Source organism: Labrenzia sp. C1B70 (assembly GCF_000475395.1).
GTDB lineage: Bacteria > Pseudomonadota > Alphaproteobacteria > Rhizobiales > Stappiaceae > Roseibium > Roseibium algicola.
This window is the reverse complement of sequence record NZ_AXCE01000023.1, coordinates 1-57,671: the sequence shown is the minus strand read 5'-3', so window position 1 is coordinate 57,671 and position 57,671 is coordinate 1. Positions and strand designations below refer to the sequence as shown.

Genomic DNA, 57,671 nt, shown 5'->3' with positions numbered 1-57,671 from the left:
TTTGACGCCATTGGCTTTCAGACGGGAGCGAGGCGTTTCGTAAAAAATCCTCACGTCGGATCCGGTCACGGTCAGACGCATGCCTGAGCCGTTGTGGTCATAGAAATACTCGGCGGCATCTGCCGGTACCAATGCCAAGAGCAGTGGCAGGCCGGCAACGAGGCCTGCCAGGGGCCGCCAGATTACCCGCGGGAGAATGCATGAAGTGACCATCGTCCACATCCTCAATTCTGTTCCGGGACCAGATAACGCGCTGGCAGCCACCCGCTCCGGCCATCGGTGGTGACGATCTTGCACCAGTGCCGGGCAAGCGTCTCCAACTGCTCCGAGCGAGCGGCTTCTTCGAAGCGGATGTTGTCGATGTCGCGATCGCACGTCATAATCTGCATGTTGACGGCATCTGCGCGCAACATGGCCGTCTCGTGGTTCTTTCGCGATGGGCCGTCGCGTAGCTTGACGGTGCGGCCGCTTGGCACATCGCGAAATTTGTAGGTGTACTTGTATATGCCGAAGCCCGGCTGGTCATAGAGATCGTCCTCAGGCCCGGCATCTTCGCGAGGCGCCCCCAGGTCTCCACCCGTCTCAGATGCATCGCCCGGGCCCGTGGGTTTCAAATTGATCAATGTGACCTCGTCATCCACCACCATCGTCCCGCGCGGATGCGTCACCGTGCTAGAGGGCAATTCCACAATTATCCTGCCGCTGCGTCGTTCGCCCGATTGTCCCGAAAATGCGGTAATGGTGTAGGAAACGGCCTCGTCTGTCCTGGAATGAAACCGGTACTCAGTCTTACTGGACTCATTGTTTCCGAACAGGCCAATCAATTCACCGGTTGCCGACAACTCGCGCCCTGTCTTTTGAAAGCGTATTGCACCAAGAGGCTTGCCCCGTTCGTCGAAGATGCCGAAAACCTCCGTTAGCTTCCTGTGGTCATTGCTTGCGGGGCGCTCGTTCGGTGAGTTGCGCCCACTCTCCGGGCCGGCGGCGCCGGAAGAGCGGCTATCTGCAATCAACCTTTCCGCCCATCGGATATCAGACAGCGCCCCCAGATAGCGATGAGGGTCTGCAGCCAGGTCGGTTGGAATCTGGTTCGAGCAGCCCACGGAATCGCATAGATGCTTGCCTGGATCGGCGACGTCGGTCAGGTCAAGTCCTCTGTGACGGCTCCAGACCCTCAATGTGCTGTATTTGAGGTCCTCCTGAATGGCCATCAATCGGTCATTGCCGTCCCCTGGCAGACGGAAGGCAATCAGGAACTGCTCGAAGCTTCCGTGCGCCACGATCCTTTGGCCTGTCACACGTGCGGGCACGTGCCCGTCTGCCCCGCGCATTCGCAGCAATTCCTCGCAAAAACCCGGTTCGACCTCAGGTTGGCAGATGCTGTCTGATGGTACGTAGATACTGATATCTACCGCACCGGTGTTCGAGTGTCTGTTGTGGGTTATGTCGATACCGATGCTGGCGACCCCTTCCGTCAGTGCATTCCGGTACCCCCGGTGCCATCTGCCCCTCTCGATCGCCGTGTTCGGGGGTGGAGTGCAACAGCTCGGCTGAACAGTGAACCGCAGCCAAGCGGCAAAGTCATTTTCGACAAATTGCGGATCGCCGTCTGGGATGGCGAAATGCCCGAGTTTTGCGTAACGTAATCCCGAGGTTTCCAGCGACGTGCGTTTTCCGGTCCAGCTCTTGCCGGCACCGGCGGGCGGGATGCCATCCGCAGACCAATTCCAGAAACCGGAAATGCGATCGCCGGATTTCGTCCATCGTACCAACCCCCACCTGCCGTCAGAATACATGTAGACGGCACGCAGTTCGTTTCCGGATCCGCTGGCCCAACCCTCAATGGTCCCGCGCTCAGCGTAATCGCCGTAGACCCGGTTTCCGTCCTGTTTCAGACGAAGCTGGCCGTATGTCGTATCCCAGTTGCCGGACCATCCCGCGTTCGCGGCCACAGTCGGCGCCTGAAATGCAATCAGAAAAAACAGGGAGGCAACCACCAGAAGGCGCATCATCTGCGTCGTTCCTCGATCTCGAAGCTGAAATTGTCGACATACCTGTAACCGGCCGATCCGCCCTTGTAGGTTTTCAGGATTTCGTCGACCCTTCGTTCACCCGAGGGAAGCGACTGTTCTACCGTCAGCGGGCCTCCGGGATGGACGCATGAATAGAAGATCTGACAGCTTTCCCCTGCATCGCTGTCGACGCAACCGCGAAAGTGACCATCTCCAAGCGCCGAGTATGCAGGCAGCGGCATCGACTTGAACGGTTCGGGGAATTCGGGCGTCCCGCGCGACACCGTACAGGTTACCTTTTCATCGCTTTCCCAACTTGAGCATTCCGAATACATGATCTGCTCATAGGTGCCGGATGTGGAATCAAATGCCTTCATGCGCATGGAACCGCCGGCTTCGATTACGGTCGGCGTATTCACGCATATGTCGTGTGCCTGGGGACGCACGCCGTCAATCGTGTCGTGTCCGGGTACTGCTGCATAAATGCCGAATGGAACATTCAGCTTGTTGATTTCAATGATGGTTCCGGGTGCGTAGGCGCCGGAACCGGTGTCCTGGGCCTTTTGTCCCTCCAGGCTGGCCTGATCTTCCACCCTGACCATCACCCCTTTGACGGGATTTGGCGCTGTGGGATCGAAAACGACAGTAAGCATATCGGAGAAGCCCGCTGGAGCGGTGTGAATTTCCAGGATTTCATTGATGGCAAAGGTCTTGCGTTCGCCGACCTCAACGGCTCTCATCAAGGAAGGATCGACGGCGAAGCTGCTCCCGGAGCAGTTGCTGCTTCCACAACATCCATCCAGCAACGTCACGGTAACGTCGCCGCTGTCAGCGCGTTCGATCAGAGCCGATGCCTGGTTTGTGGAACGGTGGTTAAAGGTGAGACGTGCGGCCCCGGCAGAGGCATAAGCCGGCGCCAGCCCGTTTCCCGCATCCGGATCCGATGCCTTTTGAGCCCCCTGCGCCTGATTGTCTTGGCCTTCGGGCGGCGATTTTGCCGAGCTTTCCGTAGTTCCATTGAGCGATGCCCGTTCCACCAGACAACCTTTGTAGGTAACCTTCAGAATTTCAACGCAGCCGTTTTCCCGGGTTTTCAGTAACGCCTCCTCATTGTCAGTAAGACGTTCGCCCTCACCTACCTTGACCGTCAGGTCCTTGTAGTCACCTGGCACGTGCACCAGGATCTCGCTGCGGCGGGCTCCGTACCCTTCGCCTCCAACGTTCAAACCCCATTCTCCGGTCGGCAAGTAGAAAGGCGCCAGTCCGGAATCGCCCGCTCCGCCGCCGCTGACCCAGTAGCCGCTGCCTTTTGGCATCTTGTCATACCAAAAGGTTGTCTGACGCTTTACAGGGGCACCATCTGCCTCGCGGGCATCGACAAACACCCGGGTCGCATCAAACGAAAAATCCAGTTGCGTTGCGTCGCCGGACTTCACTTCGACGAGACGTTCGGCGGAAGTACCGCTGTCGAGATTGCCCTGTACCAGGTAGTGGCCGGGCGAAAGCGGCAACGTGAGACTGTCCAGGGTTGCGGTTGCAGCCGGTTGCTCTGTCTTTTTGCCGTCTCGGATCGGAAAGATTGCGAAATGGACGCGCGGACGTGATCCCCCGACCGCGGTCGGAAAGGGTTCACCCTTGACGATCGGCAGACCGGGATTGACATAAGGGTTTATTGTCAGCGCACCTGATAGGCTCGCTTCAATGACATGGTCGCCGTCTCCTTCCGGAACTTCGAATTCGTAGCGCACGTCATAACCGCCTCGACTTCCTCCATCGCGGCGGAAAACACCAACATAGTGACCCGGCGAGAGGACGGCATTGGCTGAAGCACCGTTGGCTTCAGGGTAGGCGAACTCGAAGGCCGTGTCCGCGACAGGATCACCGTTTTCGGTTTCTACCGATCCGGACAACTGGCGAATTCCGATCTGGGGGCCGTCCGGAGTATCGCGAAAGATGAAAGTGACGTTTCGGTCGGTGGACGTAGCGGGCCCGAAATCGTCTTCGCTTGCGTCAATTTCAGCGGTGACCGTTTGCTCAAGTGCATCACGCAGGGCGTTTGCATTCCCGGCTGAGAGATATAGCCCTCCGGTATTTTCAGCCAGACACTGGACCTGTTGACCTTCTTCCTCGGTGAGGCCGAAGCCGACCACATGTGCGGTGAAGTTGATACCGAATTTCTCGAGTTCGGCGCCCAGAGCGCAAGGGTCGGCTTCACAAGTCTCGATGCCGTCGGTCACCAGAACCACTGTTGCGGCGTTTTCGGTGTATCGCAGCTCCTCGGCCGCCTTTCGTACCGCGTCCGTCAGCGGCGTTTTACCGCGTGGAGTAATTCTGCTTGCCGCGTCGATGATGGCGGGAACTGTCTGGTTGGCGGGACCGACCGGCACCAGGGACTCAATATCGGTGCAGACCCCCCTTTCGCGGTGTCCGTAAGCGATCAGGCCGATTTGCATCTCGCTGCCGGATTCAGAGAGAACGGACGAGAGGGTCTCCCGCGCAATCTCGATCTTCGCACGGCCATCTATCTGACCCCACATCGAATTTGAACCATCAAAGACCACAATCGTGTCCACTGACTGTGCATTGACCTGACCTGTGCAAATGCTGCCGGCCAATATGAGGAAGACCAGCGCAAGGGCGTCGGAGAACCTGGAGGATAGTCGCAGACTGCTCATCGGCTGATCTCCGCGGTCAACACGCGCTCACGTGAGGCAGTGAACGGTCCGGCAAGCCAAACCACTTTCGCGTTCTCGTACGCGCAACCCGCCATCGCTGAGCGTGTTGAACTAATCGAAGAGGCCGCCAAGGAATCCTGAAATTGCAATGTCTTGTTCATCGTACGCATCCCGTACCGCGTAATCCGGTTCGGGATCCTATGAACCTCTCCACCGACCCGCCTCACCCATTTGAGTGATATGCAGCCCGATCGTTGCTGTTATCGGACGAACCAGCGGAACCGTTCAGAATGGAAGTTGAAGATGACGGATCAAGACTGGGATCCTTTTGAAGGCACGGTTCCCCATGAACGGGATGTTTTCCGAGCTTTTGCGGTCGGAAAATGGGAGCGAAAACACAAGGTCGTGGGGATGCTCGGCCTGAGCGGACTGATTTTATGGATAGCCCTGCCTCTCATTGGATTGACGAATGTCAACTGGCTGGGCTTTGCCGCGGCCATGGGGGCAGGTTTCTGGATGGCACTTACCATCGACACCGATTTTTCCGGTGACGCCGGCGCCAAGGATGTAATAAATCCCTTGCATCGAACCGCTGCAATGGTTGCGGAACGCGCTGACTGGGGACTTTCTCTCATTCAACCGGCAACGACACTGAACATTCCGAAGGGCAAGGCCCTTGGAAATATTCCCGTAGACCTGCTCAGGAAACTCGCCCGTGAGGTCATGCGCAAGAATGGCCGGGAAGGACTGCTGAGCGAGCGGCAATTGTCCGATCTGGCGCAGATCGATCTGCGCAAGACTCTTGAAAAGAGCCCATCTTTTCTTCTGATCGACAGGCGGGTCTACTCACTGACCCAGGACGTCAAGCCGGTGGTCATGCCCAGTCCTGTCGTCGCCATGCCCGTTCATGTCCGGGCGGTATTCCGATGGCAGCGAAACGGCCTCCCCTTGTGGACTGGGATCGGCGCGTTCAAGGGTGATGTCAGGCATCCGAACACGCAGGGCGGCAGGGACTTCCGAAATGACGTGTACACGCTGGCTGCGATTTTTGCGTTCCCACTGTCACGCGACACCGGGCTCGACGTAAGCATGCTCGCTGCGTTTCCTTACATCCAGGGTCGGGACCCGCAGCTCGATGGACAAACCTTCAACCGAATCTACCACATCAGGTTGCTCAAGGGAGACGAATTCGCGCTGTATCGTGCCTTAACGCCGGCAGCCCAAACGAAGTTGGTTGATCTATTTGTGTCGAACGGATCGGAAATGCTGATCCGTGATCAGATGGTATTTGTCCGTGCGCTTTTCACAGTACCGATGAGCAATAATGCTGAAAAAGTCGTTCAGGTTGCAGAGGAATGGCATGACAAACTTGGCGCATTCGCTGACGAGCTGGTCGAGCTAAGAACATACTTGGATTAGCCAGTCAATTCAGCCGTTCGACAGGCACCAGATCCAGCAGACATCAGGGTTCGAAAAATTCGCAAGCCAGTTTTCCAACGGTCTTGCAGTTGCTGCAGTCTATGTATTCTGGCTGTCCGTTTTGCCCAATCCGCCGACCGACTTCTGCATCTTCAAGATAAGGAGCTGTTATGCCGAAATGGATGGATGAGGTGTCGAAGCGGTTCCCCCCATACGGTACCAACGCAACAGCGTCCGCCTGCGCTCCCGGTCGGGCACAAGCTTTGCCCCAGATTGCATCCGCGCCGTCAAAATGAGCCCACCGAGAGAAAACCCTCTGCTCCTCGCGCAGAGCGCCTGTAGATAAGACAAGTCCTGCCCGTCCGCGCACGATCCATTCGCGGCGCACCAGGAAACCGGTAAATTTCGGTGATTGGTGAGCTTCTCGAAAATCCTAGTCTCACCGCGAAACTGTCCGATACAGGTGAGTTCAGACAGTTCGGTTGCCTTGCTGGACTCGCGAGGTCCGAGATGGGTTCTGAAGCGCGCTGAGCCCTCCGAATTCGCCAAGTAGAACTGAGCCCTGATGAGGCCACTATCGGACTTCGACAGGACGACCATGTAACGCACGCCGCCGTAAGTCATCTCCGCGGAACCGATGACACCATTAAAGAGATAGTTCTCGAGCGGCCAGGACCGATTCACGGATCGCCGAGTTTCTTCACAAAACCTACGATTTACGTCTGGTGGGCACTGACCGAAGTGAGCGATGTGTAGCCGTTTGTCGCTTCCAAGAACCAAGTCACCGCTTTGCATGTGACGGTCCTTGCGCGTCGCCGGCATCTCCATCCGGTTCTCGATGAAAGCGAGGATGTGACCAAACCCTTCGAGCGGATAAAGGTCTTGTGTCGCGACCGGATAGCGACGACCGTCGTTGTCTCGAACCGCCGGAACATCAGATAGCTTCGGATTTATTCCGAGTTCGCTATCGAGGTGCAATCGCGTCCGGATAAATTCAGCTTCAAGACGCTGATCCGGCAAACCGCGAAGTCGGACGAACCAAGTGTCATCGCTGAATTCGAAGCGCCCGAGGCCGTATTGACCGTTGAAGCCATAATCCGCGATCTGGACACTATTGCCTTCCAGAGCGCTGGCCATTGCGCAGAAATCGCGGGATACTTCACTTGGGATCGAATGACAGGCCGCGTAGCTGTCGAAAACAATCTGCTCATTACCCGGATCGGAGCGGACCAGTTGAATGACGGCCAGTGGAGGTTCATTCCGGGGTAAAAGGTCCAAGAGGTAGCCAAAGCCGTTCTTTGGAAAAAGATCATCATCGGTCCCTTTGATGGGGCCGAGACTGTTTGCCCGGCTGTGCCCCTTGCCCGGAGATAGCGGTACCGCCACCGGTGACAAACCATTGCGCTCGACGCCAGTCGATGTTTTGCCGCTCTCCTGATCGTACGACGTGTTCAGGCGGTTGGAAACCGATCTATTGTCCAGAGCATTGGCCAGGTTTCCGTCCGTCGGCCAGAACGGAGCTGTGCGCGAGTCTTTGCCGGCCCCGCCGGCTTCGCTGCAATCGACCGCAAAGAACGCATAGGTCCCGGCAGTACCCCGCACCCCAATTTCCCTCACGCAATCGTTGACGACCCGAAAAGTCGCATCGATGTTGAAGCCGCGATCGCCGGCCGCAAGTGTGCCGGAGAATTCGCGGCCACCGAGACCCGCCGAGAGATTGCCTGCGAGCCGCAATATACCGTAGCGGGCAGCATCCTCACACATGCGCGACCAGCCCCAGGCATCGTCTCCTTGCGGCTCCGAAAAAGCAGCGGCACATTGTCGGGGATGCTTCGCCCAGAACTTCATGTCCACGCGGAGTTCGTTTGCCTGTGCAAGCGTTACGAACCCTGCGAACCTGCCGTCGCCCCGATCAAGCATCACGCGCAACGGTACGCCGTTCTGGTCCAGATCTTGATTTTTCGGCGGCAGCCTTGCATCCGCAAGAGCCGCAGAGGTAGCGAAGATACTTGCTGTGAAGGCATGGAGCGCTCGCTCAAATGTCCCCTGAACAGTCATGGCCGCTACGAAATGCATCAATGAGGTTTTCATCTCATAGTGTTCGAATAGCCATCAAAAAACTGCATCACTCAAATGAGTGATGCGAGCCGCGGTGAAAGCATGCATCTCCTTCCGCCGAATGGAGTGGTTCGTATGACCAAATTTCGCTGGATCTTGAATACCGGTCTGATTCTCGGCTTGATGGTGCTACCCGGCATACCGCACAGCATTGCATCCGACTGCGACCGCGACTTTTACAGTCACAACGGTTCGATGATGGAAATTGATGCCTGTCCGGATGGAGGTTTCACCATCAGTTACGAAAATCCGAAAGCCAGCTTGCGCAAACACGGCGTGGATCCAGGAACGCTGCTCTTCGAAGGCCGCTTCTGGGACACCGGAGGCATGGGACTGCGCAAGGTGACCGGCACCGCCCGCCTCTTCAAGAACGGTTGTCCACCGGCTCTGTATCAGGTCGACGGCTACTGGCTAGAAGACAATGTACTTGAGATGAGCGGTGCTGCACCTGTCCGCAGGAAAGGCTGCCAGGCATCAAGCAGGCGTCGGGACGATTTGCGCTTCGTGCCGATGTAGGGCCGGAAGTTTGAACAACTTGCACTAGTCACGCAGCCGATGGACAAGCCCTTGTTCATCCAATCATATTTGAGGAGGTTCTGATGACGAACCACATCACTATCATCATGTGCGCTGCTGTCCTTTTCGCCGGTGCTGCCCAAGCGCAGTCGCTGTATACTCCATTGTCGGGTGGCGGCAATTATTCACCCATGGACTGGATGCCGGAAGAACTGAGATCCAGTCATAGTGCACACCAGGACGGCCATTTGGAGGTGGACGGCGAGATCGAGATTTCTCTGACGCCGAAAGAAGGAGAGGCAGTCTACACGATGCGCTTCCTTTCAGGTCCTGCAGCAGCTGCAGCGTCCGAAATGCTCGAATTTGCGGAAGGCGTTGCCAGCGAAAAGGGTGAAGCAGCGGCTGCCGAGGTTCTTGATCTGGATTTTCCGAACGGTGTTCCATGCTTTGGATCCCGCGAGGACATCCAGATCATCTGTGCACTGGACAATCTTGCATTGGAATTCGGTGGTGAAAACGTCGAATATGACACACTGCGCGGTCTCGCCGACCAGATGGCGCCTCTGCAGGCCATTGCCGCCGCAAATTGATTGCGTTTGTATTCACCCCGGCCGATTTCGCAGAACGACGGGTGCTGTCCTGGTAAACGCTCGTTCAGCCAGCTGGATCGACCAGATAGGCATGCCACGATTGGTAACCGGATTGGCGGGTGAGACGTGCCCTTTGTGTCGACCAGCTGGAGTGGAACGATACCGCCAGCTGCTGAAGACAGAGAGTGAAAGCTGCCGACATCACCTTCGTGCGTTTCTGGTCGGCGTACAATTCACCTGCCGGCAATCAGGCCGATAGGCCCGTTAAGCAATCGCGCTGCCAGTCCGGTCTGCCCCTGAACGCCGACTTTCTCGTAAACACGCTTAAGATGCGTTCTGGTAGTGTGTATCGAAACTCCGAGACTTGCCGCGATGTCATTAGGGGAAAGACCGTCTATAACCCCGCAGGCGACTTCCGCCTCCTTCGTCGTGAGACCGTAAGCAAACTCGAGGAGTTCGCTCCTCAGGCCGTGCTTATCCGATGAAGCGTTGTCTCGGACGATGATTGCTCCCGAAGCGCCACCACGTTGCAGCGCTGTCTGCCGCAACGCCTGGGGTCTGAAATAGAAGCCGACCGCCTCTCCTTCAACGACCAGAAGGTCTTCCTGTTTTCCGGTCTGTACCGCCTTTGCAAAAGAAGCCGTAACAAGGCTCTTGACCCGCCGGGTGAGCTCGTGCTCATCCCGGAGGTAGGCGTTGTTCCCTGCACGGTCGCTCATCTTGCAAATGATGGTCCGGAAATGGTCATTGGCGTATGAAACCTGCAGATCATCACTGACAATTGCCATGCCTATGTCAAAACGGTCGATCACGTATTGCAATACCGCACCCACGGCTGCAGATTGCATGATTTGTCTGTTCAGCTTGTAGGACCGGTCCCAGTGCGGCATGAGAGCAAGAACGAGCGATTCCAGCTGCTGTTCGTTCAGGTCGGCGTCCCTGGATACTGCATAAGCGACTCGATAGAGGACCTCCGTCCAGCTGTTTTCGTCGTTGATCGCATTGTAGCAGAGTTCGACCAGTGCATCGGCGCTCAGTGTCTCATCCGGGTTCTCCAGTCCGAGTTTAGCAAGTATATCGGAACTGACGTCCCCCAGGTTCGCGGTAAGAGCCTGTTTGTCTTGACGCATCACCGCATTGTCACGCGTCCAATCATCGATAATCCTGGAAATACCGAGACGCCTCTCTTCGATGATTAGACCGGATCGCCCTCCTTCTACACAATATGAAACCGTGTCGATGACACCCATCCGCTCGAAATGGGAGCGCATCGGTTTGACGAACCGACCGCTTGCGGTCATCGGATCATCTCCTCCGTACAGCAGCAGAATCCGCGTTCCGGGTCTTACCGTCGCATCACGGGGCCATCGCCAGGCCTGCTCGATCCCGCGAAACATTTCGTAGAAATAGCCTGTCGTCGGTGTCGGCCACGCGTATTCGTCTGCCAGCAATTCGTCCGTGATAGACTGATCCGACGAAACGACGTCGATAAGCCTTGACCGGTCTTTGAGTTGCGCGCCAAGGAAGCTGTACAACTGGTACAACAGCAGTTCGTCGGGCCGATCTTGAGGATGCGCCAACGACCTGACCTTGGCGATGCTTCTAGCCATGCGCATCAGCGCAGGCTGATTGGGTGGCGGGGCGACAAATACGATTTGCCGCGCTAAGTCCCCCCATTTCTTCAGCACTTCCAAGGCGAGCGGTGCGCTGATATTGGGAGCGACCAACATTCGTTCACACCAGTCGACACCATCGAAGGCTTTTTCCAACGAAAGGTGAAAGTCCGCCACAACGCTTTCCCAGCCGGAATTAATCTCCATGTGCGCCAAGGGTGCGCGTTTTCCGGACGAGTAACCGTGACCACGCAAGTCGGTCGCGTGAACGTTCCATCCCTTCTCCGCCAGTCCAGTCAGCGTATCGAACAAGCTCAAAGAATGCTGAGCCTGACCGTGGCTCACAAACGCAGTACCTCGATATTCGCCAACTGCCTCCAGTTGCCTTGAAGTCAGCGTCACTCCCTCTGGAGTGACCTGATGAGAGCTGATCATCTTGCCGGCAAAATCCAGACCATTGTCGAACATACTCGCTATAGGCCACTAGCTGCTATTTGTTTTCGATGGAGGATACACAACGTAGACCTCGAGTAAACGTTTGATTTTGCGTAACCTAGTGCTGAGAAAGATACGGAAATAGGTGGGTTGTCAACGAACTAACCTGATCCACGCCTTGCGCACTCAACTGAGTTAGGTCGAATTAATCGATAAACTGGTCTTAGCGACATCCGATTACTATTTTCTCTCATTCATGAGAACCTAGACACCAATTGGTTCCCATTCTGAGAGTCGAATCGACAATCATCGCTTACTAGATTTCGAAATGAATTTGAACCCGGTACAACTGTCGGCAGTTCGACAGTTCACTTCTTCGCTTGGACTATGTCGACCCAGCAATAAATCGTTTCTTAGGAAACGGCTATGCCACCTTCCACCAGGATCTATTGTGCCAGTTGCGGGCGTAGTGGTAATAGGAGTAAGAGCAAAACCACTTGGTCAATGATAGCCGGAGGACGGCGGTGACCTTTATAGCGGATGGGAAATCGAGTTAGACCTTCCAAATATTGTATCTTCACTGACCACGAGTTAACTTAACAGTACTAGAAATAGTTCTCGTCGGCAGGGGGCCGGTTGTTCACGCCTATCAATTACCCGAAAAACTCTTGTGAAAAAATGTTGCAACCCTGGCTATCCGCCACAGACAATTTTTTGCGCCTCCCAATCATTCAGAGACATTACTCGATTTCGACCTGCGTCTTTAGCTGCATATAGCGCAGCGTCTGCTTTCGAGATACAAAGCTCAAACTCTATTTGATCTTCAGGTTCGGCGTAAGCAACACCAGCGCTAACAGTTATGGCTTTGAAGCTTTGCGTACTCCATCGATCCTTTAAAGAGCCTTCCACCGCTTTTCGAATTTGTTCTACGATCGCAATTCCGTCTTCCAACCGCACGTCGAGCAAAACCAGCAAAAACTCTTCACCTCCATACCTAAAGGCTTGATGCCTCGTCCCTCTTAGTTCACCTCTTATTATATCCGCAACAGCTCCTAAACACTGGTCTCCAGCCAGGTGACCATGGTTGTCATTGTAGCTCTTGAAATGATCGACATCGATCAAAGCTATGCAAGTCGGCCGAATGGGGGCCCCTGTCTCAGACCAAAACTCGGACATCAACAGTTCAAGACCTCGGCGGTTTTTTAGCCGTGTAAGTGGATCAATTTGTGACAAAAGATTGAGTTCGTCATTTCGTATTTGGTCACGCAAACTAAAGAGATAGGTGCGGCGAAATTGCTTCTCCAATGAATAGTTCGCTATCAATGTAAAAACTGCAGCGCCTGCCATGATCATGACCGCGGTAATTTTAACTTCTACAGGAAACGACTGAAGGTAAAACAGCGCTGTGCAGTACCGAACGAAAGTAATAATTGTAGATATTGCCGCATATGGAAACCGTAATCTCTGAACGACATTGGTAAAAATTACCACAAGAACAATGCAAAAATGATGGAACCCCTTCAGTTGACTATCGCCCAACAAAGTAAGGTAAAGAATGAATAGCCCCTAGATTTGTAGACGCCTTCTTCCCTAAATTTGAGGCAAGGAGGCCTTCATGGGCAAAGGCAATTTCACTGAAGAGTTCAAGCGCGATGCAGTGCGCCAGATTACCGAGCGAGGCTATCCGGTTTCGGAAGTTTCGCAGCGCTTGGGCGTGAGCGCTCATTCTCTTTATGCGTGGCGCAAGAAGTACGCGTCGGCGGCGTCCAAAGGCGGTGAACAGTCCGATGAGATCCGGCAATTGAAGCGAGAACTTGCTCGGGTCACCGAGGAGCGCGACATCTTAAAAAAAGCGGCCGCGTACTTCGCCAAGGATGCAAAGTGAGGTACGCGTTCGTGGCCGAGCATCGCTCCGTATTTTCCGTGCGGGCGATGTGCCGCTGTCTGTGCATCCATCCCAGCGGCTTCTACGCTTGGTCGAAGAGCCCACTGAGCAAGCGGGCTCGCGAGGACATTCGCCAGACAAGGTTGATCGAGAAAGCCTGGAAGCAGAGCGGCAAGGTCTATGGCTATCGCAAGCTTCATGATGATCTGCTGGACCAGGGCGAGACAAGCTGCGCCAACCGGGTTGCCCGTCTGGCCAGACTGGCCGGGATCAAGGCTCAGATCGGCTACCGGCGTCGACCCGGCTCTTATGGCGGAAAACCATCTATCGTGGTCGACAACACCCTGGCACGGCAGTTCGATGTCGATGCACCGGACACCGCCTGGGTGACCGACATCACCGACATCACCTACATCAAGACCATGGAGGGCTTTGCCTATCTGGCCATCGTGATCGACCTGTTCTCGCGTCGTGTTGTTGGGTGGTCACTGCAAAACCGTCAAACAACAGAGCTTGTCCTCCAGGCTTTGCACATGGCCGTTTGGCGCAGAAAGCCGCGGTACACGGTGCTGGTCCATTCCGATCAAGGCTCCCAATTCACGAGCATGGATTGGGCCAGCTTCCTGCGGCACCACAATCTGCTTCACTCCATGAGCCGACGTGGCAACTGTCACGACAATGCCGTGGCGGAGAGTTTCTTCAACCTGCTCAAGCGCGAGAGAATACGGCGCAGAACCTATCGAACCCGCGACGAAGCGCGTCAGGACGTATTCGACTACATCGAGATGTTCTACAATCCAATACGCAAGCACGCTCGGAACGGTATGCTGTCGCCCGTCGACTTCGAGAACAGACACCAATCATGAACTGAAAGGTGTCTACGAAACGCGGGGCTATTCACCGATAGGGAGGCACTGTTGCCATAACGATTGCCAGAAGGATGCCTGACATGCGGCAAAAACCAAGCCTCCGAGCTGTGCTAATTGCTGGAACACTTGGCCAGACAGCTTTCGAAATTTACGCTTGGCTTTTCTCTCCTTTTTTGTTTGGTGTTACTCTTGAACCAAGCAAACTGATAGTGGCGCTGATTGGACTGAGGTTGGGAATCGAGGTCCCTTATGCACTGGGCTTCGCGCTACATGCGGCAATTGGAATTTTCGGCTTCACGGCCGCCGTTCTGACAATCTACTGGTTTTTACAAACTCGTCTGATGATGGCCGGGCTGATAAGCGGCGTAATTCTCTGGTTCATTGCCCAGGGTACATTAGCTCCGCTTGTAGGGCGCAGTTTCATGATGGGACTTGGTCCCTATACCCAGTCATCCTTTGTAGGCCATGTGATGATGACACTGATCATCGCCTACTTTTTAAAGAAGCTTAGTACACTGACCGAGCAGTCGAGCAACAATAAAGGCTTCGGCTGAACCGTGTAGCAAAGCCTCTACAAATATGTCTGATTTGGTTCACCGCCAGTTCGCATTAGAGAAAATCATCGCGTCTGGGCGTGAAGCAGTCGACCAGTCGTCCAGGCTCCAGACAAACACACCCGTGCGTGAGGCCGGAAGGGATGACGAAACTGTCCCCTGCTCCAACCTCACGCGTTTCATCGCCGAGGAAGAACCTGAACCGGCCGCTTTCGACAAATGTCGACTGCACATGCGGATGGCTGTGCAAAGCGCCTTCGGCACCCTCCTTTTCAAAGCAGAATGCCACCAACATAAGATCCGGGTGATCGGCCAGCACCTGCCGGGTAACGCCGTCGCCGGTCTTCACAATCTTGAATTCTGTCACGATCAGGTTCCTTTTCGGTTTCGGTCAGCTGAAGAACAGGCCGCCATTGATATCGACGTTCGCTCCCGTCACAAAAGACGACTCGTCTGTTGCCAGGAAGGCCACGAGATTGGCGACATCCTCAGGTGTCCCTTGACGCTTCAATGGGGTTGCGGCTTCTACGTTCTTGCGCACTTGCGGCTTGGTGAAGATATTATGGAAGTCCGTGTCGATCATGCCAGGACACAGCGCGTTCACCCGCACGTCCGGCCCCAGTTCCTTGGCGAGGCCTCGGGTTAACGTCATGATAGCTCCCTTTGAAGTTGCGTAGGCTACTGCGCCACCGCCGCCACCGTCCCGCCCGGCCTGGCTGGCGATGTTGACGATCGCTCCGGATTTCAGGTGCGGAAGACACGCCTTGATCATCAGGAACGTGCTGGTCAGATTGAGATCCATCACGGCACGCCAATGCTCGAGAGACATCTCCGCTATGGTTTTGCGGGCAATCAGTCCGCCGGCGTTGTTCACAAGAACGTCAATCCCTCCGAATTCCGAGATTGTCTTGCCGACAAGTGCTTCGACTTCGGCAGCAGCGTTGAGGTCGCCCTGCAGTGCAAACGCATTGCCGCCAGCCGCCTTGATCTTCGCAATGGTTTCTTCCGCGCCAACATTGCTTGAATAGTAGTTTATCGCGACATTCGCGCCTTCCTCTGCGAGCCTGAGCGCGCAGGCTTGGCCGATGTCTCTGCCGCCGCCTGTGACGATTGCGGTTTTTCCCTTTAGTTTCATGTTTGGTCCTCAAACAGGTGTCAAATCGCCGGGTATCCGGCATCGAGTGGGGTGAAGTCAGGCTCGCCGGTGGCACACCAGAGCCGAGAGATTTTGGTTTCCAATTAGGCTGTCACTCGAACAGCGACGGCAGGAACAACGAGAATGCGGGCACGTAGGTGATCAGCATGAGGGCAACAAAGAGAGCCAGGTAGAATGGCCATATGGACTTCAGTGCTTCCTCGATCTTGATCTTGCCGACCGCACAGCCGACAAAAAGACAGGTTCCGACGGGTGGCGTACACAGTCCCAAACCAAGATTGACCAGCATCATGATGCCGAACTGAACTGGATCCATGCCAAGTTCTCTGGCGATTGGCAGGAAGATCGGCGTGCAGATGAGGATCAGTGCCGCCATGTCCATGATCATGCCGAGCATCAGCAGCATCAAATTGATCATCAGCAGGATGAAGATCTTTTCTTCGGAGATCCCCAGCAGGAAGTCGCTGAGCTTTGCCGGCACCTGATAAAGCGCAAGCAAATAGGCGAACGAACTGGCAAAGCCGATGAGGATCATGACCATCGCGGTCGTTCTCAGCGCGGAGGTCACCGCCACTACAAAGCTGTCCCAATCTAGTGTCTTGTAGACAAATGCCGTGAGCAGCAACGCATAGATCGCGCCGAAGGCCCCTGATTCCGTTACGGTGAATATACCCGACAGGACACCACCGACGATGATGACAGCAGTAATCAAGCCAGGGATCGCGGCAATCGCCGTCTGTCCAACAACGCGCCAGCCGGGGAACGGCTCGGACCCGTAATTGTGCTTCAAGGCAACGACATAGGCGGCAACGGCCAGACAGAGGCACATGAGAATACCGGGTATGACGCCGGCCAGGAAAAGTTTGGAAATCGAAATCCCGCCACCCGCAGCCACCACGAAGATGATCATGTTATGGCTCGGCGGTATGACGATACCGGCAATAGAAGAGGTAACAGTGACATTGACGGCGTAGTCGGGCCTGTAGCCCTTGCCCTTCATCACTGGAATGAGCAGAGACCCGAGGGCGGAGATATCGGCAATCGCGGATCCGGAAATTCCGCCGAAAAGCATGCTGGAAAAGATGTTGACCGAGGCCAGGCCGCCGCGGACGTGACCAACGAGCGCCGAGGCCAGTTTCACCAGCCGCAAGGCAATCCCGCCATGCAGCATCAGTTCACCGGCAAAGACGAAAAAGGGGATCGCCAGCAGCGAGAAGGACGCGACCCCGGAAATGGAGCGCTGAAACGTCATCAGGAGGGGAAAGCCCTCGTACCAAAACGCTGCCGCTGCGGAGATTCCCATAGCGAAGGCGACTGGAACGCCCAGAACAACACTGATTCCAAATACGCCCAGCAGGATTGCGAGACCCATTTCAGATTACCTTTTCGTTTTTGTAGATCTCGCCGCGCATCAGGGAGCGTCCCCTCAAAAGGACCCGTGCGCTGGCAAACACAATCATCAACCCGCCGCATAAAACGGCTGACAGGGTTCTGAAACTTTCGGGAATGTTCAGCATCGGCAGCCGCGTAGACCAGCCGAACTCGAAAAGCTCAACGCATGCCGACAGCATGACTGCGCCGAAAATGGCAAGACATAGATCCGTCAACAGAAGAAGAGCTTGACGGACGCGTGCTGGCAGTGCGTCCCGAAGGAATGTAACCCCCAGATGTGATTGTTCATGGATCCCGATCGCTGCTCCGAGAAACGTGATGTAGCAAATCAGCAAGAGTGCGAGCTGTTCGACCCAAGTGGGTGTCTGATTGAGAACGTAGCGCCCGAACACCAGCCAGCCAAAGGTCGCAACCAGCACGACCAAAGCGACAGACCCCACCAAAACACAAAGGCGTTTCAGGCGGTCCAGCCAGATTTCAAGCTGATCCCAGATATTCAGTGCGTTCGGCATTGAAGCGGCTCCAGAACCTGCAGGGCCTTGCCGGAGGAGCTGGCAAGGCCCTGCGGCAACAGTGTTACTGCGCGTTTCTGAACAGGTCGACCAGTTCGGTGAGGTCCGGGTTCTGTGCCAGGAAGGCATCATACACCGGAGCCATCGCCGCCTGGAACGCGGCCTTGTCCTCAACGGTATTCACAGCGACACCACCTTCTTCAACCTTGGCCATGCTCGCGGCCTCTCGTTTCTGCCAGAGCTCGCGTTGCAAAGCCGTGCTGTTGCGACCAGCTTCCCTGACGATTTCCTGCTGCTCGGGCGTCAGGGCGTCAAAGGTCTTTTTGCTCATGCACAGGCACTCGGGAATGATGAGATGCTCTGTCAGGGAATAGAACTTGGCAACTTCAAAGTGGTTGGTGGATTCATAGGAAGGCGGATTGTTTTCCGCGCCGTCCACGACGCCCGTCTTGATGGCCTGGTACACTTCGGCAAATGCCATCGGCGTTGCATTGCCACCCATGGAGTCCACCATGCCGACGAAGAGGTCATTGTTCATGACGCGAATTTTCATGCCCGTCAGGTCTTCCGGCTCCTGGATGGACTTGACCGAAGTGTAGAAGGAGCGGGCGCCGGCGTCATAGTAGCCAAGTGCGACAATTCCTTTTTCCTCAAGGCCCTTGCTCAGCGCGGCTCCGGCCTCACCGTCCATGAGTTCGTACATCTGCGGAACGCTCTTGAAGATGAACGGCAATGAGACGACGTTGGCTTCCGGAACAACCTGACCCATCGGCCCGAGGCTGAAGACGCCGAAATCGACTACGCCAAGACGGGTCTGTTCGATGGCATCAGGCTGCGAGCCAAGCACTCCGCCGTGAAAGACCTTGCCAGTGATCTCGCCGTGAGTTTTTTCTGAGACCTCTTCGACAAAGGCTTCCATGCCATGTGAAACCGGGTAGTCCTCTACGTGGATGTTCCATCCGCGCAGTTCCTTGGCCTCGGCGGAGATGATGGCCGTGGTCGTTGCTATTGCCGCAGCGAAGGCGATGCTGAGTTTGAATGATTTCAATGCGGTCATGAGTTCCTCCCTGATTAACCAGGCAAGACGATACGCATTTTACAATTTTTTACAAGTTTAATTTTTTGACGAACAACTTTTCATGCTAATCGGCCTTAATATGTTGAAAAACAACTTTCTTTCCGATTTCCTTCAAGACTCTTCTTTCGATTCTTCCGCTAAAGCTGGGCGATTCAATCGATTTATTTTGCGGTCATTACGATGCTTGCAGTGGCAACCCGCCTGCCATTTTGTGATTTAGTCGTGGTTTGAACTACAAGTTACAACTTATCTCACCGGCCACGCTAAACCGTGTCGTCGGCAGATGTGAAATTGCTTCGGTAGTAAAAAAGGGGAATATAGATGTTTCCTGAGTTCTATCAGAGTGATGGCCATTTTCTCATAGCCTTCCTTGGTAGGGTCGATCTGGCTAACCATGCTTATTCGGACCTATTTTGCAGACATTGGCATCTTACAAATTATTGACAAATTATGCATCCGGGATTAGTCGTTCCAAAGCCACGACAGTTCAGAACTCAGATATGACGGAGCCTATAAATGTCAGATCTCGATGATGCGACCCATGACAGACTAATGAAAGTTAGCTCCGCCACTCTCACAACAGTGATGTTCAAGAGGGGCTTGAAGAACATCTTTCTGCAGGGGGTAATCCGACTTCGCCCCGGCCCCAATATGGTCGGCCCGGCTGTTACTCTCAGATACATTCCAGCGAGAGAAGATCTGGACCACCTGGGCTCTTTCGCAGATCGAAATAACGCACAGCGAAGGGGCGTTGAAGAATGCCCTGCCGGCGCCGTGTTCATGATCGACTCACGAATGGATGCTTCCGCGGCTTCGGCCGGTTGCATCCTGGCCACGCGGCTTCAGTCACGGGGATGCCGGGGGATCGTTACGGATGGCGGTTTCCGGGATACGCCCGACATCGCTAACCTCGAAATGCCAGCCTATCACACCCGCCCGAGTGCGCCGACAAATTTGACCAAGCACCACGCTGTTGCCGTCAACGATCCGATCGCCTGTGGTGGTGTTTCAGTATTTCCCGGAGATATCATTGTCGGCGACAATGAGGGGGTTGTCTGCATTCCTCGCCACATGGCAAAGGATGTTGCTGATGAAGCCCTAGAGATGACTGTATTCGAAGACTTCGTTCTGGATATGGTCAAAGATGGGGCATCTACCTTCGGCCTTTACCCGCCGACGGATCCTTCAACCAAAGACAGGTTCAAATCGTGGCGTCAGGGAAACGGCAAATAATCACGACGACTTTAAATGACGGGAATATGCGGGATCGGACCTTGTCCGACCGGGCTTACGAGAACATTCTCGCAAAAATAATGGATGGAGATATCCCGGTAGGTGGGAAACTGCCAACAGAACATGTCCTATGTAATGAATTCGGAATTTCCCGACCGGTGCTACGACAGGCACTAAAGCAATTACGTGAAGACGATGTCATAGTTTCACGCCAGGGATCAGGCTCGTTTGTTAAACGTCGACCTGAAGGTGCTGTTCGCGATTTTGCGCCAGTTGGTTCAATTGCTGATATTCAGAGGACGTTTGAGTTTAGAGCGGCCATTGAGGGCGAAGCAGCCTTTTTCGCAGCTCAGCGCCGGACTGACGCCAACCTTTCGGAAATGCGCAACGCTTTGGAAGAACTCGATCGCTGCATCAAAGAAGGCGAGCTGGGCGTTGCGGCGGATGAGGCGTTTCACGTCGCCGTCTGTAACGCGGCCGACAATAAATATTTCGCGGCAGCTAGATCCTCCATGCAGTCGAACATACTGACGGGAATGAATCTTACCCGTAACTTGTCGCTAACCAAACCCCAAACGCGCATGAGACTCGTTCAATCAGAACATTATCAAATCTTCGATGCCATCAATAGGTCAGCGCCGGAGGCTGCCCGAAAGGCAATGCGTGACCATGTCGAAAACGCCAGGAAGAGAATCTTTGAAGGGTAAGCTGAAGTAGGAAAACATAGCGCTTCCCACAAATAAGTCAGCGGACAGCTTTTCTCCGCTCTTAGAGCCGCATTCAGGCTTCGTTCACCATTGCAAATCCGAAGAGTTCTGCAAGCCGACCTCTCTTTTCGCGGCCCCCCACTGACCGGTACAACCGAAACCCCAGTTGGCCACATCATTGCTTCAAAACCCGCAATGGATTTTCTGGCAGAGTGTTACCCGTGCCATTACGACTAGACCACCCCCGTCATCACCGATTGATCTTTCCGAGGACATGCTCAAGAGAGACCGAAAAACGTCGGCCTGAAGCGCAGCATTCAAGAATGCCGGGTGATGGATGCAGGTGACTTTCCTGATCCAGACAACCATTTTGATAAAGTTTTCGCCATGCATTTGATTACCGTCGCACCTGCCCCGAACAAGCTGCTCCGGGAACTCGAGCGCGTCACGAAACCAGGTGGGACCGTCATTTTCGTCAACCATTTCTCAGCGAACACAGGTTGTCGATCGATGCTAGAACAGAGACTGAAGTGCTTCGGTCACCGCTCGGCAAAATCCATTTGCCGCTCGAGTGCGAGGAAACCCTTCCGCCCTTCAAGCTTTTCACGCTGATGCGGTTTCGCAAGCCTGCCTGATACACCGAAGCGCGGCCGTCAACACTCTTTGATTTTAGCTGGGCTCAGGCCGATCTCGTTGTCCCAGTAGGGCAATACGGGGTCAAAGACCTCGACCAGATGATCAATCAGATAGCGCGCGGCGCGCGGAATCAGTTGCCTGCTCGGGAACTGGATTTGAAGCGACTTGGACGGCATCTCGAAACCCGGCAGGAGCCGTACCAGTTCGCCGCTGGCGAGAAAACTGCTCGCGACAAATGTCGGAAGCCGCCCGATGCCGCCTCCCGCAACAAGAGCCGAACACAGCGCTTCGCTGTTGTTTAGCTTCAGGTTTCCGGAAACACGGATTTCTTCCGGCCCCAGATCAGACCTGAATTCCCAGACATCCATGTTGTCGGAATAGGAGAAGAACACACAGTTGCGGGTGCTGAGGTCCACTGGACTGGCTGGAACGCCATGCCGCGAGACATAGTCCGGGGAGGCGCAAATGACACTGCGAAGCGGCGCCAACTTGCGCACTATCTGAGCGGAATCGGGCAAATCTCCGGTCCGCAACGCGAGGTCGAAATTGCCATCGATCGAGGTCATCATACGATCGTCGAGCGTAAGGTCCACACGCAGTTTCGGGTGCAAGGCGAGAAATCCGGGCAGCCGGGGCACGAGATGGCGGCTGCCGAAGGACATCGGGGCGAGAATGCGGATCTCGCCGACGGCCTCGTTGCCGTAGAGCGCCGCTTCCCGTTCCGCTGACTGGACATGATGCACGGCCTCGGTAGCGTGAACGAAATAGCGGTTGCCGGCATCGGTGAGCGCGAGCTTGCGTGTGCTTCGCTGCAGGAGCTGAATCCCCAGGCGCTTCTCCAGTTGGGTCACTCTGCGGCTGACAGCGGATTTGGTGACGCCCAGACGGTCTGCCGCTTTGGAGAAGCTGCCTTGCTCGATGACGGCCACAAACACCGCAAAGTCGGGAATTGTTTCCATTTCAAACTCTTTGTTGAATCTTGATCAACCAATAGTCAATCTATCGCTATATAGTAAACATTAGTGTCAATAATAGATTGCAGTGGAACCGATCTTGGAGGGTTTCATGGCAATGATCACAACAACCAGTCAGGCTCAAGCTTCAGCCATTCCGCTGATTGTTCTTGTCGGCACGCTGGTGGGCGGCAATTTCGCACTGGCCAAATACGTCGTGACGAACGGTATCTCGCCCCTCGTTCTGTTCGAGTGGCAGGTCCTCGGCGCAGGACTTGCCCTTTTCTTCATTCTTGCTGTCAGATTTCGTTCAGATCTTGTAATCCTCGGCTCCCGCCCGGTGCTCATTTACAGTCTCGTCAATGGGCTGCTCGGCGTGTCCATTCCGCAAATTCTCAGCTATTTCGCCTTGCAGCAGGTGCCTGCCGGCCTGTTTACGGTGCTCATCACGTTGTCACCACTGCTGACCTTTTGCCTGTCATCGCTGGCAGGAAGGAAATTGCTGCCAATGCGCAGGTTGCTGGGGATCCTGAGCGGCCTTGCCGGTGTCACAGTCGCGACCGCCGACTGGGAAGCGTCCACCAACGCGGGCTTTCTGTGGCTCCTGGCCGCCGCCTTGACCCCTTTTTTCCTGGCACTCACTAATGTCTACCGGGAACGTGCCATGCCAGCAGGCGCCAATCCGCTCGCCCTAGCCGCCGGTACCCTTCTGTCGCAAGCAATCCTGTTCATGCCCGTGACACTGTTTCCAGATGGCGGACAACTGCCCTTGCACGATCCGGGTCGCCTTCACCTGGCAGTGCTGTGCCTTTGCGCCGTAACTGCGCTCAGCTACGTACTGACATTCGAGCTGTATCGGCGCACGGACGGTGTGGGCTTCAGTCAGGTCGGCTATTTTGTGACGCTTTCGGGCATCGCGATGGGGGCATTCTTTTTCGGCGAGCCCATCAGGCCCTGGTTCGCCTTCTCGGTTCTTCTGCTGTTTCTCGGAATGGCCCTATCCAATGGACATCTCTCGACGCCGCACCGCAGGGTCCCCGGCGGCGACTAAGGCAGCAGCTGCTGTAAATCATCACTCGTTTCAGGAGATACACAATGCAGATCACCTCTTTTACCGACACCCCGCACCGCGATCTCGTGGCCGCGCTCTATTCCGCAGTCGACAATCTTGACGCAGTGGCAATTGGTAGGCTCGTCACCCGGGACGTGCGGTTCCGTCTGGGTAACTTTGATGAATTGCGCGGAAAACCGGCTCTGATCGACGCCAACAACGCTTTTTTCGGCACGATTTCAGCCATGCGCCACACAATCGATGACATCGGGTCCGAAGGCCAGACGGTCTATTGCACCGGGTCGGTTCACTATACGCGTCAGGACGACAGCGAACTCACCTTACCTTTTGCAACGAGGCTGAAGCTGGAAGGTGGACAAATTGCCGACTACCGTGTGTATGTGGACGTTTCCCCCTTGTGAGGATTGCGGGCCGTGGGGCCTGTCCCCCGGCCCGTAAGTCATTTTTCTTCGCCTTCAGAGATCGTTTACTCTCATTCGAGTTCCACGCCGAGGTATCGGGCGGTGCTGTCCAACTTTGTGTGGCCGACAAGCAGCTGCACCGCTCGCAGATTGCCGGTCTTTTTAGAGAGTTGGTCGACCTTCCTCCGCCTGATGGAATGCGTGCTATATCCCAATTGAATTCAATACGAGAGGCACATTTAACTCGATCAATCGGCCTTCAGTTCAATTTTATGGCCCATAAATCATATCGACTCATTATGATCCATGAATCATAACCACAATATATGATCCACTAATCATATTGACTTTTTATGATCCATAACTCATAATCTAAAAAGGAGTCAATATATGAAACAGTTAGCACGAACACCCAAAGACATAGGCCACGCCATTCGCGAAGCGCGAAAGGAGTGCAGGCTATCTCAGACAGAACTCGCTTCAAGAAGCGGCCTGTGGCAGGAAACCATTTCCAAGATAGAGAACGGCGTCGCGAGCACCAAGCTGGAAACGCTTTTTGACCTGCTGGCGGCTCTGGATCTTGAGATCCAGGTGCAACCGCGCAGCAAAGGTGTGCGCTCCTCTATGGAGGACTTGTTCTAAATGGGACGCCGGCGAAGCTATCGCCCTTTGAACGTGTTCATGAATACGCGCCATACTGGCACGCTTACGCGTGAGAGCACGGGTGCCATCAGCTTCGCTTACGACAAGACTTGGCTGGATTGGGAAAATGCTATGCCCGTTTCCCTTTCTTTGCCTCTTCGCAAGGATCGGTATATCGGCGCACCTGTGATGGCCGTATTCGACAACCTGCTTCCAGACAACGACGACATTCGAAAGCGCGTTGCCGAGCGCGTCGGTGCGCAGGGCACGGATGCTTACAGCATGCTCTCGGAATTAGGACGTGACTGTATCGGCGCACTGCAATTCTTACCAGATGGGGAAGAACCGCATGCGACTGGCAAACTGAGCGGAGAAATAGTCAGTGAAGATCAGATCGAAGAGGTATTAAACAATCTAGATGTTGCACCACTTGGCATCCGCAAAGAGCGAGACTTCAGGATTTCCGTGGCGGGTGCGCAAGAAAAAACCGCGCTGCTCTATCATGAGGGTCAATGGATTGAACCATCGGGAACGACACCGACAACACACATCATCAAGCCGCAGATCGGCAAGCTGCCGAACGGCATGGATTTATCGGACAGCGTTGAAAACGAATATCTGTGCTTGAAACTCCTTGAGGCGTTTGGCTTTCGCACAGCCAACGTCGAAATGGCGACGTTTGGAAAACGCAAAGCTCTTGTTGTCGAGAGGTTTGATCGCCTTTGGGCGAAGGATGGCCGACTGATCCGCCTGCCACAGGAAGACTTCTGTCAGGTGCTTTCGATTCCGCCGACCCGAAAATATCAAAATGAGGGCGGTCCCGGCATCGTTGACATTATCGACAGAATGCGGGGAAGCGATGAGCCAACGCAGGATCGGCGAGACTTTTTCAAAGCGAACATTCTGTTCTGGCTGATGGGCGCTACGGATGGCCATGCGAAGAATTTCAGTATTGCGCTTATGCCCGGTGGCCGCTTTCGCATGACACCGCTTTACGACGTGCTAACTGTGCAGCCAACCTATGATCAAGGCCAGATCCAGCGGAATGATTTCAAGCTGGCCATGCGCTTTGGCAAATCTAACCATTACAAGATCGAAAACATCCATGGACGCCATATTGTCGAAACGGGTGTCCAAGGCGGTTTATCAAAGGATGCCATAGGAAACTTATTCGAAGAGCTTCATCAGGACGCTCCGAAGGCCATCGAAAAAACGATAAAGGAACTTCCGAACGGATTTCCCGCTGCTTTGATTGAGTCAGTTCAAGGGGCAATTTCAGACCGACTGAAGCGGCTGGACTAAGACACGTCCCAACTCACGCACAATGTTGGCAAGCTAGACTCGATAATTCCAAATGCCAGTCGATCCAATTGATTGGCAGATACAAGTCGATAGTCACGTTCTTCGAAAACTTAGGTATCTTTCTCTGAATTCGATACGAAGTTCAGTTCAGACTTTTAACTCGCCGTTTTTTGCATTGAGCGTTGTAAGATGAATGGTCGTGTTCTCCAACGAAACGCGATTTACGGTGCTGTTCGGCTTACAAAGTCGCGAGCACGAAAGGCTGCACGGAGTATTGTCCTTAGAACGCTTTTCTACATGCATTTTCGGATAATCTTCCTTGCAGGGTGAAGTTTAACTTATCTCTTTTCTGCCGAGCCCCGGCGTCCTGAGAACGACTGATGTACTTGCTTACCTAGTTAATGTGGATTGCATTTGGGACGTCGACAAGGTTGTCTTCTCGAGTGCATATGTGATTTAGTCTGACGATACATTTACACCCGAAGTGACTTGTCTTCGGATTTTTAAGATTGAGTACTTGACCCGATGGCCCGATCGGCGGCTTCTCGATACAGACTGGTACTGTTGGTGGCCGCAGTCATTTCGGTCGTTTTAGGAACGAATGCCATGGCTCTGTTTGGAACAAACGTTATCTTTTCGGAAGTGTCCGGAACAGTAATTAAAAACGGCAAGCCAGTCGAAGGTGCCAAGGTTCTTCAGATCACCTTGTGGTCAAAGCCTGGAGAGGTTCCAGAAAAAGCCGTTTTAACAGACAAGAACGGTCAATTTTCTTTTCCTGAGATCAGTCGCCCCGCGGGTTTCTCCAACTTCCTCCCTGGGGAAATCACCATCGTCCAGAAAATCAATATTGAATTTGATGGCAAGGAATACCGCGGTTGGCTCAACACCAAGACGAATTACGAACGAGAAGGCGAGCGCAATCGCCCACTCCGTTTCATTTGCGACTTAGACCACACGCCTAGCAATACCGGCGATGATTTTGGAGTTTGCCGGCTCGCTTAGCGTCGAAGAGTGGAGAACGCTGTTGTCCCTTGCCCTTTCCCCCGCCCAAACGGTCCAGTTGGCGCAAAGCGCCTATGCGATGCGGCTAGATACGGATCTGTTAACGGCAGCCCAGGCCGCCGGACCTGGTGGCGAGCAGTTTGACATTGCCTCCGGAACACGTTTCACCGGCGTCTCCGGCCTCAACATACCTGGTGGCTCGAGCAGGACGGGCTTCGGCTTCGTTGCTCACGGCAAAGCTGGAACACCTAGACACGGAGAGACACTCATTTGCGTGCGTGGCACGGAAATAACTTCCGGCCACGACCTCATGACGGATGCGCACATGAGTGCCGCACGCAGTCCACTTGGGCTCCCCGTCCATGAAGGCTTCAGAAATGTCGCGACAAGCATTCTCGGGCAGGTACAAACCGCACTGCGCGGAAGAAATCCAAGAACACTCCATATCATTGGTCACAGCTTAGGTGGCGCAGCTGCCACAATCCTGGCGGAAGCGCTGATAGGAACCTCGAGCATCAAGCTATACACCTACGGTGCGCCAAGGGCCGGATTGGATAGCCATGCGCAGGTCGTCACGGCCGGCCTTGGAGCTCGCAATGTTTTTCGTGTCTATCACGATACAGATGTTGTGCCGATGCTGCCGATTTTTCCGTTTTGTCACATACCCGTTGGAGAGGTGGCTTATTTGCTGCGCGGGCCTGGCACGCTGGTAAGCATAGATGCTCATTTCCTGGTTTCGTACCGCAAATCTGTCGGCCTGAGTGATTGGTCGGGTTTGCCGGTGATTGCTCATCGCCGCTTCTCACTGGATACGGTCGACGATTTGCTTTCCCAAGCTCAATCGGCGGCCGTCGGGCCCGCCATGCACTCAATTGTCGTCTTGAGACTAATCGAAAAAATCCTTGGAATGTTGCTTGATGCCGCCGGGGTGGTCGTAGGCCTTGCCTTTTTCGGTGCCGCGACCGTCCTTGATAAGATGGCTGCTGCACTGACAAACATGGCAGCCTCTTCACTCGCCGCGGCCGAGCGGGTTGTAGAGTTCGTGAATGTCGTTATGCGGTTCCTTGGCAAGCAGCTACTCGAGAAAGGTGCAAAACTCACCGTGTCCTTTTTGCGCTGGTTGTTATCGATGCTTGTTTCCGTAATCGGTGGCTTCGCAATGCGGGCAATAGCAAGTCTACGTTAATTCCGAGGAAGCGTGACTACGACGTTGTCGTGCGGTGAAAGATTTGAGAACAACTGAATAAGCTATATCTCTAGCGAGGCGTTGGCAGGGAGAGGAACGAGGACATTCTCGTCACTCGCGGTTCAAAGGCCGCTGTCAGGGCAACGGGCCACGCAACAGAAGGGGTCGGTTCCGGCTGGGGGCGAGATGACACCCTAAGTGTAGCGGCTTTAGATTGCCCCAGCTTGGGATCAGAAGGTACGAACTTTGAAATTCCCTATACTGGAAACACATAATTTGAGCTCATCTGGACTTCCGAGGTCATTATCGGCATAGTTTGTGCTGTCGGCATCGCATTGGCTTTCTTCGCGATGCGCATTCGACGTTGGAACCTGGACCCCTCGCGGTGGCTATGTCGAGCGCCTATCCCTCGACCAACTTCAATTGAGCGCTCCTTCTTTTGCTTTGTGCCACCAGTCCCAGCAGCCAGTTAGGCTGTCCACGTGCCTTTCAGCACTGCCACTGATGCTCGCGGGTGAGGGCACCCGAGTTGGAAGAAGAAATTTCCCGTTCAAGAAAACATTCGGACTACCGAATTGCACAGTCCAGACGATACGCAGAAATGCTGCGTGTTTTTAATGGCATTTTCGCCGAAGGCATAATGAGTAGCGTGCACATCGATTTTACCGCATTTGCCGAGACGCTCAGACGAAGCCACAGCGTGACCAATTTTGTGTATTACAACATTGTTCCGCGGTTCGAAGACGAATTTCCCAAGCGGCGGCTTTTGGATTGGCTATCCTACAATGGCTACCTTGTTCGAGAAAAATACGGCAAAACAGTCACACGAGATTCCAGAACCTTTCTGAGAGGGTCTGTTTCGCTGGATATCACGATTGATGCACTCGAAGTAAGCGACAAGGTCGATGGCTTGATAATTCTGACCAACGACGTGAATATGTGTGCGGCCATCCGATCACTTCATCGGAAGACGACTTGGGTTGCTGTTGTGACCTGGATAAACGATGTCAATTTGCAGATCGACAGCCAGCTTCGTCGCACTGCTGACAAATTATTGCGCCTGGATCTCGGTGAAAATACCTGACTGACGCGAGCGGAGGGCGCAATCCCTTGCGCCACTCCATTTTTGCAGGTTTGTGTCAATGACACTGACCTGGTTGCATATTCAACGCATCAGCAGGATCGGCACCTTGCAGGTCCGGACCATTTCCGTCGTCGTCGAGCCAATGATCAGACTGCGGATACGCGAGTGACCATAGGCTCCCATGACGACCAGGTCGTATTGCTGCTCTTCCACCAGTTTGCCCAGGACCGCTTCCGGTCTGCCGTTCTCGATGATGATGTCCGCACTAAAGCCGCCGGCCGCCAGCGTATCCCGGGCATTTTCAAGAGCCTTGCGGATCTCCGGAGTTTCTGCGCCGGCAAAGGCCAGCGTGACGGGCAGGCCCGCCAGCAGCTTGTGCCTGGCCAGGTAATCCACGGCCTTCAGCGAAGACTGGCCGCCGTCAAAGGCGATCAGCACTTTCGAGACCGGCTTGAACTCGCGGTTGGCGACGAAAACAGGTTTCCGGCAGGAGCGTACGACACGTTCCAGGTTGGAACCCAGATGCAGCTTTGCAAAATCCGCCGCTTCGCCACGTTTGCCGATAACGATAAGATCGCCTGTGTCTTCCTTGGCCAGAACGGTCTCCACCAGGTCACCCTGCCGCAGCCGGGTTTCCACGTTTACGCCATCGGCTTCGACGATCGCCCTGGCGTCTTCGAGGATCGCGCGGCCCTGGGTCTGGGCGAGTTTCGCGCGCTGTGCATCGAGTTCGCTCAGTTCCTCCAGAATGTGAGATCGAGCGCCGAGTTCGATGGCGCCGCTCAGGTTCTGGCTTGCGACACCTTCGCGGCGGCCGAGCACATGGTAGATTTTCACCGTGGCGTCGGTCCGCTTTGCGATCCAGGCCGCGTAATGGCAGACGCTTTCGGAATATTTCGAACCGTCCACCAGGGCAATCAGTGTGCCTGTCGACATGTGTGCCTCCCTAATGTCCCAGAAGTTTTTCCATGGCGCCCGGCCTGTCGTGTATTGCAAGCCTGTCGACGATGGTTTCCGATGCCTCGTTCATGCCGAGGATATCGACCTCGGCCCCTTCGCGCCGGAATTTCAGGACCGCCATGTCCAGCGCGGCGACCGAGGAAATGTCCCAGATATGGGCCCGAGTGACATCGATTGTCACCATTTCCGGCGTCTCCCTGAAGTCGAAGGCCTTCATGAAGTCCTCGACTGACGCGAAGAACAATTGCCCCTCGACAACGTATGTCCGGTGCTGCCCGTCCGGGCTGATCGTGGTTCTGACGCGGAAGATCTGCGAGATTTTCCAGGCAAAGAAGATGCCCGACAGGAGCACGCCGACGAGAACGCCGATGGCCAGGTTATGGGTGTAGATGACAAAAAACACCGTTGCCAGCATGACGATTGAAGACGAGCGCGGATGCTCCCGCAGGTTCTTGATGGAGCTCCAGGAGAAGGTTCCGATCGAGACCATGATCATGATCGAGACCAGGGCGGCCATCGGGATCTGCCCGACGAGATCTCCCAATGCAACGACCATGAACAACAGAAATACACCGGCTGCGAAGGCAGACAGCCGGCCGCGGCCGCCGGACTTCACGTTGATCATTGACTGGCCGATCATGGCGCAGCCGGCCATACCGCCGATGAAGCCTGTTGCGGTGTTGGCGATACCCTGGCCGATGCATTCCTGGTTGCGGTCTGATGGCGTGTCCGTGAGATCGTCGACGATCTGCTGCGTCATCAGGCTTTCCAGCAATCCGACCACCGCGACAGCAACCGAATAAGGAAAGATGATCTGCAACGTCTGGAACGTCAGTGGAATATCCGGGATAAGGAACACGGGCAGCGTATTGGGCAATTCCCCCATATCACTGACCGTGCGCACGTCCCAGCCGAACAGGATCGTCAGTCCGGTGAGCACGATGATCGTGACAAGCGGCGACGGAATAACTTTGGTCACCCGCGGAAACAGATAGATGATTGCCAGTCCACCTGCGACGAGCGCGAAGGTCAGCGGCGGCACGTGCGCAGGATCGAGTTCCGGCAATTGCGCCATGAAGATGAGGATGGCGAGGGCGTTGACGAACCCGGTCATCACAGATCGGGAGACGAAGCGCATCACGTAGCCAAGCTTCAGTAATCCGGCTCCGATCTGGAGCAAACCGGCCAGGACCGTGGCAGCGAGCAGATATTGCAGGCCGTGGTCTTTCACCAGGGTGATCATCAGCACCGCGGTTGCTGCGGTTGCCGCGGAAATCATGCCCGGACGGCCTCCGGTGATCGCAATGATCACGGCGATGGAAAAGGAAGCATAAAGGCCGACCTTCGGGTCGACCCCGGCGATGATGGAAAAGGCGATAGCCTCGGGAATGAGGGCAAGCGCCACAACCAGGCCTGACAGCAGGTCGGCGCGGATATTGCCCGTCCATTGGTTTTTGTAGTTTGTGTATGAAATCATATACAGCCCAAAGTTCTGCTAACCGGAGCAACGATGCTGCTACGGCTTTTCAGATGTGAATTTTCGGGTTGTCCGGCGGATCGGCGGCCGGAGGAGCCACCCGGGAATCTCACCCGGGTCCTGACGATTTGGTTCTCTTAGCTTGTTGCGGCGCAAAAGCCAAGGGGATCACATATAGTGGCTTGAAGGCGAAATCCTACTCGCTCACCTCAAGGCATTGCCGATCATGAACGGCCTTGGTCGGTTTCTTGAATGACATGTCGTCTTCCCGAGCTCATTCGAACTGACAAAGACGGCAATGTCCACATGAAGAGCAGAAATTAGGAATTCGAACGCTGCCGCCGTAGTGTCAGACGCATTTGCTTCTCCGATTCCAGGAGCGCAAAGAAGACACAGCCGATTGCAACGATTAGGACGCCATCCGCCAAGGACACCGCTTGCGTTCCGAGAAGCAACTGCAAGGGTGGAACAAAGGTGATCGCGAACTGTGCCCCGGTCACCGCGAGAACGCACGCCCAGACGACGGGGGTTCCCCTGACGGCGTTCCAGTTGAGCGAGGTGGTGTAAATGTTGCGAATGAAGAACAGGTGGAAGATTTCCAGCACCACAAGCGTGTTCATCGCCATCGTTTGCGCAAGTTCGGTGGTGTAGCCGCGGTCACTCGCGTAGAAGAAGATCCCGAACACCGCCGCAAGAAACAGGGTCGAGACGAGCACAATATGCCAGACAAGCTCCCCTGACAGCAGGGCTTCGTTGCGTGGACGTGGCGGGCGTCGCATCGTTCCCGGTTCGGAAGGCTCGAAGGCGAGCGCAAGGCCAAGCGTTACGGCGGTTATGAGGTTCACCCAGAGGATCTGCACCGCCGTGATCGGCAGTGCCATTCCGGCGAAAAGCGCGACAACGATGGTCATGGCTTCACCGGCATTGGTGGGCAGGGTCCAGCTGAGGACCTTCTTGATGTTGTCGTAAACAGTGCGGCCCTCACGCACCGCAGCCGCAATCGACGCAAAGTTGTCATCGGCAAGCACCAGCTCAGCAGCTTCCTTGGCGGCCTCGCTTCCCTTCTGGCCCATCGCGACCCCGGTATCGGCGCGCTTGAGCGCTGGCGCGTCGTTCACACCGTCGCCAGTCATCGCCACGGTCAGGCCACGGGATTGCAGCGCGGTAACGAGCCGCAGCTTGTCGGCAGGCGAAGTCCGCGCGAAGATATCGGTCTCAATCACCGCTTGGGCCAGAGCGGCGTCTTCCATCACTGCAAGATCGGCCCCGGTCAGAACGCGGCTTGCATTCTTCAATCCGATCATGCCGCCGATGGCACGGGCCGTTGCCGCATGATCTCCGGTTATCATCTTCACCCGGATACCGGCAGTATGGCACTCGGCTACAGCTTCAATGGCTTCCGCGCGCGGCGGATCGATAAGACCGATAAGACCAATGAGCGTGAGCTGACTGCCTACATCGGCAATATTTAGGACAGTATGGTCCTGCGCCACGCTTCGCACAGCGACCGCAATGACGCGCTGACCTTGCGCGGCAAGGTCCTCCACCTGCCTCTGCCAGAGTTCCTCGTCCAGCGGTTCCGTGGTGCCGTCGGCGGAGCGTTGGTTCGCACTTAGCGCAAGCAATGCCTCGGGCGCACCCTTGACGTGAATGCAGGTATGCCCCGCGTGATCGTGGTGAAGAGTAGCCATATAGCGATGGGCGGAATCGAAGGGGATCGCGTCGGTGCGGGTCCACTGGCGGTATGGCTCTGGGCCTTCGCCCGAGATCTTTCCGGCGAGCGCCATGAGGGCACCCTCCATCGGGTCTCCTTCTACGCGCCAGCCGTCCTGCGACGCGTGAAGGACGGCATCGTTGCACAGCGCTGAGGCGAGAGCGAATTCCAGCAGCACCGTGTGCTGATCTGGATCGGCATCGGCGTCGTGCCAGCGGATCGCGCCCTCCGGTGCGTATCCGGTTCCGCCGATCGAATAAATGTGTTCTGCCGTGGCCAGCGAGGCCGCGATCATCTCGTTTCGTGTCAGGGTGCCTGTCTTGTCGGAGCAGATGACGGAGACAGAACCCAGTGTTTCGATTGCCGGCAGACGGCGAACGATGGCGTTGCGGCGCGCCATCGCCTGTACACCGACGGCGAGGGTTATGGTGAGCACCGCCGGCAGCCCTTCCGGGATCGCGGCGACCGATAGGCCGACGACGGCCATGAAGAGTTCCGCAAACGGCAGATGACCGACATAATAACCGTAAGTCAGAAGTATCGCGGCAACGAGCAGGATGAAGGCCGTGAGCCAGCGGGCAAAGCGGTCCATTTGCGTCACAAGCGGCGTGGTAAGCGTCTCCACGCGAGAGAGCATGCTACTGATGCGTCCGATCTGTGTGGAGGCACCGGTGGCAGTGATCACGCCGCGTCCCGCTCCGGCCGCGACCAGAGTGCCGGAATAGAGCATTGACGTCCGATCCCCAAACGCAACGTCCCGATCAACCGGCGCCGTGCCTTTTTCGACCGGCACGGATTCGCCGGTCAGGATTGCTTCCTCGGCTTTTAGCCCCCGCGCCTCTATCAGCCTCAGGTCTGCCGGGACCCGGTCTCCGGCCTCCAGCAAGACGATATCGCCCGGCACCAGGTCTGCCGCATCGACGCTTTGCCGCCTGCCGTCGCGCAACAACGCCGAGCGAGGGGCCAGCATAGCGCGAATGGCATCCATCGCCTGCTCGGCGCGCCCTTCCTGAACGAACCCGATAACCGCGTTGACGATGATCACGGCGAGAATGACGCCGGTGTCGATCCAGTGCTGCAAGGCGGCTGTGACCACCGCTGAGCTGATCAGGACATAGATCAGCAAGTTGTTGAAATGTGTCAGGAACCGCAGAAAAGAGTTCTGCTTTTTAGGCTCCGGGAGCCGGTTCGGACCATGCGCGGCGAGACGACGGGCTGCCTCTTCCGCACGGATGCCCTTCTCGTCGACGCCAAGTGCCTCAAGCGCGGCCTTGCCGCTCACGGCGTGCATGTCGGCGCCAGGTATGCGGTCGTTCATCCAGTCACCTATCCTGCAGTCACCAAAGAAGGCTGCGATCCAAATTGTCGATCCTAAACAAAGGCATGATCACGAATTCGAACGGTCCACTTGGTCATCTTCGTACGGTCCGGTAGGGCGCGCATCCATTTCGATCACTTTTCCCTCCGTTTTGGCTTGACCTGGTGCAGCCCTGACAGATCAGATTGAGTGCAACGAGCCGCTGCGTGCCAAAATGTAAAAAACACGTTATGGCGGCCAGGGGACTGAAGCGATGATCAAGATCATGGTGGCCACGGATTTTTCTGAACGCTCAGATCGGGCGCTGAGGCGCGCGACCCTTCTCGCGCGGCAGTCCGGGGCTAGCCTTGAGCTCATCCATGTGGTCGACGACGATCAGCCGCACCAAATCGTCGAGGCAGAATGCAAAGAGGCAGAGATACTGCTGCATCAACTCGCCGCAACCCTTCTGGAGATCGACGGAATACCATGTACATCCCGGGTCATGTTGGCAGCACCGTTCCTGGGGATTCTCCAGGCCGTCGATGACTCAGTCCCCGACCTTCTGGTTATCGGTCCTCATCGCAAACAGTTGCTGCGGGACGTCTTCATCGGAACCACGGCGGAGCGGACGATACGGTTGGTGGCGTGTCCCACGCTGATGTCGAATGCAGTTCCCGCCGGAACCTACAGACGCGTTCTGCTGACAACCGATCTATCCGCTGGCTCTCGCGACGCGCTGCGTCGCTTTTCCGGATTGGGGATCGGCAAACGGGCACATAAATCGCTGCTCTATGTATTCGACGCCCCAGCGTTGGATCTGGCATTCAGCCACACAATTCCTCAAGGCGATCAACAGCAGTACCTGGCTGAGAAGCAGAAGGAAGCGTCGCAACGCCTTGCGGAATTTCTGGCTAGCCTGAAACAGGGTACGCTTGAGTCAATGGTGCGCTACGAGGCGACAGACACAGCAGGTGAGATCATAAAAACCGCGCGCGAGGAACAGGCTGATCTGCTCGTGCTATCGACGCGTGGAAGTCGTGGAGCGGAGAAGAAGTACATCGGAAGCGTGACCGAATACGTGCTGGGAACGTCATCGATTGATGTGCTTGCCATTCCACCTCTGCACAGCGAACAAAATGACTGAGACGTGACCCCAAGTTGGCACCTGAGGCACTTCTGGTTGAAGTCCCGGGCGTTTCCAGACGGTAGCGGTTATCAAAAAGTAAGCGGCTTGACCTGTAGACCTCAAAGATCAGGGCTACTGATGCTGGATGAGCGCTACTTGTCTAACTTGAGCAAGATCATTGTGGTTGATCAGAACTGCGGTAAGACAAGTCTATGCAAGCGTTGGGTTTCATTTCGCTCTATCTCGTCGTCGTCAGCCTGCCGCTGATACTCGCGACGATTTTTGGCGGCCCGCCACGTCTCCTCCACCAGGAGGTTGCTTCCGGAATCGGGATTCTCGCTTTCTCGATTGTGCTTGCCGAGTTTGTGCTCTCCGGACGCTTCAAGAGCGTGTCAAACGGAGTTGGCATGGATGTTACCATGCACTTCCACCAACTCATGGCCCGCACCGCCCTGCTTTTTGCCTTCCTGCACCCGTTTCTTTATCAGGGTAGCCCCTCGGGTGGTCAGCGGCCCTGGGATCCAACACGTCAACTCACGCTCACAACGGACTTTTCCGCGATTGCGTCCGGCATAGCCGCATTCGTTCTTCTGCCGACCTTGGTGCTCCTGTCGATCTACCGCACCCAACTGGATTTCAAGTATGAAACATGGCGCTTCATGCATGGTTTCGGTGCGCTTCTGATTGCCGTCCTGTTGCTGCATCACGCCGTTTATGCCGGACGCTACAGCTCGGAAGCGCCTTTGATCTGGCTCTGGGGGGCGATGACCGCAATTGCTGTCGGATCGCTGATTTATGTTTATCTGGTCGTGCCAATGATGGATCGAAATCGGCGATGGCAAGTTGCCTCCGTTACACGACGGTCGGCAAGACAATGGGAAGTGACCGTTGCCCCGGTCGCACATTCAGGCCTGGTCTACAGGGCCGGGCAGTTCGTTTGGCTGAATATCGGTCACAGCCCGTTTTCGCTTCATGAGAACCCCTTTTCCATAAGTTCTGCTCCTTCAGACGGCCCGAACGTCTCATTTGTCATCAAGGAACTCGGAGATTTCACCCGTTCGCTCCACAAGCTTCAGCCTGGAACCCGTGCCTATCTCGACGGTCCCTACGGAAGCCTTGTTGTCGACGGACGAAGGGAGCCCGGCATAGTGCTCGTTGCCGGAGGAGTTGGAGTTGCGCCTCTTCTTGGGATATTGCGGGAATTGCGCCTAACCGCCGATCCGCGTGAGGTTCGCCTTATTTATGGCAACAGGACGGAAGAGCAGATTCTGTATTGGGACGAACTCGCTGGTGAAAACGTGACCCATATTCTGTCTGAACCGCCGGAAGGCTGGCGGAGAGACACCGGTATCATAGACGGCGCGCTGCTTGACCGCATCCTGTCAGCAGACCAGCCTAAGGACTGGCTGTTCGTCCTTTGCGGACCATCTGCCATGATGGACCTTGTTGAAGATCATCTGATTGCCCGTGGAACGCCGTCGAGCCGGATATTGTCCGAGAGGTTCGAATATGATTGACCCGCTACGGAAATTATCCCTGCGCCGGAGGGTTTCTTTCACGGTTGTTGCAGTAAACGCAATCCTATGTGTTGCTGTGGTTGCATTCGTGCTGCGCTGAGGAAAAGCCAATTCGTGGCTGCTCAGCAAAAAGGCAATTCCTTACTTCAAAGTCATTCTGTCGAGCTATTGTGAAAAATCAACTGATCGTTCTCTATGAGACAGGCTATTTGAGAGGGCTTGGGTAGAAGGAGTTCGAACCGCTTGGCTATGTTGCAGGTTCCGCCTTTAGAGGTGCTAGAAGTCTGTTGCGTTTATTGATCGCGGCAACCGTGTTTTTGCTGATACCCAGGTCTCGGGCAATCCAGCGATAGCTGCGCCCTTCGTCAATGAGCGCCAGTACTATTGGTGCCAGTCTGTCCGATTTGGGCCTTTGCCCAGGCTGCCTTCCGAGCTTCTTACCGCGTGCCTTCGCAGCAGCCAAACCGGATTTCACCCGCTCGCTGATGAGATCGCTTTCAAATTCGGCAATGCCGGACAAAAACGTCGCCAGCATGCGACCGTGCGGTGTAGACAGATCGAAGGTCATACCGTTCATGGTGATGACTGAGACCTTCCAGCCTTCCAATTCACGCAACGTATTCAGGAGATCGGTCGTCGACCGCCCCCACCTGGAAAGTTCAGTAACCAAAATGGCGTCGATCTTCCTGGCTTGTGCCAGAGCCATCACCTTCTTGCGCTCGGCCCGGTCGAGTTTTGTTCCGGACCCAGTCTCCTTGAATATTGCCGCAACTTCGAAGCCGGCCCGCTCAGCAAAAACTGTCAGATCGTCTTCCTGCCGCTCGCATGACTGGTCCGCGGTGGAAACGCGGCAATAGATGGCGGCGCGCTGTCCCAATTGAACCCTCTTGGAATTTAGTGTCGGAAAGCCCTGATTTATGCGGGATGATTGTTGTCCAAAACAGACTATACCTCAATAGGGACAACTCCAGCATGCCGCGGCGACAGATACTCAGCGAGCGACGCTCGGCACTCTTTGATTTGCCTACCGACGAGCCCACACTGCTCAGACACTACACGCTGGCAGATGATGATCTCGAACACATCCGGGAACGGCGGAGGCCGGAAAACCGGCTCGGTTTCGCTCTCCATCTCTGCGCCCTTCGATATCCCGGCCGCGCGTTAGTGCCTGGCGAAGTCATCCCATACGAAGTTCTGTCCTTTATCGGAGCTCAGCTCGGCATTGCCCCTGACGCGCTGCTTACTTATGCCGCGAGGCGCCAAACCCGCCAACAGCATATGGATGCGTTGCGCAAGATCTATGGATACAAGGTTTTCGCGGGGCGCGGCGCACGTGATTTGCGGGACTGGCTTTTTGATGAAGTCGAAGATGCAAGATCCAACGAGGATCTGGCGCAACGCTTTGTGGCACAGTGCAGGAAAATGCTGACTATCCTTCCAGCGGTAACAACCATCGAGCGTCTGTGCGCCGACGCTCTCGTCGCCGCCGAGAGAGATGTCGAGACCCGAATTGCTGACAGGCTCGACATGCCTATGCGCGAGCGATTAGACGGACTTCTTTCGGAAATGATGAACGGCAACATCAGCCAGTTCATTTGGCTCCGTCAGTTCGAGGTCGGCAGCAACTTTGCGTCTGCGAACCGATTGCTTGACCGGCTGGAGTTCCTGCGCAGCCTAAGAATTGATCCACAGGTCCTTGTCGACATTCCCCCACACCGCATAGCACGTCTGCGTCGACAGGGAGAACGCTACTTCACGGACGGACTGCGTGACATCACTTCGGACCGGCGGTGGGCGATCCTCGCTGTTTGCGCCGTTGAATGGGAGGCGGCGATTGCCGACGCCATCGTCGAGACCCATGATCGCATCGTGGGGAAAACCTGGCGAGAGGCAAAGCGGCTTTATGATGAGAGGATTGCCGGTTCCAAAGCCGCTGTCACTGATACGCTTCACAGCCTTGGGGGCCTCTTTGTTGGAAGCTCGCGAAGATGACGTGCCATTGGATAATGCGATGGCCTCAACGGTCGAATGGCAGCAGCTTGAACAGTTGGTCGCCGCGGGGACGCAACTTACCAGTACCCTGTCCGGTGAGCCGCTGGCCCATGTCGGCCAAGGATATCATCGCTTTCGTCGCTATGCGCCTCGGATGTTGCGATGCCTGAAACTGAAGGCTGCCCCAGTAGCTGAAGCCTTGATTGCAGCAGCAAAAGCTATCGGCGCGATGGGTGAATTGCCGTCCGCCAATACCACTTTCTTGCGGCCGAAATCAAAATGGCACCGCCATCTTCGTGCGCAAGATGAAGGCGACTTTCGCTTGTGGGAGGTCGCTGTTCTGTTCCATCTCAGGGATGCTTTCCGATCAGGAGACGTATGGCTCGACCATTCCCACCGATATGGCGACCTCAAGCAGATCCTCGTACCACTGGCCTCTGCGAAAGATAGCGCCAAGTTATCCGTTCCCCTTGATCCTCATGCCTGGTTGGCGAATCGCAAAGCGCGTCTTTCTGCCGGTTTGAAGCGGCTGGCGCGCGCCGCGCGCGATGGGGCCATTCCTCATGGCACCATAGAAAATGGAACGCTGCGGATCGACCGGCTGACCGCTGATGTTCCCGAAAATGCCCAAGAATTGGTTCTCGATCTTTATCGCCGGATGCCGCCCATCCGAATAACTGACATCCTTCTGGAAGTGGATGCGACGATCGGTTTCTCCGATGCCTTTTCCAATCTAAGAACCGGAACGCCATGCAGCGACAAAGTCGGTTTGCTGAACGTCTTGCTTGCCGAGGGATTGAACCTCGGTCTCCGAAAGATGGCAGAGGCTTCGAACACACATGATTACCGGCAGCCCTCGCGTTTAGCCCGCTGGCATGTCGAGACCGAAGCAATGGACCAGGCGCTAGCGACGGTCGCGGGCGCGCGAGCGAAATTGCCAATGTCCCGGTTCTGGGGCTTGGGAACAACGGCATCAAGCGATGGTCAGTTTTTCCCGTCGGCACGACAGGGTGAGGCCATGAATTTGGTCAATGCAAAGTACGGCAATGAGCCCGGCCTGAAAGCCTACACCCACATCAATGATCAATTCGCACCGTTCGCGTCGCAAGCAATTCCGGCAACCGTCAGCGAAGCGCCGTATATCTTGGATGGCCTACTGATGAATGAAACCGGCAGGCGCATTGGCGAGCAATATGCCGATACAGCGGGGTTCACAGACCACCTCTTTGGAACCAGCGCCATGCTCGGATATCGGCTCGTGCTGCGCATCCGCGACTTACCCTCGAAACGCCTGTACGTGTTCAATCCCGCAGCAACGCCTAAGGATTTGCGCAGCCTGGTCGGTGGAAAAATCCGCGAAGAGCTGATTGTTGCAAACTGGCCCGATCTCTTTCGGTGCGCCGCCACAATGGCTGCCGGCAAGATTAAACCGAGCCATTTGCTCCGAAAACTCGCATCCTATCCCCGGCAAAACGATTTGGCAGCTGCGCTCCGGGAAGTTGGCTGTGTTGAGCTAACACTCTTTATAATAGAATGGATCCTCGACACCGATTTGCAGCGTCGCGCTCAGATCGGCCTGAACAAAGGCGAGGCTCATCATGCGCTCAAAAATGCATTGCGCATAGGCAGGCAGGGCGAAATCCGCGACCGAACCACCGAAGGGCAGCATTACCGCATCGCCGGGTTGAACCTGCTCACAGCGATCATCGTTTACTGGAATACCATCCATCTTGGCCATGCTGTCGCCGAACGCCAGAATGAAGGCCTGGATGTGAACCCGGAGCTTTTGGCTCACATCTCGCCCTTGGGCTGGGCTCATATCCTGCTAACTGGCGAATATCTTTGGCCCATAGAGGCAAAGTCTTAGGGTGTCATTCCGCCCCTAGCCGGAACCGACCCCCAGAAGTGATGGCGAGTTCCACCTGGCGCTTTGTGATATCTCCCACCGTCCAAAGGCTTTTCACCGAGGTGAGCAAGACAGGTGTGTTTCACTCTGCACCACGTATCGTCCTGAAGCGCCTAAGCCAATCTCTTGGCTCCCGGGTTGGTCGATACTCCGCACCCACAAAACCTGAGTAAGATATCCGCTCAAGCAACCAGTGCATGTCGACTTCCCCTTGGTCTGGTTCCGTGCGATCGGGAACCGCGGCGATTTGAACATGTCCTACCCTGTCGCCAAGCCCCTCTAAAGTACGGACATGATCACCCTGCATGATCTGCATGTGATAGACGTCGTATAGAATCCTGAGGTTGGACCGGTCGGCAGCGGCTATGACCCGTCTGGCATGGTCCGTTCCAGTCAGAAAATACCCCGGGACGTCTCGAAGGTTCAGTGGCTCAATCAAGATGCCTATCCCGTGAACAGCAGCGCGGTCGCAGGCGAATTTCAGGTTCTCCACAAACGCCGCTTCCGCAGCAGGCCCATCTGCCAGGCCTGCCATCACGTGAACCGTGGCTAGTCCTGACGCTGCCGCATATTCAACTGCCTCCATGATCGCCGCCCGAGCCTCATTTTCACGGCCAGGAAGTGCGGCAAGACCAAACTCCACGGCTTCAAGGTTGCCTCGGCGCGTGTTGAGCGAAAGGCCAGAAACTCCGGCAGCCGCCATTGCGGCGCGTAATTCCTGAGGTGTGACGTCATAAGGCCAGTGGAACTCCACCGCCTCAAACCCGTCCTCCCCCGCACTTGCGATCCGTTCCAAAATGGAAAGGTTCGTGTAGAGAAACCCCAGATTAGCCGAAACTTTCATAATTGGTCGTCCCACTCAGTGTCGAAATGACCATGAACCAAGCGCCCTAGCCCGCAACTTAGCGATTGGCGTGTACCAGGACATGGTTTCCGGACATGACCAAGACTACATCGTTGAACGGGGGACCCCATGATTTTTGCCAACCTATACCAACCCGTGCAGCGATTTGTGGAGATGAAGCTTCCCCTCCCCTGCCCTATCGATCATGGCACGGAAGTATCCGCCCGGGGATACGATCTGCTCCGGATCCCGCAGAGCCTTTTCGGCAACCACCACGAGGCACACAGCGGCCAAATATTTACCCTGCCGTTCAACAGCCAACTGATATCCAGAAGGACTGAGGCCGATCAGCAAGCGCAAATGTTCCGCCGCACCACAAAGGGCCGGCCAACTGTTCAAGCTGAGGCCTGTTTCCGCCTGCACCGCTGAACATGCGGACTGAATAAGCCCAATAGAAACGCCATCCAGGTTTGTTTCCGGTAGTTTGCTCGGTCCCCCCCTCCCCGCTTGCTGTTTCGGTTGTTGAGATTTGATACCCGCGCCGCAAGGCTCTTTTTCTAGAGCCATTTCAACGGCGAAGCCGTTGTCAGTCTTTGGGTTGTCTTCTTGCTCGTTAGAGCAAGTCCGATTGTTATTACTTTCAAGAGAGTCGGTTTGGGTTGTAATAAGTAAAGGGCTGACATAAATGTCACCCGCGGATGACATTTTATCCTGTATTCCCAATGTCTCAGTATCACGAGAAGCCAACGTTTCCTGATAAAGTGATTCCAGAACCGCCGCCTTTTCCAGAATTGTTAGTTCATTCCGGTTCACAATGGCCTGTGCCTGAGTGGCAAGACCCTCAAATTCGGCTGGATCCAGCACCGTCAAGTCAGCAATCGCACGCGAATACCGTGTAACAGCTCTTTTCGCGTCCTGTTCAGCCTTAATGCGTCTCTGAAAAGCGTCCGCCTGGTCTCTGAAGGCTTCCAGGTTGAAACAGGCAGGAGTAAAATCCAATCCATATGCTTGGGCGAACTCACCCTCTGAACCACGGTAGACAAAACGTCGCCCGGTCGGGCTGTCCCTATATGCCAGAACACCCGCTTCCACGAGCTTCTTCAGACAGCGCGTGACGGTGCGGGTGGTGCGCCGCGTGTATTCTGCCAGGCGTTGATTGGAAATCGCGACGACCGGCCGCTTTCCTGACTGAAAGTCATCAGCCTGGACGAGGCCCAGAAGAATATCCAGAACGTGGTAAGCCGTGCCATCTATACCGATTGCTGGCGCGACACGTTTCAAAACCAGAGAGACTTCTTTTTTGGTGACCTTAGGCCGATCCTCTTGAGACGCCAGATGTGCGCTTGCAAGAATTCCCGGCGTCACTCTTCTAAAAGAAGAGACGTTCGAAACAGTAGGCATAACAACCTCCGTTCGCCGGCACAACTTTGCATCCGGCGCCTATCAATTTGGGAGGTTCAGTTTTGGAAAATCGGCAGAAATCCACCGTTCACGCGAGAAGCCTCTTGCGTGGTGATTCGGGATGCACTACAACGGAATTGCTTAGGGTTTCCGTTGGGACTTTCCCATCTGAACCATGGAATTTGGGGCTATCTGGTTGCAGCCAGATGGTCCCTTTTCATTTTATCTCTACTCTCTCGCGTTCTCCTTTCACTGAAAGCCAGGCCATCCATAAGCCCGGAAACTAATTCTGATCACCGTCTCGGCGAAGGAAATCAGCATGCAGTTCCGGGAGTCTCTCATTGAGCCATCTTGCAAAACGAGTTTCAGCTTTTGGAAACGTCAACGACGATGACGAAATCGTTTCTTTGAACTTGCCCAGGACTTTTCCAGCAGAACGGATCTCGATTTGGGCCGACTTTGTTGTATCTGACTTTTGTCTTCCCCTTGCAGCTCGAGTAGCAAGCTTCATGCGCTCCGCGCCATCCCCTTCCAGGAAGGAACGATCCTCAACGATCTTGCGGATGCGATCGGCTACATTTTGATCATCGAACAGCTTTGAAAATTCGACCCATGCCGGTCGCCCTACTCCCTTGGCTCGGCCTATGGCATGCACAATATCGTCTGGAATTGCATTGGCCACTTTAAGAAGGACCGAAATATTCGTTTCCTTTTGGCCGAGAATCGGTTCCATCTCGCGCTGCTTGATGCCGGCGTTCTTCAGCTGAACGGCCCAGAGTGCCTGCTCAATCCAGCTCAAATTCTCGCGAACACCGTTTTCTAAAGACTGCTCCCTGATCAATTCAGCATCGCTAAGCTCGCGGACATAGGCGCGAACTCGGACAGTTTCCGGTTTGTCTGTTTCCCTGTGCAGTTCCTGTAGAACGGCCGTCCTTCGATGGCCATACGCCAGCTGATAGCGGCCCTCTTCGCTAGGATGTGGTCGGACAAGAACGGGCAATTTCTGCCCTTCCCTCTCGATAGATACTTTCAGCTCCTGCAATGCATCAGCTGCTGCCGCATCTTTTTCAAACCGATCGCTGAATGGGGACGGATCTATCTTGTCAGGATTTAGCGAGAGCACAGTATCCCCCGACAGGCTCGTCAGCGCCTTGCCGACGTTGCCAACTACTGGAGATCCCATACGGCGATGGCGAGGGGACTTTGGCACCACGTCGGCCACATCTTTCCCCTCACCTTCAGCCATCTGTTGGAGAATCGACTTCTTCATGCCTCTCGTCCCCAAACTCGTTTGATGATGTCGAGAATTTCCTCATTGACCCGATCGGAGCTTTCCCGGGCACGCTTGTAGGCGTCCCTGCCCACTTCTCCAGTCTCCAACTCGTACAGCGACTTCTTTGCTACGCCACCCGCAGCAATAGCAGTGGATTCCCAAGCTTCGGCAACCAGTACATCTTCTGCGAACAGACGTCGGATTATTCCACTCATGTATTTTTGCGGTCCGTCATTCGGGTTCACTCTGGTAAGCAGGAACCGGATCCATTCGTGATCAAACTTTGCCCCAAAAGCCTCCAACGTTTCAGCCAGCTCGGAAATCATGATCAGAAACTGATTGCATGACGCCACATCAAGCATTGCCGGATGGACAGTGATAACGAGCGCTGTCGCCGCATAGAGAGCTGCAAGTGTCGAGTATCCCAGCGATGGAGGCGTATCCAAAACGACTACATCATAGTTACTCTCGACAGAGGCAATCGCGTTACGCAGTCGTTCGAAGAATAGTCCGAGCTCATCCCTGTGGTTGTTCGCAAGATAGGAAGGTGTATCAAATTCGAAATCCATCAATTCCAAATTTCCAGGAACGATGTGAATTCCGGGAAAGTAGGTCGCTTGGATAATTTCTGCGAACGCCTTGCGGTCGTCGTCATATCGAAGGGCCGCATAAGCGGTCTCGTTCGAGTCGAGGTCGAATTCGGGCTGTATCCCAAATGTCGAGGTCATAGAAGCCTGTGGATCGAGATCGATGCACAGTACGCGGTATCCTTGGATGGCCAGATAATGCGCCAGATGAACCGAGGTCGTCGTCTTACTGGATCCGCCCTTGAAATTCGCTGTCGCAATAACTTGAAGGCGCTCGCCTACCCGACGGTGCGGCAGAAGGCGTAATGCGTCTTCAGGCCGCTGTTCCGCTAGATAGTTCCGGAGTTCCCAGACTTGTTCAATGCTGTAGATACGCTTGTTGTTGTCAGTCCTGGTTGGCTGCGGCCCTTTGCCTTCTAGAGTCAAAGACCGAAGAGTGCTTTCCGGAATCCCCAGCAGCTTCACCAGATCCAGGGTCGAAAATGTACGCCCGAAGACTTTTTGCGACTCTGGTGGATACATCCGCGCACGCATGGAATTCAACTCTGCAGAGAGTTGGCGCGTATAATCCTCAATCTTCTTTGCCGTATCCGGCTTGAGAAGAATGTGTGCTGGATTGTCGCTTACTGCCATTCGGCTCTCCTGACGGCAAACACCTTGTTGGTGACCTATTTGCCGTCAGGAGTGAATGATGTCACTAGAAATTGCAAGGAATATTAGGTTAACGAGAGTTTAACGACGTTTTGGCCTAAATCGTCGCTTCGATAGTGCTACAACGCGATATTTGGCAATCGACCTGTCTGTGAAGTAAAATGATATGATAGACGACCCTGCAATTCTCTCTATATTACAATAGATTGCGGGGAATCCGCCATTGTTGTCGTCTAAAAGAATACCAGATTGATCTCTCGACAAATTTGCCAAAAAGACACTAGCTCGATCGCGGGTTCCACGTGCGAATTCCACAGATTGCAATTACCAAGGCGTTACTTGCTCCCTGCGATTGGTGACGAATCTGATTCTTTGGCAGGTGTTCAGCTGGATACAGTAGTGAGTCTCCCTAGCTTATCTACGGCAGTAACGTAGACATAACCGATCATCAAACGCTCTGCGGACGGATTCCTGCAGCTACTCACCATACACTGGATCGATGAGTACCCAGATATGAAATGAGAAGAGGAAAAGCAGCTGCCGGACGTGTCCCTCGCTGACGCATTCAGTTGGCCTTATCGGCTTCGCCCCCAATGCCCCGGGTAGACGCAAAGCATTCAAGCCTGTTTAAACCCTGCTTAAAAACGTTTATACCCGCGAAAGTGAAATTCAGATACGGGCGGCGCTTTCAAGGCTGGTTTGATACGGGCCACCCATACTCAAGATTCATTCTTGGTGCTGTGGCTAACAGATGTCAGGCTCACTGGAACGCGCGCGCCAGCCTAGCTTGGCCGCGTGATAAACCAGACCACCTCTTCTTCTGACATCGCCCATGTTGTTATTGAAATCGCCACAGCCAGTGCTGACGCCACAACGGCGACCACCCTGGAAAGGATCAAGATCCTTCCTACCAGCAACTCAATCTCTCGCGATGGTCGCTCCTACATCTTTCACGTCAAGGCGTTCAATGCCGACGGCGTCGACATCCGTGTCGATCTCGACTACGACATCTTGAAAAACGATGAGCCGGACCGGCTGTGTCTGTTTCAACTGGGTGGGCGCCGTCAAGGACATATTGTAAACAAGAAGCTTGCGGTTCATTTTCCTGAGCTTACTCTCACCAAAAAAGGCAGCGTCACTTGGCTGTTTTCCGTCGTGCTTGTGGAGGGGTCCGGCACTCGCAATGCAGACGCTTGCTAACGCCTCACCAGAGTCAGTTCCGATTGTGTCTAGTGCCAGGCTGTTGGCTGGGCACGAATACGGACGACGGGACCTGCCTGACTGTCATCCTTGCCGTGTCGACCTGCAAGTTCAATAGTTCCGTTCGTGGGTAAACCTTGACCAAACTGTCGGCCGCCACCGAAGATCCTGCAACCCTGACGGCGTGCAGCCACACGAAGGATATTGATGAGCTACTTGAAAGCCCGCTCGCGGAGAAGATGATCTTTCCTGCCGCAGGCAAGGTGCAGACGTTTGACCTTGTTTAAATGTCCTGTTCGCGAGCATACGCTCCTACAATCCGGCGCGGCTGGCATAATACGTTTCCTCTCCTTACCAGCCGTTTCAAGCGCTTTTATAATCGCGGCTCATCTTCCAGATGCCTCAATGTTTTGGGCCTTACGCTAAACACCAGAGACAGCGCTGCCGGAAAACTCGACCTAGAAAGGCCGTAGGCTTGTTGCTCATGGCAGAGCGCTTAAAGCAACTTATCAATTGATAAGTCCCCCTAGCTAGTCGTAAGGCGCACTTAAGGACGATATATGCAGCCTTACTCGCTACAGTGACCATGAAAGATGCTGAGACCCGAGTTGTTTTGACCACCATCCAGAATTTAAGTAGGGTCACGAGGCTAGCCCACCGCTCATTGTGGCTGAATTACTCAAGCATATTGCCAATAGGTGACGAGGCTGCGTTTTTTTGGGCACTCCTATAAGCTAATGAGCGCGGCCTGCCTTTCGAGCGAAACTTATCAGCTGATAAGCTTGGTCAGCGCGATCGGATGAGGCCGTATAATCTCAACACTCTCGCAAGTTCAAATGCGCAAAACTCTTCACTCCACTGTTTCCGTGGATCATGCACATGCGTTGTTCTGTTACTAAAGGTGCATCCATTCGCCCCTCCCCAGGATCCTACCAGGCTGTAACAGCTGGTCCGCATGTCCATCCTTGCCATCCTGAGGTAAGCTGCTCAACAATAACAACGAAGCTATCCGCAAGAAGATGTTGAAGCTCTTTCGCTTCATCCCAGTGCACGACCAGCCGAAATCGATTTCTTCCTGCTCCACAAAAATTGGCCGGATTAATCGGCAATCAGATTTTCAGCGTTTTCGTACGCATAGAATGGCGTCGCGCTCCGCGCACTGGTTTGCATTCCTGCTGTCTGTATCGCGGCATGCGTGGTCAAACGAAATTTCTTCTGACCCAAAAGGACCACGCCCTCCGGTGCTCTTAAGGCGTTTTGATCGCCATGATGTGGTCACTAACAACAAGGGAAAGTTCAGGTTAAAATGCTCATCAATTCCAGGAAACGATACCGGATTGCTTTGTCAGACGGCAACGCTTCCCGATCAGATATACTCGTCACCGGGAACGCAGACCGCTCTCCGGTCGTCAAACAGAAATTCGGAAATGTGCCGCATCACATTGGCCCGTTGGAGGTTCGTATGGAAGCCCAGTTGCCTCAGACCAACGGCATACTCTCTGAACGTGGGGTCCGGCGCAGCGGGATTAGGCATAAAAAAGAGTTCTTGGTAGCGGAAAACCGGCCGGTATCCGGCAAAGGACAGCCCGATTAGTTCCCGGGCTAACACTCTTGGTACATTATAGTTCTGGTCCCAGAGCATTCCGATGTTCCGGTTCATGAACTCCTGCCAGGCCCATGTGGGATAATCGATCCGAATGCCTTGGTTCAGGGCCTGCCATGCCCTGGCTTCTTCTTCGCACTGTCGCCAGATAGGGCCTTCCTTGGCTTCAAGCGCAATGTGGAATGTCTGATGGCCCGTCGCTGCGCCGATGATAAGGGCGTCATTCAGAATTGGTGTCCAGTCCTTTTCACTTAAAATACTCCCGACGCCTTGTACCGCCACGGGGTTTCTGGCTACCGGGCCATTTCCATCGCCCTGACCCTCGCCCCTTCCTCTCCTTCGCCGGTATTCTTCCTGCTGTGCAATCCAGACCGTTTGCTGGTCCTGGATCCCATTGGCAGCAGTAATCCCGAAATTGGCGATCAATTCCTTACAGGTTCGGATTCCAGTGCCTCCCAGAAGCGTCATGCCCAACTGGTTCCGTGCAGTCGCATCGTAAAGCCGGAAAGCAGCATCGATGTAATGGTCCATGTGATTGCGCTGGTTCCAACGTGCCCAGCGATTAACCCAGGCGTTGTCGGCTCGGTAGACGTCTACGACCGCATTGATGTCACGCCCGAATTGTTGCCTGGTAAGTGGCATAGTCTCATCCCTCAGATAAGTCTGGATTGCTGTTGACGTACAAATAAGCTTCGCAAGGAGACCTTGCCTATGACCGGCGACACAGCAAGCGCCAGGCCATTAGATTGGAAATCAGGAGAAGTGTTTCAGTCGGCCGAACACGCGACAGCTCCCCAGTTACGAGGCCGCAATAAAGCTGTTATATCCTGCCCTCAGCAACGTGGTTCAAGAATGGAAACGGCTCGTCAGAAAGTGACGTAACCAGGCCTCGAGTAAAAAATACCCGAACCGTCGCAAGCGTTACACTCAAGGACTACATCAAAAAAGACCCTTTACTTTGCTCAAAATTGTAGAATTAATAAATGCAAAACAAGAGGTACCAACCTATTCTTCTAAAACTAACTATCGGCGCTTCTTTTTACGAGACACCCGTCCCACAAGGAAATTCATGACCAATAAATCAGAGAACGACATCGTGCAGGACGCTGCATTCGTTGAACTTACATGCGAAATCGTTTCGTCCTATGTGTCCAATAATACGGTTGCCTCTCCGGAATTGGCAGACCTAATATCATCCGTTCACATGGCTCTGACTTCAGCAGCACAGAAGGCGCAGGAACCATTAGTAGAAGAACTGGTTCCCGCAGTACCGATCAAGAAATCCGTTACTGGCGACTACATCATCTGTCTGGAAGACGGCAAGAGGTTCAAATCTCTCAAGCGACATTTGCGTTCCCACTACGACCTTTCACCCGAAGATTATAGAGCCAAGTGGAACCTGCCGCTGGACTATCCGATGGTTGCCCCAAACTACGCTGCTACACGATCTGCTTTGGCCAAAAAAATGGGCCTAGGTCAAAGAAACGCAAGGAAAAACCGAAGCTAAGCCCCGCAACACCCTAGCTTCGCTACCCCGCGCCTATAATCTTCTTGTGACGGGGAGTAGTAAGGCTATACCTGAAGCATTTTGGCTGCGATTGACATCGATTGCGAAGAATAGATCTGACCGGATTTCAAAAAATAACCGGCCAGATCGGCTTGGTATCAGGTAATGCCCTCGATATCCTGACAGATCAGCAACTGCACGCCGAATATGCAATGTTCGCACCGAACTGTGCGGGGGAGGGCGCACGAGCTGGACAGAAAACGAGTCTCGGTCCGCATTGAGCTCAATTGGCCAGAAACTCGGCCCAAGAATAGCTTCCAAGACTAAGCTACGTGTCGTAGACGAATGAACTCCATGCAGATTCGGACCAATAAAATAGTTGTGTCGAGGATCTTGACCTCAATGCTACGAGATAGCAGCTCCTTGCGGAAAGAGAACAAAGGTGAGCATCAAGCCCTCTATTTCGTTGACCCAACAGCAGGATGCCTTTGCACGCTTCCCTGTTGAAGCCGGTAAATTTCAAGTCTGACATCAGTACTGCGACAGGGCCTGGAGTTTTTGCACTAGAAAACCGGCCTGGTGTCACCCAAAACACAGGCTCTCCGCGAGCTCATCGGATAGAGAATGAATGGTTCTGCTGTGTCTGCAGCAAAAAGGGGAAACCTTGTGGAAGCGATGATCGGAGTCATCGAAGATAAATATCTAGCTTCACGGCAGCGAAGTCCCTCACTAGTTTTCAAGTCCGGAGAGCATAACCTAACAATCTGGCGGATAACTTGCCGCAAACGCTAGGTCTTTTCGTTCTCGCGTGTTGGCAACGGGGCAAATTGACGTTCGGCAAAGATCTCCACGAAAAACGGTTCGACAATATTGGAAAGGGCGAGGGACTAGTGTTCAAAATTCGCAATATCAACATCGTCCGGTGCGGCTGATGCGGAAGTAATCATACAAACCGATTTTCGTACTGATCGATTTGGATCGCGGAACTCTTCCGAGGTTCGAAACAACACCGTCCATCAAAAATCGCCGCAGACAGACCAAACACCAGTTCCGATTGAGCTTTGGTAACTCACGGACATATTTACCCAACGCTAATTTCGTTGTGGGGTAAGGGTGGTACAACTGCCACCTCTTAAACCATGTTTTGCCGGGAATTTATTGAAATCGCTCCAAAATGAAAAAGCAGCGCGCTCTCACTCACAGGCGAATTCGTTGAGAGCACGCTGCAGTGACAATGCACTTGATCAACGGTGCCTAGAAATACTATCAGTTCTTAGCCAAAGAACACACTCCGGAATATTGACATTTTTACTTTACTAAAAGTTGTCTTTATTTTGATCACTCTTCGTATTAGTCGCTACGAGAGGCCTATTTTCTGAGACTTATCGAGGCTCGTTTCAGCCTTTCTGACGCTAAGTGTTTACCTAGAACATCAGTCTTAAATGGCGCAAATATGAGAAAATTGGCCTTTTCCATTTTTTAAACAACAAGATATCACAGTGCACCGCATACACGAGTTCACTTTTTCGCCTCAACCGTCAGTCGCTTGCTTGCCGCGAAGTTATTCGCAAAGCTAAAGTATTGCTAAAATCTTACTAGCGGTCGATGGGGCCGTGCATTCATTGCAACAAAAAGATCTGGCCGGACGTCAATCGACATCCGACCAGATCGATACGGTTCCACAATCTCACCCCAACAATCTGGCCGACCGTCGTCTGCTACGCCCGGCATCGCTGTAATAGCTGGACGCCTGGGCGAGGGACCTGTGCCGGGACTGCAGCATGGCCCAAGAGGCCCGAGCGTGCACATTTGGGCGTCTTGCGGAACAAAGGGTGGTCGCTTGAATTGTTGACCTCCTTATGGAAGTGCCAGAAATTGCACTTTCTCTGGAGGATTTGTGCACTGGACTTCGAAGATATTTCAGTGTGGAGCCTGTCCTTTTCGGACCTTGAGTTTGTTCACGGCTACCGGCATCAGACGCGGATTGGCGTTGCGGCTCAGCTGTTGTTTTTTCGGTGCCATGGCTATTTCCCGTCCTCGCTGGATGAGATTGCGCAGGATGCAATCGACTATGTTTGCGATCAAACCGGAGAACCGGTGGTGCTTGCAGGTACTTACAAGCTGGCCGGCGACATCGCCCGCCGCCACCGTTTACAAATTCTTCGTTTCCTTGGCTTTCGGCGCGCCGTTGAAGAGGATAGGACGGCACTTTGTGAGCACCTGTCGGAGATCGCCGGATCAGTTGGCGCCAATTCGGCCGAGCTTGCAGAAAAGGGCTACGCATGGGCTCTGCAAAACAAAGTTTTCATCCCCTCCCGAGCAATCATGGAGCGTTTGACGCGCTCCGCGCTGCACGCATTTTCCGAACGATTGCTCGATGAGATTTGTGGTCGTATGCCAGTGGAAACACGCCTTGCACTAGAGGCGAGCCTGTCCGACCCGCGCGGGCAGCATGGATTTCTGCGGTTGAAGGAGGATGTCGGCGCCGCCACGCTGGACAATGTACTCGATGCCGCCAGCCGGCTTGAATTCGTGCAGTCTCTGGTTTTGCCATTTGAAGTCGTAGCCTCGATCCATCCGTCCTGGATCAAAATGCTGATGCGCCGCGTCGAAGGCGAGACCGCCGCGGAAATGCGCCGGCACGGCGAGACGAAACGGCTTGGTCTGTTGGCCATATATATAATGTCGCGCCGTGCGCAGTTGCTGGACGGGCTGGTGGACCTGCTGATCGAGGTGGTGCACCGGATCGGCACAAAGTCCCGGCGGAAGGTGATCAACCGGATTGCAACCGACATTGAGAAGGTGCATGGCGAGGAGCGCCTTCTGGTGAACATCGCCACAGCGGCAATGGAGACGCCGGACGGCAAAGTGGCCGAAGTCATTTTTCCAGTTGCGGGTGCCGCCCGTCTGAAGGCGATCATCGAGGAACACCGCGCGAAGGGAACGTTGGACACTCGTATCCAGACGGTGATGCGGGGATCTTATGCCAATCACTACCGGCGCATGTTGCCGCCACTCTTGTCCGTACTGGAGTTCCGGTCCAACAACGAGACCTGGCGGCCGATCCTTGATGCGCTGTCTCTGGTCAGTCGTCTGAATGAAGACGGTCGCCGGTTTGCCCCGGTCGCATTCGCGCCGGAAGGATCGATCCCGGCCAAATGGCGGAAAACCGTGATTGACGAGCGCGGCCGCTTGAATGTCATCTCTTATGAGCTCTGTGTCCTGACCCAGTTGCGGGAGCGGATCCGCGCCAAGGAAATCTGGATTGCCGGGTCGGACCGATACCGCAACCCGGATGAGGATCTTCCTGGTGATTTTGCGGAGCAGCGCGATGTCTATTATTCCGGTCTGAACCTGACCCAGGATGCCGGCAACTTTGTCCGGTCGGTGCGGGCACAGTTGGAACAGGAACTTCTTCTGTTGAATGCGACACTGCCTGCGAATGACAAGGTCCGGCTACGCTGGCATGGGAAGAACAGGATCTGTGTTACGCCTTTTGATCCGCAGCCGGAACCGAAGGGACTTGTCGCTTTGAAATCGGAGATCAACCGCCGCTGGCCGATGACAGGGCTTCTCGACACTTTGAAGGAAACGGCCCTTGAGACCGGCTTTCTCGATGCATTCGAAACCTCGGCCAGCCGGGAAGCTCTGCCGCGAGCTGTTCGTGATCGACGCTTGTTGCTGTGTCTCTATGGTCTCGGCACGAATGCGGGCTTTAAACGCATTGCGGCCGGTGTTCCGGACATATCATACGACGAACTGAAGCATGTCAGCCGCCGCTATCTCGATGGGCCCTCCCTGCGGGAAGCTTGTGCCAGGGTTGCCAACGCCACGCTCGCGGTGCGCAATCCTCTGATCTGGGGCGAAGCCGGAACAGCCTGCGCATCGGATTCCACCAAGTTCGGCGCTTGGGACCGGAACCTGATGAGCGAGTGGCATGCCCGTTATGGCGGTCGTGGAGTGATGATCTACTGGCATGTGGAACGGGAATCGACCTGTGTCTATTCCCGCCTGAAGCGTTGTTCCTCGTCCGAGGTTGCCTCGATGATCGAAGGGGTTTTGCGGCATTGCACGGACATGGAGATCCAGCGTCATTATGTGGACAGCCACGGCCAGAGCGTCGTGGGCTTTGCCTTCTGTCATCTGCTCGGGTTTGACCTGGCTCCGCGGTTGAAAGCGATCGCGCGCCAGAAACTGGCAATACCTTTTGCGGACATGCGCGGCAAGCTGCCCAATCTCCTGCCGATTTTATCGAAACCGATCGATTGGGACGAGATCGAGCGTCAGTATGATGAAATGGTCAAGTATGCGGCAGCCATGCAGACCGGCACGGCCGATCCTGAAGCGATTTTGCGCCGGTTCGCCCGTTCGGATGTGATGCACCCGACCTATAAGGCTCTGGCGGAGCTCGGCCGTGCGATCAAGACGATTTTCCTGTGCCGCTATCTCCGCTCGGAAGCCTTCCGCCGGGAAATCCATGACGGCCTGAACGTGGTTGAGAACTGGAACAGCACCAACAGCTTTGTGTTCTTCGGCAAGGGCGGCGAGATCGCCAGCAACCGGATTGCCGATCAGGAGCTTTCCGCCCATGCTCTGCACCTTCTCTAGGCGTCAATGGTGTATGTGAACACGCGCATGATGCAGAGTGTTCTGACGGGGCCGGCATGGTTGGCCCGGCTTTCTGCGGACGGCGATTGTCGCCTGTCGCCAACCATCCATTCCCACATCAACCCTTATGGCCGCTTCGACATCGATCTGGATAAACGGATCGACTTTGAACTCATGGCTGCTTAATCGGAGACGGAAATGCCAACGTCAAAGAAGCCTCGCAAACAACGCTCAACCGTTCGAACGGCGTCGGATCTGTCAGTGTTTCCGGATCCGAGATCTCTCCGGCCGTCTTCCGCCGAATACAAGAGCGCGGTCAACGATGAGACGCTTTGGCAGGCACAGGAGCTTGTCTATGATTCCTGGGAAACGCCAGACGGCCGCAGCCGATTTGCTCTGGCCCGGCAGGCACTGAAACTATCGGTGTTTTGCGCCGATGCGTGGCTCACCCTTGCAGAACGGCCTTCTTTGTCCAACAGCGAACGGCGGCAGATGATTGAACGAGCTGTAGCCGCGGGAGAACTCGCATTGGGAGAAGGCGGACTAAAGGAAAACGAAGGACATTTCTGGGGCGTCCTGGAAACCCGGCCATACATGCGAGCCCGCGGAGAACTTGGAGAAGTTCTCTGGGATGCTGGAGAAAAAGAGTCAGCGATCCAGAACTATAGGGAAATGCTTATTCTGAACCCCGGCGACAACCAGGGTATTCGCTACATTCTGGTGGCGAAGCTCCTCGAAATGGGCAAGATGGACATGCTGAAATCGCTCATGGAACAGTGCGCCGACGAGTATTCGCCGGAAATTCAGTATACGCGGGCGTTGATCGCCTATTTTGAAGAGGCGGAAAATGCGGAAGATATCGCCGGGCTCGCCTTTGAAACCAACCGCCATGTTCCGGGCATGCTCTCCGGCCGCGTGCCAACAGTTCCCGTCGGTGACTATGTGACCTTGGGTGGCAAGGACCAGGCATCGAGCTATGTTGATGCCAATGGCACAGCGTGGAGACAAATTCCCGGCGCCATTGAATGGCTGGATGAAATCACATCCTCAGTTGAGGTCTCTTGACGTCATTTTGGGTATACCCACAGCGCCAAGCCTCATGAACACGCAATCTGTCATCAGAGATGTTCATTATGGGTCTGTTTCGTGTTAATAAACAAAAATAGATTCGGGCACACCCAAAATGAACACTTCTCAATCCAAAATCGGATATGCGCGCACATCGACGACTGACCAGAACCTTGATGCGCAGATGACAGCGCTGAAGGCCGCCGGATGCGGCATGGTGAGGGCGGAACAAAAGAGCGGTGCCAGTCTTGATGGCCGGCCGGAGCTGAAAACCATTCTTGACTTCATCCACCCCGGCGAAACCCTTGTGGTGACGCGGATCGATCGGTTGGCCCGGTCTTTGAGTGACTTGCAGACCATCGTTGCTCGTTTGAAGGAAAAAGGGGCCCATCTGGCTGCGACCGAGCAACCGGTGGACACGTCAACAGCTGCTGGCAAAGCTTTCTTCGACATGTTGGGCGTGTTCGCGGAATTCGAAACCAACTTGCGCCGCGAACGCCAGGCCGAAGGAATTGCAGCTGCGAAACAGCGTGGTGTGTACCGGGGGCGGCCACCCAGAATCAGCATGGCGGAAATACGCGAAAAGCTGTCTGCAGGCTTGTCACCGACCGAGATCGCCCGTGAGTTGGGTGTTTCCCGAGGCACGGTCTACAAGGCAAAGAAAGATTTGAAGGATCCGGCATGAGTGGGAACGTTCAGCCTCAGAAAAAGCGACTGAAGAATCTTACGCCTGGGATTTGCGCAAAGCTGCAAGACGAGATGCGGACTGCCTGCCGGGAAATTGCGGAAAAGCACGGCTTGTGCTTCGCAGACGATGATCTCCACGATGTCAATCTTCGCGTTGGCCTTTCCTACACAATCCGTCTCGGTCTTCCCATGGAAGACGGTTCGCTGTTTGAGCCCGACAGGGAAATGTTCGAAATCCTCGCACCTCAGTATGGATTGGACCCGTCAGACTTTGGCAAAGAGTTCGATGATCGCGGTGAACGGTTCCGCGTCACTGGACTCGAACCGAGACGGCCGAAATATCCGGTCAATGCCGAGCGCCTCTCGGACCGGCGAAAGTATAAATTCTCATCCGACATCATCGGCATGCTGCTGGCTAAATCACGCGAAAGAAATTGATCCCTGTTTGTTCCTCAAGACGCCCAAATGTGCACACTCGGGCCCCTTGGGCCTTCTTGACGATGGCGTTGACGGATTGCGCTGTGCTAGCTCACGGACATTCTTACCCCGCGCTATTTTTTTGTGGGGTATCACGCTATTGACGGCGAACGATTGGCATGATGCTAGAAACCAACCTCGGCTGGCGGCAGTAGAAAAAAGAGATCAGAAAACTCAAAATATATACCTCTTTTTCTTTCCAACAACCACACGTCGCTTGTGCTCCTCTACGGAATATGAGCATCTCTTATTCATTATTTTTAGGATACTTAACTACACTGGCCGGTAGACTTATTTATTGAGAAAAATTGATCCGGACAGTTCTGCTACATGATCTGTCCGAGTCTTTATTTGATACTTCTTCCCTTGGATCTCACCCCAACAATCTGGCCGACCGTCGTCTGCTGCGCCCGGCATCGCTGTAATAGCTGGACGCCTGGGCGAGGGACCTGTGCCGGGACTGCAGCATGGCATCCTGGATCGGAATGTCCCTGTTGGCCGCTTCCGTCAGAAAGCCGGAGCGCAAGCCATGCGCGGAAAAGTCCTGCGGGTCCAGTCCGGCAAGTGCACAGCGTTTCTTGACGATGGCATTCACCGATTGCGGGGTGAGGGCGCGGGTTTTCAGGTTGCCCCACTGATCGATCGCGCGGAAGACGGCCCCGTCCTGAATCCGGGCCGCTTCCAGCCAGGCCTTCAGCGCATCGACACTGCGTCCGATCAGAAGAACCGAA

General features: G+C 54.8%; 45 protein-coding genes, 3 pseudogenes and 2 other annotated features (1 of these 50 running past the window's edge). Of the genes and pseudogenes, 26 read left to right on the top strand and 22 right to left on the bottom strand.

Translation table 11 applies throughout. The annotated features are described in order from the left end of the window. The 3 genes in view from Q666_RS65055 to Q666_RS65050 are tightly spaced (at most 2 nt apart) and all read right to left on the bottom strand, a layout consistent with a single transcriptional unit that may run on beyond the window. Window positions 1-222 carry the beginning of an SH3 domain-containing protein gene (locus tag Q666_RS65055; protein ID WP_022998170.1) on the bottom strand. It extends 453 nt beyond the left edge of the window, so only the first 222 of its 675 coding nucleotides appear in the window; its start codon is at window positions 220-222; its stop codon lies off the left edge, out of view. A gap of 2 nt (window positions 223-224) precedes the next feature. Beyond that, window positions 225-2,012 (bottom strand): hypothetical protein, encoded by a 1,788-nt coding sequence (locus Q666_RS53690; protein ID WP_022998171.1) that lies wholly within the window; start codon window positions 2,010-2,012, stop codon window positions 225-227. After that, the gene (locus tag Q666_RS65050; protein ID WP_022998172.1) at window positions 2,009-4,687 is read right to left on the bottom strand and encodes a VWA domain-containing protein; all 2,679 of its coding nucleotides are present in this window, start codon (window positions 4,685-4,687) and stop codon (window positions 2,009-2,011) included. Before Q666_RS65050 ends, Q666_RS53690 begins: the two co-directional genes overlap by 4 nt. Window positions 4,688-4,990: 303 nt before the next feature. Here Q666_RS65050 and Q666_RS53680 point away from each other — a divergent pair, with 303 nt between their 5' ends. Further along, on the top strand, window positions 4,991-6,106 hold the full coding sequence (locus Q666_RS53680; protein ID WP_023014568.1) for a hypothetical protein: 1,116 nt from the start codon (window positions 4,991-4,993) through the stop codon (window positions 6,104-6,106). A gap of 168 nt (window positions 6,107-6,274) precedes the next feature. Here the strand turns inward: Q666_RS53680 and Q666_RS53675 are convergent, their stop codons facing one another. After that, complete coding sequence (locus Q666_RS53675; RefSeq protein WP_022998174.1) at window positions 6,275-8,197, bottom strand: hypothetical protein; 1,923 nt, start codon at window positions 8,195-8,197, stop codon at window positions 6,275-6,277. A 102-nt stretch (window positions 8,198-8,299) separates the two neighbouring features. Here Q666_RS53675 and Q666_RS53670 point away from each other — a divergent pair, with 102 nt between their 5' ends. After that, window positions 8,300-8,740, top strand: coding sequence for a hypothetical protein (locus Q666_RS53670; RefSeq protein WP_152533398.1), 441 nt, complete (start codon window positions 8,300-8,302; stop codon window positions 8,738-8,740). 83 nt (window positions 8,741-8,823) lie between these two features. Continuing rightward, entirely contained in the window at window positions 8,824-9,330 is a 507-nt protein-coding gene (locus tag Q666_RS53665; RefSeq protein ID WP_022998176.1) for a hypothetical protein, read from the top strand. Window positions 9,331-9,563: 233 nt separating this feature from the next. Here the strand turns inward: Q666_RS53665 and Q666_RS53660 are convergent, their stop codons facing one another. After that, window positions 9,564-11,411 carry an alpha/beta hydrolase gene (locus Q666_RS53660; protein WP_022998177.1) on the bottom strand — a complete coding sequence of 616 codons (1,848 nt, stop codon included), beginning with the start codon at window positions 11,409-11,411 and terminating at the stop codon, window positions 9,564-9,566. 660 nt (window positions 11,412-12,071) lie between these two features. Continuing rightward, window positions 12,072-12,725, bottom strand: coding sequence for a GGDEF domain-containing protein (locus Q666_RS53655; RefSeq protein ID WP_161633194.1), 654 nt, complete (start codon window positions 12,723-12,725; stop codon window positions 12,072-12,074). A gap of 268 nt (window positions 12,726-12,993) precedes the next feature. Between Q666_RS53655 and Q666_RS53645 the strand changes: the two genes are divergently transcribed. Beyond that, window positions 12,994-14,129, top strand: a protein-coding gene (locus Q666_RS53645; RefSeq protein ID WP_152533397.1) for an IS3 family transposase whose coding sequence is annotated in 2 segments (ribosomal slippage) — window positions 12,994-13,219 and window positions 13,219-14,129 — 1,137 coding nt in all. Because the reading frame shifts where the segments join, the coding sequence is not laid out codon by codon here. Window positions 14,130-14,212: 83 nt separating this feature from the next. Continuing rightward, on the top strand, window positions 14,213-14,686 hold the full coding sequence (locus Q666_RS53640; protein WP_200863731.1) for a hypothetical protein: 474 nt from the start codon (window positions 14,213-14,215) through the stop codon (window positions 14,684-14,686). Window positions 14,687-14,741: 55 nt separating this feature from the next. Here Q666_RS53640 and Q666_RS53635 read toward each other — a convergent pair whose 3' ends face one another. From Q666_RS53635 to Q666_RS53615, 5 genes are all read right to left on the bottom strand, one after another. Then, a complete protein-coding gene (locus Q666_RS53635) occupies window positions 14,742-15,053 on the bottom strand; it encodes a cupin domain-containing protein (protein ID WP_022998182.1) in 312 nt (103 codons plus the stop codon). A gap of 24 nt (window positions 15,054-15,077) precedes the next feature. Further along, a complete protein-coding gene (locus Q666_RS53630; RefSeq protein WP_022998183.1) occupies window positions 15,078-15,821 on the bottom strand; it encodes a glucose 1-dehydrogenase in 744 nt (247 codons plus the stop codon). A gap of 112 nt (window positions 15,822-15,933) precedes the next feature. Beyond that, window positions 15,934-17,214 (bottom strand): TRAP transporter large permease, encoded by a 1,281-nt coding sequence (locus Q666_RS53625; protein ID WP_022998184.1) that lies wholly within the window; start codon window positions 17,212-17,214, stop codon window positions 15,934-15,936. Window position 17,215: 1 nt separating this feature from the next. Further along, complete coding sequence (locus Q666_RS53620) at window positions 17,216-17,746, bottom strand: TRAP transporter small permease (RefSeq protein WP_022998185.1); 531 nt, start codon at window positions 17,744-17,746, stop codon at window positions 17,216-17,218. Between the two features lie 64 nt (window positions 17,747-17,810). Continuing rightward, entirely contained in the window at window positions 17,811-18,803 is a 993-nt protein-coding gene (locus Q666_RS53615) for a TRAP transporter substrate-binding protein (RefSeq protein WP_022998186.1), read from the bottom strand. Between the two features lie 537 nt (window positions 18,804-19,340). On the opposite strand from Q666_RS53615, the gene Q666_RS53610 reads away from it, so the two are divergent. From Q666_RS53610 to Q666_RS65620, 3 genes are all read left to right on the top strand, one after another. Beyond that, window positions 19,341-20,057: a ribonuclease activity regulator RraA gene (locus tag Q666_RS53610; RefSeq protein ID WP_022998187.1), complete on the top strand. Its 717-nt coding sequence runs from the start codon at window positions 19,341-19,343 to the stop codon at window positions 20,055-20,057. A 41-nt stretch (window positions 20,058-20,098) separates the two neighbouring features. Continuing rightward, a complete protein-coding gene (locus tag Q666_RS53605) occupies window positions 20,099-20,764 on the top strand; it encodes a FadR/GntR family transcriptional regulator (protein WP_208993790.1) in 666 nt (221 codons plus the stop codon). 333 nt (window positions 20,765-21,097) lie between these two features. Beyond that, complete coding sequence (locus tag Q666_RS65620; protein WP_081713317.1) at window positions 21,098-21,376, top strand: methyltransferase domain-containing protein; 279 nt, start codon at window positions 21,098-21,100, stop codon at window positions 21,374-21,376. Window positions 21,377-21,417: 41 nt separating this feature from the next. Here Q666_RS65620 and Q666_RS53595 read toward each other — a convergent pair whose 3' ends face one another. Then, on the bottom strand, window positions 21,418-22,359 hold the full coding sequence (locus Q666_RS53595) for a LysR family transcriptional regulator (protein WP_022998191.1): 942 nt from the start codon (window positions 22,357-22,359) through the stop codon (window positions 21,418-21,420). A gap of 106 nt (window positions 22,360-22,465) precedes the next feature. Here Q666_RS53595 and Q666_RS53590 point away from each other — a divergent pair, with 106 nt between their 5' ends. From Q666_RS53590 to Q666_RS53565, 7 genes are all read left to right on the top strand, one after another. Continuing rightward, on the top strand, window positions 22,466-23,404 hold the full coding sequence (locus Q666_RS53590) for a DMT family transporter (protein WP_152533396.1): 939 nt from the start codon (window positions 22,466-22,468) through the stop codon (window positions 23,402-23,404). Between the two features lie 44 nt (window positions 23,405-23,448). After that, window positions 23,449-23,826 (top strand): nuclear transport factor 2 family protein, encoded by a 378-nt coding sequence (locus Q666_RS53585; protein ID WP_022998193.1) that lies wholly within the window; start codon window positions 23,449-23,451, stop codon window positions 23,824-23,826. A gap of 390 nt (window positions 23,827-24,216) precedes the next feature. Then, window positions 24,217-24,468 (top strand): helix-turn-helix transcriptional regulator, encoded by a 252-nt coding sequence (locus tag Q666_RS53580; protein ID WP_022998194.1) that lies wholly within the window; start codon window positions 24,217-24,219, stop codon window positions 24,466-24,468. A 39-nt stretch (window positions 24,469-24,507) separates the two neighbouring features. Continuing rightward, on the top strand, window positions 24,508-25,770 hold the full coding sequence (locus Q666_RS53575) for a type II toxin-antitoxin system HipA family toxin (RefSeq protein ID WP_353608358.1): 1,263 nt from the start codon (window positions 24,508-24,510) through the stop codon (window positions 25,768-25,770). 606 nt (window positions 25,771-26,376) lie between these two features. Next, window positions 26,377-26,772: a DUF6795 domain-containing protein gene (locus Q666_RS53570; RefSeq protein ID WP_022998196.1), complete on the top strand. Its 396-nt coding sequence runs from the start codon at window positions 26,377-26,379 to the stop codon at window positions 26,770-26,772. A 22-nt stretch (window positions 26,773-26,794) separates the two neighbouring features. Then, window positions 26,795-27,958 carry a lipase family protein gene (locus Q666_RS65045; protein ID WP_161633196.1) on the top strand — a complete coding sequence of 388 codons (1,164 nt, stop codon included), beginning with the start codon at window positions 26,795-26,797 and terminating at the stop codon, window positions 27,956-27,958. Window positions 27,959-28,328: 370 nt separating this feature from the next. Beyond that, window positions 28,329-28,377: a sequence feature (sul1 is cis-regulatory element that is thought to sense ions involved in sulfur or methionine metabolism; They are found in Alphaproteobacteria), on the top strand. A 110-nt stretch (window positions 28,378-28,487) separates the two neighbouring features. After that, window positions 28,488-29,042 carry an NYN domain-containing protein gene (locus tag Q666_RS53565; protein WP_152533395.1) on the top strand — a complete coding sequence of 185 codons (555 nt, stop codon included), beginning with the start codon at window positions 28,488-28,490 and terminating at the stop codon, window positions 29,040-29,042. 81 nt (window positions 29,043-29,123) lie between these two features. Here the strand turns inward: Q666_RS53565 and Q666_RS53560 are convergent, their stop codons facing one another. The 3 genes from Q666_RS53560 to Q666_RS53550 all read right to left on the bottom strand — a co-directional run bounded on the left by Q666_RS53560 (window position 29,124) and on the right by Q666_RS53550 (window position 34,511). Continuing rightward, window positions 29,124-29,978, bottom strand: coding sequence for a universal stress protein (locus Q666_RS53560; protein ID WP_022998199.1), 855 nt, complete (start codon window positions 29,976-29,978; stop codon window positions 29,124-29,126). Between the two features lie 10 nt (window positions 29,979-29,988). Further along, complete coding sequence (locus tag Q666_RS53555) at window positions 29,989-31,479, bottom strand: SulP family inorganic anion transporter (protein WP_022998200.1); 1,491 nt, start codon at window positions 31,477-31,479, stop codon at window positions 29,989-29,991. A 66-nt stretch (window positions 31,480-31,545) separates the two neighbouring features. Next, window positions 31,546-31,603 (bottom strand) — a sequence feature (sul1 is cis-regulatory element that is thought to sense ions involved in sulfur or methionine metabolism; They are found in Alphaproteobacteria). Window positions 31,604-31,799: 196 nt separating this feature from the next. Beyond that, entirely contained in the window at window positions 31,800-34,511 is a 2,712-nt protein-coding gene (locus tag Q666_RS53550; protein WP_022998201.1) for a cation-transporting P-type ATPase, read from the bottom strand. Window positions 34,512-34,764: 253 nt separating this feature from the next. Here Q666_RS53550 and Q666_RS53545 point away from each other — a divergent pair, with 253 nt between their 5' ends. Both Q666_RS53545 and Q666_RS53540 read left to right on the top strand, forming a co-directional pair. Continuing rightward, window positions 34,765-35,637 carry a universal stress protein gene (locus Q666_RS53545; protein ID WP_022998202.1) on the top strand — a complete coding sequence of 291 codons (873 nt, stop codon included), beginning with the start codon at window positions 34,765-34,767 and terminating at the stop codon, window positions 35,635-35,637. A 194-nt stretch (window positions 35,638-35,831) separates the two neighbouring features. Then, window positions 35,832-37,136 carry a ferredoxin reductase family protein gene (locus Q666_RS53540; protein WP_022998203.1) on the top strand — a complete coding sequence of 435 codons (1,305 nt, stop codon included), beginning with the start codon at window positions 35,832-35,834 and terminating at the stop codon, window positions 37,134-37,136. A 247-nt stretch (window positions 37,137-37,383) separates the two neighbouring features. On the opposite strand, the gene Q666_RS53535 is transcribed toward Q666_RS53540, so the two are convergent. Next, window positions 37,384-37,941 carry a recombinase family protein gene (locus tag Q666_RS53535; protein ID WP_286158861.1) on the bottom strand — a complete coding sequence of 186 codons (558 nt, stop codon included), beginning with the start codon at window positions 37,939-37,941 and terminating at the stop codon, window positions 37,384-37,386. A gap of 167 nt (window positions 37,942-38,108) precedes the next feature. On the opposite strand from Q666_RS53535, the pseudogene Q666_RS53530 reads away from it, so the two are divergent. After that, window positions 38,109-40,995, top strand: a pseudogene (locus Q666_RS53530) (Tn3 family transposase). Window positions 40,996-41,116: 121 nt separating this feature from the next. On the opposite strand, the gene Q666_RS53525 reads toward Q666_RS53530, so the two are convergent. The 4 genes from Q666_RS53525 to repA all read right to left on the bottom strand — a co-directional run bounded on the left by Q666_RS53525 (window position 41,117) and on the right by repA (window position 45,772). Further along, on the bottom strand, window positions 41,117-41,878 hold the full coding sequence (locus tag Q666_RS53525) for a TIM barrel protein (RefSeq protein ID WP_022998207.1): 762 nt from the start codon (window positions 41,876-41,878) through the stop codon (window positions 41,117-41,119). Window positions 41,879-42,022: 144 nt separating this feature from the next. Next, entirely contained in the window at window positions 42,023-43,279 is a 1,257-nt protein-coding gene (gene repC, locus Q666_RS53520; RefSeq protein WP_031268298.1) for a plasmid replication protein RepC, read from the bottom strand. Window positions 43,280-43,562: 283 nt separating this feature from the next. Then, window positions 43,563-44,549 (bottom strand): plasmid partitioning protein RepB, encoded by a 987-nt coding sequence (gene repB, locus Q666_RS53515; protein WP_022998209.1) that lies wholly within the window; start codon window positions 44,547-44,549, stop codon window positions 43,563-43,565. Next, window positions 44,546-45,772 (bottom strand): plasmid partitioning protein RepA, encoded by a 1,227-nt coding sequence (gene repA, locus Q666_RS53510; RefSeq protein WP_022998210.1) that lies wholly within the window; start codon window positions 45,770-45,772, stop codon window positions 44,546-44,548. The genes repB and repA overlap by 4 nt, the downstream gene beginning before the upstream one ends. A gap of 813 nt (window positions 45,773-46,585) precedes the next feature. On the opposite strand from repA, the gene Q666_RS53505 reads away from it, so the two are divergent. After that, window positions 46,586-46,990 carry a hypothetical protein gene (locus Q666_RS53505; protein WP_022998211.1) on the top strand — a complete coding sequence of 135 codons (405 nt, stop codon included), beginning with the start codon at window positions 46,586-46,588 and terminating at the stop codon, window positions 46,988-46,990. 137 nt (window positions 46,991-47,127) lie between these two features. Next, window positions 47,128-47,277, top strand: coding sequence for a hypothetical protein (locus Q666_RS66250; protein ID WP_022998212.1), 150 nt, complete (start codon window positions 47,128-47,130; stop codon window positions 47,275-47,277). Window positions 47,278-48,356: 1,079 nt separating this feature from the next. Here the strand turns inward: Q666_RS66250 and Q666_RS53500 are convergent. Continuing rightward, window positions 48,357-49,235, bottom strand: a complete 879-nt coding sequence (locus Q666_RS53500; protein ID WP_022998214.1) for a hypothetical protein — start codon at window positions 49,233-49,235, stop codon at window positions 48,357-48,359. Window positions 49,236-49,662: 427 nt separating this feature from the next. Between Q666_RS53500 and Q666_RS53495 the strand changes: the two genes are divergently transcribed. From Q666_RS53495 to Q666_RS65990, 6 genes and pseudogenes are all read left to right on the top strand, one after another. Beyond that, window positions 49,663-50,100 carry a MucR family transcriptional regulator gene (locus Q666_RS53495; protein WP_022998215.1) on the top strand — a complete coding sequence of 146 codons (438 nt, stop codon included), beginning with the start codon at window positions 49,663-49,665 and terminating at the stop codon, window positions 50,098-50,100. Window positions 50,101-50,542: 442 nt separating this feature from the next. Further along, window positions 50,543-50,718 (top strand): annotated as a pseudogene (locus tag Q666_RS66960) (type II toxin-antitoxin system ParD family antitoxin); the annotation flags it as partial. Window positions 50,719-51,909: 1,191 nt separating this feature from the next. Continuing rightward, window positions 51,910-54,894: pseudogene (locus Q666_RS53490) on the top strand (Tn3 family transposase). Between the two features lie 282 nt (window positions 54,895-55,176). Then, window positions 55,177-55,773 (top strand): hypothetical protein, encoded by a 597-nt coding sequence (locus tag Q666_RS53485; protein ID WP_152533394.1) that lies wholly within the window; start codon window positions 55,177-55,179, stop codon window positions 55,771-55,773. Between the two features lie 118 nt (window positions 55,774-55,891). Beyond that, the gene (locus tag Q666_RS53480) at window positions 55,892-56,461 is read left to right on the top strand and encodes a recombinase family protein (RefSeq protein ID WP_022998220.1); all 570 of its coding nucleotides are present in this window, start codon (window positions 55,892-55,894) and stop codon (window positions 56,459-56,461) included. A gap of 191 nt (window positions 56,462-56,652) precedes the next feature. Next, window positions 56,653-56,901, top strand: coding sequence for a hypothetical protein (locus tag Q666_RS65990; RefSeq protein ID WP_152533393.1), 249 nt, complete (start codon window positions 56,653-56,655; stop codon window positions 56,899-56,901). Between the two features lie 412 nt (window positions 56,902-57,313). Here the strand turns inward: Q666_RS65990 and Q666_RS53470 are convergent. After that, window positions 57,314-57,671 (bottom strand): tyrosine-type recombinase/integrase (locus Q666_RS53470; protein WP_023014565.1); only part of this gene is annotated, 358 nt, incomplete at its 5' end.

Bases quoted from the DNA above. Each gene is read 5' to 3' on its own strand.
- Q666_RS53610 (WP_022998187.1), top strand. From the start codon at position 19,341: ATGTCAGATCTCGATGATGCGACCCATGACAGACTAATGAAAGTTAGC.
- repA (WP_022998210.1), bottom strand. From the start codon at position 45,772: ATGGCAGTAAGCGACAATCCAGCACACATTCTTCTCAAGCCGGATACG.
- Q666_RS65990 (WP_152533393.1), top strand. From the start codon at position 56,653: ATGGAAGACGGTTCGCTGTTTGAGCCCGACAGGGAAATGTTCGAAATC.
- Q666_RS53560 (WP_022998199.1), bottom strand. From the start codon at position 29,978: ATGTCGACAGGCACACTGATTGCCCTGGTGGACGGTTCGAAATATTCC.
- Q666_RS53595 (WP_022998191.1), bottom strand. From the start codon at position 22,359: ATGGAAACAATTCCCGACTTTGCGGTGTTTGTGGCCGTCATCGAGCAA.
- Q666_RS65050 (WP_022998172.1), bottom strand. From the start codon at position 4,687: ATGAGCAGTCTGCGACTATCCTCCAGGTTCTCCGACGCCCTTGCGCTG.
- Q666_RS53590 (WP_152533396.1), top strand. From the start codon at position 22,466: ATGGCAATGATCACAACAACCAGTCAGGCTCAAGCTTCAGCCATTCCG.
- Q666_RS53615 (WP_022998186.1), bottom strand. From the start codon at position 18,803: ATGACCGCATTGAAATCATTCAAACTCAGCATCGCCTTCGCTGCGGCA.
- Q666_RS65620 (WP_081713317.1), top strand. From the start codon at position 21,098: ATGGATGCAGGTGACTTTCCTGATCCAGACAACCATTTTGATAAAGTT.
- Q666_RS53670 (WP_152533398.1), top strand. From the start codon at position 8,300: ATGACCAAATTTCGCTGGATCTTGAATACCGGTCTGATTCTCGGCTTG.
- Q666_RS53555 (WP_022998200.1), bottom strand. From the start codon at position 31,479: ATGATTTCATACACAAACTACAAAAACCAATGGACGGGCAATATCCGC.
- Q666_RS53630 (WP_022998183.1), bottom strand. From the start codon at position 15,821: ATGAAACTAAAGGGAAAAACCGCAATCGTCACAGGCGGCGGCAGAGAC.
- repC (WP_031268298.1), bottom strand. From the start codon at position 43,279: ATGCCTACTGTTTCGAACGTCTCTTCTTTTAGAAGAGTGACGCCGGGA.
- Q666_RS53660 (WP_022998177.1), bottom strand. From the start codon at position 11,411: ATGTTCGACAATGGTCTGGATTTTGCCGGCAAGATGATCAGCTCTCAT.
- Q666_RS53545 (WP_022998202.1), top strand. From the start codon at position 34,765: ATGATCAAGATCATGGTGGCCACGGATTTTTCTGAACGCTCAGATCGG.
- Q666_RS53655 (WP_161633194.1), bottom strand. From the start codon at position 12,725: ATGGCAGGCGCTGCAGTTTTTACATTGATAGCGAACTATTCATTGGAG.
- Q666_RS53550 (WP_022998201.1), bottom strand. From the start codon at position 34,511: ATGAACGACCGCATACCTGGCGCCGACATGCACGCCGTGAGCGGCAAG.
- Q666_RS53690 (WP_022998171.1), bottom strand. From the start codon at position 2,012: ATGATGCGCCTTCTGGTGGTTGCCTCCCTGTTTTTTCTGATTGCATTT.
- Q666_RS53620 (WP_022998185.1), bottom strand. From the start codon at position 17,746: ATGCCGAACGCACTGAATATCTGGGATCAGCTTGAAATCTGGCTGGAC.
- Q666_RS53580 (WP_022998194.1), top strand. From the start codon at position 24,217: ATGAAACAGTTAGCACGAACACCCAAAGACATAGGCCACGCCATTCGC.
- Q666_RS53640 (WP_200863731.1), top strand. From the start codon at position 14,213: ATGCGGCAAAAACCAAGCCTCCGAGCTGTGCTAATTGCTGGAACACTT.
- Q666_RS53570 (WP_022998196.1), top strand. From the start codon at position 26,377: ATGGCTCTGTTTGGAACAAACGTTATCTTTTCGGAAGTGTCCGGAACA.
- Q666_RS53500 (WP_022998214.1), bottom strand. From the start codon at position 49,235: ATGCCACTTACCAGGCAACAATTCGGGCGTGACATCAATGCGGTCGTA.
- Q666_RS53625 (WP_022998184.1), bottom strand. From the start codon at position 17,214: ATGGGTCTCGCAATCCTGCTGGGCGTATTTGGAATCAGTGTTGTTCTG.
- Q666_RS53540 (WP_022998203.1), top strand. From the start codon at position 35,832: ATGCAAGCGTTGGGTTTCATTTCGCTCTATCTCGTCGTCGTCAGCCTG.
- Q666_RS53585 (WP_022998193.1), top strand. From the start codon at position 23,449: ATGCAGATCACCTCTTTTACCGACACCCCGCACCGCGATCTCGTGGCC.
- Q666_RS53665 (WP_022998176.1), top strand. From the start codon at position 8,824: ATGACGAACCACATCACTATCATCATGTGCGCTGCTGTCCTTTTCGCC.
- Q666_RS53495 (WP_022998215.1), top strand. From the start codon at position 49,663: ATGACCAATAAATCAGAGAACGACATCGTGCAGGACGCTGCATTCGTT.
- Q666_RS53575 (WP_353608358.1), top strand. From the start codon at position 24,508: ATGAATACGCGCCATACTGGCACGCTTACGCGTGAGAGCACGGGTGCC.
- repB (WP_022998209.1), bottom strand. From the start codon at position 44,549: ATGAAGAAGTCGATTCTCCAACAGATGGCTGAAGGTGAGGGGAAAGAT.
- Q666_RS53480 (WP_022998220.1), top strand. From the start codon at position 55,892: ATGAACACTTCTCAATCCAAAATCGGATATGCGCGCACATCGACGACT.
- Q666_RS53525 (WP_022998207.1), bottom strand. From the start codon at position 41,878: ATGAAAGTTTCGGCTAATCTGGGGTTTCTCTACACGAACCTTTCCATT.
- Q666_RS53680 (WP_023014568.1), top strand. From the start codon at position 4,991: ATGACGGATCAAGACTGGGATCCTTTTGAAGGCACGGTTCCCCATGAA.
- Q666_RS53675 (WP_022998174.1), bottom strand. From the start codon at position 8,197: ATGAAAACCTCATTGATGCATTTCGTAGCGGCCATGACTGTTCAGGGG.